Source organism: Actinotignum schaalii FB123-CNA-2, from assembly GCF_000411135.1.
GTDB lineage: Bacteria > Actinomycetota > Actinomycetes > Actinomycetales > Actinomycetaceae > Actinotignum > Actinotignum schaalii_A.
The window spans coordinates 224,236-280,162 of the sequence record NZ_KE150262.1 but is presented as its reverse complement, the minus strand read 5'-3'; the positions used below and the strand labels follow the sequence as shown (position 1 = coordinate 280,162).

The window sequence follows — 55,927 nt, the reverse complement described above, 5'->3', positions numbered from 1 at the left end:
AGGTTGTGCGCGCCCTCAAGGCCCGCGGGTGGACCACAATCATCGCGGAACATCGTCTCTACCCGCTGCGCGGCGTCGCGGATCGAGTTGTCGTCATGCACGGCGGGTGCATTACCGGGCGCTACCCGGCCGTAGATTTCTTTGCCATGAACGAAACGGAACGTATCGGCCTGGGCCTGCGGACCTTGCGGGTCCCCGAACGTGCGGCGCGCGTGCCTGCCACCGGAAAGAAGGGTGACGACGCCGGCGCGCCTGCCAGCGCGCCCACCGCCCCGGGCGTGGTGGCCGAGTCGGTGCGTTTTGCGTACGGCCCTCACGAGGTGCTTAATCTGGAGCGGGTGGAGATCCCAGCCGGGCAGGTGACCGCGCTAACGGGGCCTAACGGTGCCGGGAAAACGACCCTGGCCCGGGTGCTTATCGGCCTGGCCCACCCGGAATCGGGGGCACGAATATCCTTCGGTGGGAAAGTGTGCCGGGGGCGTGAGCGGCTCCGCCATTCCAGCTTGGTGATGCAGGATGTCACCCGCCAGCTTTTCGCGGAAACCGTGCGCGGGGAAGTGGCGCTGGGGAATTCCGGGGTGAGTGAGGAACGCATCGAGCAGGTCTTGGCCGACCTCGGATTAGGCGAGGTGGCGGACCGGCATCCGGCAACGCTATCGGGCGGGCAGAAGCAGCGCCTCGTCGTCGCCAATGCTACGGTCGCGCATGCCGAGTTTTATGTCTTTGACGAACCGACCTCCGGGGTGGATTATCGGCACCTCCGCTCCATCTCCACTCACATCCGCGCGCTTGCAGCGCGCGGAGCCACGGTGCTGGTCATCAGCCACGATCCGGAATTCATTAACGAGGTGGCCGATAACGAGCTGCATCTGGAGCCGCGCGATCCGGAAAGTGGAACGCAGCGCGCCGAACTATTCGGCCTGCTAAAGTGACGGGTATGGATACGGGTTGTGCAAAGCTTGCGGCGCTGGGCGCCGGCTGGCGTCGATGGCGCGCCTAATTTATCTTCCCGCACGCGCGTGCTTCGCGTGTACGTGCCCCTAGGGATCAACGTAACCCCATAAATCAAGACCCCCGCACTGTTATCACAAAGGATAATTATGCAATTTTACCCTGCCCTCGCTGAGCTGAGCGCCCTCGGATCCGAGTACCGTGCCGCGCCCGTTGCCACCGAAATTCTTTCCGATTCCCTGACGCCCGTCACCGCCCTGAAGATCCTCAAAAACGTTTCCGATCACGTCTATATGCTCGAATCGGCGGGTCAGGATCAGACCTGGGGGCGCTACACGTTCCTCGGCTATGATCCGAAACTCGAAATAACCGCAGTGGACGGGCAAGTGCGTATTAATGACCAGCCGGCCACCTATGATTCCCCTTCGGATGCGATTCGCGAGGTGCTCGCCCGCTACCGCAGCCCGAAAATCCCGGGGATGCCACCTTTTGCCGGTGGGCTGGTGGGCTATTTTTCCTATGACTACGTAAAATATGCCGAACCGACCCTGCGCCTCGATGCCCCGAACGAGGAGGGTTTTAATGATGTCGATCTTATGCTTTTCGACACCGTTATTGCCTTCGATAACTTCCGTCAAAAAATAATATTAATCAAGGTGGTCGGGCTCGATAATCTCGAGGAAGAATACCCGCGGGCTACCGAAGAATTGCACGAACTGGCCCGGCTGCTCCTGCACGGTGAGCCGGTGGCGGATACGTCCGGGCAGCTGACGGGGCCCATTACTCCGGTGCTTAATGAGGCGGAGTTTGTGGCGATGGTGGAGCGCGCCAAGCACTATATTCACGAAGGTGATATTTTCCAGATCGTGCTCTCTAATTGCCTGCGTGCGGAATTCACCGGCTCCCTTATCGATACCTATCGGGTGTTGCGCACCATTAATCCTTCTCCGTATATGTTCTATTTCAGCGGGCACAATATTGAGGTGGCGGGGGCATCCCCGGAAACCCTGGTGAAATTGGAGGATGGTACCCTCTTCACCTTCCCGCTGGCCGGTACCCGCCCGCGCGGGGCCACCTCCGCGGAGGATGCTCGCCTGGAAGAAGAATTGTTGGCAGACCCGAAGGAGCTGGCCGAACATAATATGCTCGTGGATTTGGGGCGTAATGATATCGGGCGCCTGGCACAATTCGGCACCGTGAACGTGGATCGTTTCCATGACGTGGTGCGTTTTTCCCACGTTATGCATATCGGTTCCACGGTAAGCGGGAAAATTCGCCCAGAATTCGATGCCCTGGACGCGGTGGCCTCGATTCTCCCGGCCGGTACCTTGAGCGGGGCACCGAAGATTCGGGCTTGCCAGCTCATTAACGACCTCGAAGGTAATAAACGTGGTATTTATGGCGGGGCGATCGGGTACCTCGATTTTTCCGGGAACCTCGATACCTGCATCGGTATCCGCATCGCCTACAAGATTGGCAATAAGGTTTACGCACGCAGCGGCGCAGGTATCGTTCAGGATTCTGTTGCCGCCACCGAATACCAAGAAACACTCAATAAGGCCGCGGCCGTCCTAGAAGCTTTGCACGACGCCGCCCAGCTGGAGGAATGCTAATGATCCTCATCATTGATAACTACGATTCATTCACCTACAACCTGGTGCAGCTGGTCGGAACTTTCCGCCCGGATGTCAAGGTGGTCCGCAACGACGCCCTGAGCGTGGCGGAGATTGATGCGCTGGCCCCGGATGGCATTATTATTTCCCCCGGTCCGGGCTTCCCTCGCGATGCCGGTGTATCCATGCCGCTGGTGGAGCAACTGGCTGGAAAATACCCCATCCTCGGGGTGTGCCTGGGCCACCAGGCGATCTGCGAGGCTTTCGGCGCTACCGTAACGTACGCGGCCGAGGTGGTGCACGGCATTGCCCGCCCGGCCCGCATGGATACGTCTAGCACCCTCTTCGCGGGGTGCGAGGATGAGGAAATGGTGGCCCGCTACCATTCCCTCGCGGTGCGCGAAGATACCCTCGGGGAGGACTTGGCCGTGACTTCGCGCTGCGTGGGGGACGGCGAAGTCATGGCGGTGGAGCATCGCAGCTTCCCGGTCTTCGGGGTGCAATTCCATCCCGAATCGATCCTCACCCCCTGTGGGCGCACGATCATGAAGAATTTCCTCGCGCGTTGCCGGTAGCTGCGGCGTCGTACCCTTATGGTGGTACGACGGCGCGCAACCTGTGCTACGCGGAGCGTGCCACTCGGTCTGCCAGGTAATTCGCCTGGTTAGCGAGGATCATCGTTCCAATAGGGATCAGTCGGAAAATGAACCGGGACATTAATCCGAGTTTGCCGAAACTTTCCGTGAGGGTGACGAAGCAGCCTTCGCCGGTAGCGCTCGATACGGCTTCCGGATCGTCTTCCGCAAGCACAGCCAAGCGGCGGGAGTGTTTTTCGGAAGCTTTGCGCGGCCCAGACAAATCGTGCGGTTCGGAAAGCTCCCATACCGTGGGCTGGCCTTCTGATCCCGGGTAACGAAGTCTCCAGCGAGTTCCTGTTGAGGAAGCATCGGTAAAATTAGCGGAGTCGAATTCCGGGGATGCCGCGTATTCGCGTACCACGCGGGCGCTGGTCGGTAGGTAGATGCGCAGCCGTTTTGCGCCGCGGAAGCGGCGGGGCTGGGTGAGGGGTTCAGCTGCGGCAAGCGCAACGATAAGCTGCTTGTGGTCAATCCCGGCGCGTTCCACAATCGCGCGGCACGAAGCCTCATCGCGAAGCAAACGGATAGCTACGCCGCAGTGATAATCGTTGCCTGGGAATTTTCCACTAAGGAATTTCCGCAGGTCTGCGGGTGGGGCGAGCTCAGCGGCGTCGTCGAAAATCTCAACGCGAGTGCGTTCACGTAACTGCACGGGCGGTAGCCCAAATTCTTCGAGGCGTTCCGCGTGGAGCTGGTCAACGTGCTCCCGCGCAACCCGCAGCGTGAGGCCGGCGCGGGCGCAGAGGCGGCTAGCGCTACCACCACTGGCAAGCAGGGCGAGAAAAACATCAACGAGGCTGATCTCTTCCCGCCAGGCGCGGCGCGCTTCGAAAGCGGAATTCTGGATGAGCTGCAGGGCAGCGGCGGCAGGCATTTTCATGACGGGTTCCTTAGGTCGCGCGGCAGCCCCGCCGCGTATTTGCGATGGGCTGATTGCTTGGTTACCTCCAGGCAACGGCCAATATCGCTCCAGGACATGCCCGCGCGCACCGCTTCCTCGACGTAGTATTTCGTGACGCGATCAGCCTCCACCCGCATGGCATGGGCGGCGCGCAGCTTCTCCGCGATCACCGCAGGATCTAGCTTTGCTCGCTGCTTCTTCGTCACCATGCCGTCAGTATATGCTGACGCACTTCTGTGGGGCAAGGGGATATTACACCTGCGGTGCGGAGTTGCCGGGCCGAGCGGACTGCCAGGCTCGGAGTGCTGAGACGCAGACACCGAGGGATCCAACTATCCATCCGGAAGCGCCGATGAGGTTGAGTGTTTCAGGGCTGCTCGCCCGCCATAGCGAAACGACGCCGGCGCAGAGCACCACCGCGCATAATGCGTAGCTGATGCTTGCTCGAGTCCAGCTGGCAATCCGGTACGTGTAGCCGGTGCCAGTGGCGGCCAGCACCACCGTGGCAGCCACAAAAACGGCGGGCGCGGCGGTTCCGGGCGTGAAGTGCCAGGTGTCCGTGAGGTTGAGAGCCAGAGCGCCGAGGCACATTGCGAGCAAAACGAAAGAACTGGCGAGCGATCCGCAGCGAGCCGCGGTGTGGATGATAGCGAAACCTCCTCGTTAAGATTTTTGTTGATGCGGGTGCGGTTGCGGGTGCGGATGTGAATGTAGCCATGAATGCAACGCTCCCCGGGAACGGTCGATATTTCGGCCACTCCCGGGGAGCGTTAGTTTTGTTTCGGCGTGATCGTACGATCACGTTCCCGAAACTATTTTAGCGGCGACGACGCCCAGCAGCCAGGGCACCACCGGCAGCCACCGCGGCGGCCGCGGCCAAGAGCTCAAGCGTCACATCAGCACCGGTGTGCTGCAGCTTCTTGACCTTCTTGACCTTGGTGGGCTTGGAAGCGTCCGGCTTGTCACCCTTATTGCCCTTGTCGGCATCGCCGTTATCGGCCGGGGTGAGGAGCTTGACGGTCTTCTCCGCCGGGATTTGGCTCGTGGAGCCATCGGGGAAGGTAACGGTCACGGTGCCGTCCTTACCAACAGTCACCTGGGTGTTCTCCGGGAGATCCGGGTTGGCCTTCTTGACCTTGTCCTTGACCTGCTCCTGCTCTTCAGGCGTGAGGTTGTTCGGGTCAACCACGCCGGTGAGCTCAGGGTCATTGAGGGTGATCTTCTCGTTGTCCTTGAGCTGACGGACGGTCTTGTCGGCTGGGATTTGGGTTTCGGAGCCGTCGGGGAAGGTGACGGTGACGGTGCCGTCCTTGCCGACGGTTACCTGGGTGTTCTCCGGGAGATCCGGGTTGGCCTTCTTGACCTTGTCCTTGACCTGGTCCTGTTCCTCAGGGGTGAGGTTGTTCGGATCGACAACGCCGGTGATTTCGGGGTCGTTGATCTTGATCTTCTCGTTGTCCTTGAGCTGACGGACGGTCTTGTCGGCTGGGATTTGGGTTTCGGAGCCGTCGGGGAAGGTGACGGTGACGGTGCCGTCCTTGCCGACGGTTACCTGGGTGTTCTCCGGGAGATCCGGGTTGGCCTTCTTGACCTTGTCCTTGACCTGGTCCTGTTCCTCAGGGGTGAGGTTGTTCGGATCGACAACGCCGGTGATTTCGGGGTCGTTGATCTTGATCTTCTCGTTGTCCTTGAGCTGACGAACCGTCTTCTCAGCAGGGATCTGCGTCGTGGAATCATCCGGGAAGGTCACTGTGACCGTGCCGTTTTCGGAGACGGTGATCGTGGTGCCCTTCGGAAGATCCGGGTTCTTCTTTTCGACGGCCTTCTTGACTTGTTCCTGTTCCTCAGGGGTGAGGTTGTTCGGATCGACAACGCCGGTGATTTCGGGGTCGTTGATCTTGATCTTCTCGGCCATCTTTGGCTTGGTAACGGCAATCTTGAAGGGAACCTTCACTGGATCGGGCTGCCCGGGGATCGTCACGAGCACAGTGCCCGTCACGTCGCCGGTCTCCTTATCCTCGGGGATTTGGTAGGTAATCTTGCCGTCATTGCCAACGGTGAGACCAGCAGGAGCATCGCCGTCGATCTTAAATGTAGAGCCGTCCGGGAAAGTAAAGTCTTCCGGAGTGGAGATCGGAACTTCAACCGTGGAACCGGACTTTCCGCTCGAATCCGGGTAAGAAGGCTTCACCGTCGGCGCCTTGAAGGTCTTGGTGCCGAGGTCCTTGCCGTTACGGTTGAAGACAATCGTGACATTGCCTTCCTTGTCCACGGTGACTTTGTCCGTGTCCTTGAGCTGGTTGAGCTCCCGGGTCTTCTTCTCGATAGCTGCCTGTTCGCCAGGGGTGAGGTTGTTCGGGTCGGACACCGTGGTTTCGGAGATACGGGCAGTGTAGTAAATGATGGTCGCGGTGAGCTTCGGGGAGACCGCGCCGAGATCGGTTTTCAGAGTGCCGGTGAACGTCTGGGTACCGGGATCGTGGGTCATGCGATCAACCGTGATGTCCTTGGTGATCTTGCCCTTGACCTCGTTGTGGACGTCCTGCTTAGAAACTCCCGCGTCGTCGCCGTACTTGAGAATTCCGAGCTTGTTGTAATCCACGCCGATAAGGCCTTTCACGTCATCGGGAGTGAAGGGCTCATCGGTATCCAAGCTGCGGATAAGCGTCTCCTCCTTTGTGGGGATGACGCGTACCTTAAACAAGTTGGAGAAAGATTGGGTGTAGCGCTTATCGCCTGAGGCATCGGTGCGAACACCAATGAAACGCTTACCGCCAATAGTATTTGATTGCCCGGCATCGTACTGGCCGGAAATGATAGCGGTATTGCCGGCCAGCTTGAAGTCGAAGCCTGTGAGCTGTTTTGCGGCAAGCCAGTTCTCACCTTGGCCCGGAGCATTAGTTCCCCAAAGCTTACCCTTGCTGTAGTCGTCAGTCTTGAGGGTGACAGTTACGGGTGGGATGGGCGTGGACTTCAGTTTTTTCGGATCCGTGTTAGTGGAAGGATCCAAGAAGACCAGAATATTGGGAACTTCCCCAATAACGCTCACGGATTCGGTGCTAGGAACAACGACGCTAAACTCGTCTTCACCGGCTTTGTTCGCAATAGTGAGCTTTCCTTGATCATCCACGGTGATCTGATCACGGGTGAGACCGAGAGCGGGGTTGTTCTTCAGGAATGCGTCAACGATCTTTGCCTGCTGATCCGCGGACAGGGTGTAGCTATTCGGGTCGGCAACAGTTACTTTGCCCGCGTTATGGGTGCTGTGGTTTTGAGGTGCGCCCTTTTCGGGATCCGGGTTTTCCTCCCGGAACGCGAACGGCGGAGCGTAGTAGAAAACCTTGACGTTGTAGGTTTCAAAGGTGTCCGGAGTCCCCTTCTTGGCTACGGTAACCGGTACTTCCTTAACGCGATCTTTACGCTTCGGGCCGTACGAGTTAGCGTTGGCCTCGCTGAGGTTCTTGACCGTGAAGTCATACTCGTCAGGATTGAGGCCGTTCTTAGTGAGCTGAGCCTTGACGGAGGCAATCACCTCAGCCTCGGTCAGTCCATCGACCAGGAAGAAGTTTTTGGCGATGGCGCCGCCGAACTTCGCGGAGTTGGCTTGTTCGGAGCTTGGAGCTCCCGCGGGGGAGGCTGGATCGGCGAGCGCGGGAGTGCCGCCGAAGAATATAAGGGTGGCCGCGAGTGTGGCACCCGCTATTTTACGAAAAGAGGTCACGAGATCCCTTCCTTATTTCCAAATCGTTGAACAGTGAATGTAACATTGATTTGAATAGAGAATTGTTATCGTTATTCTAATCCGCAGGTCAGGGGGGTTGAAAACCGTTTCCCTGTGACGTTATGCCCAGGTCTTTTCTTGCTGGCGAATGCGTGGGTAACAGGGAAGGGATACTGGGTGCCGCTTTACCTGTTCAGGCTTGTATGCCACTGAGCGTAGCGTTCTTGGATGGCGTGGAAATCTTCTTCGGAGATGCCGTACTGCTCCACCTCGTCGAACTCCACGTAAGCGCAGGCTTCTAAGCGCTGAATAAAGAATCCCATGTCGAATGCGAGATCACTTTCCTTGGCGAGGGCTATGAGCTGATCGTCGCTATAGCGACCGCTGCGGCGAAGTGAATCCACATCTAAATAATCACGAGATTCTGCGCGGGAATACAATGCGGCGACTTTGCTACCCGCGGCATCTTCCTCCGCCAGAACTGGGCCGATGTTTAACGTGGCTGGAGGGAAGCCGCGCCAATCAACACCCATATCGATGGATAAAACGTTATCTCCATCGGAGATGGCCAAGTTGGCGTACTGGCTGCTTATATGCGACGTCACAACCTTGAAGCCGTGTTTGATGCACGTTTCCAGTACCTTTTGATACGCCAGCGGGAACGTATCCATATGCTCCTGGATGGTAAAAGGTCGATATCCTCAGTGGGGCGCATAGTGATTCCGTGCTCGCGTAGTGCTCCCGAGCCGCACAGCACGAAGCCGTACTCTTCAATCCCTGAAAGAAGAAGGCGGGTGAGTTTACGCTGAAATTCGAGATTTTCCATGGAAGATCCGATTCTCCGGCAGCTCCGGGAATTTTGATTCCCACATCTCATAGACGCGCCACGGCAAGCTAAGTGTTGTCCAGACCTGCATGAGGAGTTCCCGATTTAGCCAGCGCTCCTGCTGTTCTGTGGTGCCCTCGTTGATCAATGCTGTATAACCGCGCTTGATGAGGCCGTTGCTTTCGAGGTGGATCGTCGGGGAATTCGGGGCCCAGATGATCGAGTGGTCGAGGTAGAGAGTGCCACCCATGCCAGGGCCGCGAAGCGCATCTAGGGAAGAAGGCAGTTCGTAATGCTTGCGTTGTGAATAGGGTGCAATATCGCGCATGCGGCCTCCTTTCTGGTTCTTCCCCCATCCTAGAGGTGAAAAGCGCCGCCGGCCACAGTGGGATAATTAAATTGAATGCCGCACAGAATAAATGCGATAAAATTATGCGTAACGGCGTTATGTAGGGGCGCGGTTACGTAGGCACAAGGAGGTGCAGGTCATGGCACGGTTACATGTGAGAAGGCGGTGGTTCTTCTTCGATGATAGGGGTCGCCATTATTTGAGCGTCAACGGAAAGAATCGCCCGGAGGTACTGCTTCCCGAGCGCGATAATGTTTTCGAGGTGGGCTCCGGCGCCTGCGTTGCCCAGGTGCGAACGCTGGTTCCCCTCAAGAGCAATTCCGTATCGTTCTCCGCGGCGGAAGGTGATGACATCTATCTCAGCTATCGCCTCAAGAAGGGAGCCATTATTGGCCTCATCGTGCTATTTAGCGCGGTCGCGGCCCTGCCCTTCGTGGTGAAATCCGTGGACCGCATGATTCTGCTGCCGGTGGCCGGGGTGTGCCTGCTCGTGCTGCTGGTGCTGTCATTCACCGTGTTTTCGACGACGTACACGCTCAAGATAGAGGACGCATCCAAAGTTGCTGCGTAGCCAGCCGCGCAGCCCAGCACCCCATCGCCATGTGTGCTGGCGGCGGGCTAGGCGGCGTCGTCGTTCTTATCGGGAATGCACTGCGTTGTTGACGAAATGCGCTGGGCGCCGCGATGGTCAGCGAGCCAACGCTGGCCGTTCACGTCAGTGAAGCAGAAACGGAAGTTTTCGTTAATGACGGTAAGTGGGGGCCGGTCGCCGAAAAGGCTGTCGGCATAGGTGTCGATGTACTCGGCTTTTTCTTTCGGCGGGAGCGTGGGGAACGTGATTTCGTACCCGGCGGAGGTTTGCCGGAATTCGTGATAATGGTCGGCGGAGACGGTGAGGCCGTCAAGTGGGGCGGGCATCGCGAGCGTAAGGTCAAAGATTGGGTTGGGGGAGGCGTTGTGGAAACTCGAGGTGATCTGCCGGCCGATTTTGCCGGTGTCGGTGCGGTGTTCCTCGGCGGTGATCTTATTTTGGACGAAAGCTTGGTTGGCCTGGGAAAACTGCTCGGCTTTGATTGCCTCGTGACGGTCGTAAATATTCAAGCCGAGCACGGCCACTGCGATAACCACTGAAATAAGCGAGAGCGTTTCGGATAGCGGCAGCCAGCCGCGTCGCTTCCCGCGCGCTTGCTCCATGCCGAGAACCTTCTCCTCATCCATGCGGTTATCCCTTTTCTACCAGTTTTCGAATCGTAGCCGCGCTTGGCGTGACTGACGCCGGCGCCGTGCAGCGCGGGCCCGTAGTGTGGGCCCGCGGTGTGCGGCCACCGATGAATTTTAGCGTTTTCAAGAGGGGGAAACATGTGGGGTTCTTCAACTGGCGATGTTGAATCGATAGCGACGACGGAGCGCAGTGTAACTACAGGAGGTGTTCGTCAATCCATGCGCGTAGGCCTGATTCATCTACTTGTCCCGCAGCCACGCTTAAAATAATCGCAATCATCTCATTGTCCGTATAGCTCAGTTCCACACCGTTGAGCGCGAGGAAGACTAACATCGCGTGCGTGCCAATACGCTTGTTTCCGTCGATAAACGGATGATTCTTGATAAGCCCAAACGCAAGGCGAACAGCTTTATCAATAAGACTGGGGTACAGATCCTGCCCACCAAAACTCTGTAATGGAGTCATGAGGGCTGAATCTAAGAGGCCTTCGTCTCGGAGCCCCGATGTCCCACCTGATGTTTCAAGCAGTTCCTGGTGAATCAGGAGGATCTGCCGCTTGCTTAGCTACTTCACTTCGCCAGTTCCTCATATACGCGCGCATTTTTTCTTATGAGTGCGGCTGAGACCTTCGCGAGCTCGGCATCGTCCGGCTCTGTGATTTCATCCGCCTTAGCGAATTCTGTGATGATGTAACGAGGGCGATTATTTTTCAAAATAACGGCTGAGCCATACTCGTCTACCAATCGCGCCACCTTTGAGAAATTCTGATTCGCTTCCGAAATTGGTACCAAGGTATTCGTATTGACATTCATGGCTTACCTCCCCTTCCAAGAAGAATATACAACATATCCTAGGTTGAATATAGCCTAATTTGAAGGGGGTGTGGGTGTCGGTTTTGGCGAGAGTTAGCCCGCCTGACTAACTGTTTCTAATACTCGCGACCAGATCGTTCACGGCTTCTTCGGAATCGAGGCCCAAACGTTCCGCTTCGCCCGCTAGCCCAGCTTGGAGCGCTGACATTGCATAGCGGGCGGAGTTGATCACGCGCACGTCGCTGCCGTCTACGACGAAGGCAATGCGGTCTCCTTTGTTGATGCCCAGCCGCTCGCGCACCACCTTTGGGATGGTTATGCGTCCCTTCGCCTTCACTTTGGCGGATTCTGCGAATTCATTAGTCACCGTCATCCCTCCTTGGATGTGGGTGGGTAGTACTAACGCTTGCGATTCTAATGGGCATGATATTGATATATGGGCGGACTCGCTGCCCGAAAACTGGAGCGGGCGACGGGAATCGAACCCGCCTCTGCAGCTTGGGAAGCTGCCATTCTACCGATGAACTACGCCCGCGAGAGCGGTGAAACCTCACGCGAGCGGCCGAACCGCAGGCGCGAAAGAATCACTAGGTGATTATCCTAGCGTGCCATCCCCGCCAGCGCAAAGCCCGCCCGAATTGCTCCAATTCCTCCACATACCGCCGCGCAGGTAGCGCCCACCCGCGCGGGCGTGTCAGAATCTAGGCGTGTTACTTTCCGATGTTGATATTTTGCGTTCCGTGAGCGAGGGCCGCATCGCCCTGCACCCCTGGGATCCGGAGATGGTACAGCCCTCCTCCATCGATATTCACCTCGACCGCTTCTTCCGACTCTTCGATAACCACAAATACCCGGTCATCGACCCGGCCGCGGACCAGTCCGACCTCACGCGCCTGGTAGAAGTCCCGGCCGACGGCGAATTCGTTTTACACCCGGGAGAGTTCGTGCTCGGCTCCACTTTTGAGCAGGTCACCTTGGGGAACGACGTCGCAGCTCGCCTGGAAGGAAAATCCTCCCTCGGGCGCCTGGGACTCCTCACCCATTCCACCGCCGGGTTCATCGACCCGGGCTTCTCCGGGCACGTAACCCTCGAGCTGTCCAATACGGCAACGATGCCGATCAAGCTCTATCCCGGCATGAAAGTGGGCCAATTCTGCTTCTTCCAACTCTCCTCGGCGGCCAATAACCCCTACGGAGCTGGCGCAAGCGGTTCGCGCTACCAGGGTCAGCGCGGCCCCACAGCCTCGCGGTCCCACCTTAACTTCCACCGTATCGACGTGACCCACTACCCGGAAGTCGATAATTAAAATCCGGCCCTAGCAAGCCTCGCGCTCCCAAAGCAAGCGTTGGCCGCGCGGTCTCATCGAGAGCGGAAACACGGGACACTCGCCCATATTTTCGCTACTGTAATGATGTTCCATGCGTTAACAACGAGCTCCACCGCCTAAGAAACCGGCGCCCGCACCTACCGGCTGCATCGTGCCAGGTCACCCGCGGAGGGGCTCAGTGGCGTATGGTTGGCACGCTCCGCACGTAGAGCACGTAGCGCACCCGGCGTGCATGGCAAAGGGCGAAGGGACGGAGGCTGCCGTGGCATATGTGCTCCTGCTATTTGTGGTGGGGGCGCTGTGTGCACCGCTCGTGATGCAGCGCGGGCGTTTCGGCTTCGCAATCCTCGCCCTCCTCCCGGCCGGTACTTTCCTGTGGCTCCTCAGCCTCATCCCCCGCATCCTCCGCGGTGATATCTACCAGCAATCCCTCACCTGGGTGCCCCAACTGGGCATGGACCTGGATATCCGCATTGACGCCCTCGGCCTGCTCCTCGCCCTCATCGCCACCGGGGTGGGCGCGGCCGTGCTCTTCTACTCGGCGCGGTATTTCAAACGCGATGCCTCCTACCTGGGCCGTTTCGGCGCGATTTTCGTGGCTTTCGCCGGGGCTATGCTCGGTTTGGTCACCACGGATAACACCATAGCCCTCTATATTTACTGGGAACTCACCACCGTTTTTTCCTTCCTCCTCATCGGCCACTATTCCGACCGGCAATCCTCGCGGCGCGCGGCTTTCCAGGCCATTATTGTGACCACGGCAGGTGGGCTGGCCATGCTGGGCGGGATCACCATGCTCGGGGTCATGCCCGGGGGATCCTTCTCATTGCACGAGCTCGTGGTGGCTTCCCACGAAGCCACGCTGTCACCGGGGAATTCCGCGCTGCTGACGAGCGCCGTCGTACTTGTACTTATTGGGGCTTTCTCCAAATCCGCCCTGGTACCTTTCCATTTCTGGCTGCCGGCCGCCATGGCCGCACCCACGCCTGTCTCCGCCTACCTGCACGCCGCGGCGATGGTCAAAGCCGGGGTGTACCTGGTGGCGCGCCTGGCCCCCGGTTTCGCGCATAATCCCGCCTGGCGCTGGATGGTAATCATCCTCGCCTCGTACACGGTGCTGCTGGGCGGCTACCGGGCCCTCAAACAAACCGATATTAAGCTGGTTACCGCTTTCGGCACGGTCTCCCAGCTCGGACTCATTATTCTTTTCGTCGGCTACGGAGATTCGGCGATGCTGCTGGCAGGGCTCATGCTGCTGCTGGCTCACTCCCTCTTCAAATCCGCGCTCTTCCTTTCCGTGGGCATCGTGGACGTGTGCACCGGCACCCGTGACCTGCGCGAACTATCCAATGTGGGCCGCAATATGCCCGCGGTTGCCACCTTCGCCGGAATGGCGGATGCCTCCATGATGGGTTTCCCGCCCTTCGCCGCTTTCGTGGCGAAAGAAAGTGCGCTCGGCGCCCTGTGGGGTGGTAGCGCCACCGATATCGCGGTGCTCGTGCTCATCGCGGTGGGCTCCGCGCTCACGGTGGCCTACGGCCTGCGTTTCTGGTGGGGCGCCTTCATGCGCAAACCGCGCGTGGAAGATACCGAGGTCCGTGATGTTTCCGCGGTCATGATCTGGCCCGTGGGAATATTGGCGACTGCGGGCCTGGTGGCCGGGCTCGCAACCGCGCCCATCAGCGCTTTCCTAGAACAGTACCTGGCCCAATACCCGGTGCTGGCCCCCTACCAGGGCCACCTGCACCTGTGGTCCGGCTTCAACGGGCCCTTCCTGGTGACCCTCGCCATCCTCGCGGCCGGATTCCTCCTCTTCTGGCAGCGCCACCGCATTTCTGCCTTCACCCAGCGCCACGCCATCCGCACCAGCGCCGAGGAAGCCTACCAGCGCATTGTTTCGGGCACCGAGCGTTTCTCCATGACCGTCACCGCCCGCACCCAATCCGGTTCGCTTCCCACCTACCTCCTCACCATTTTCTGGTTCCTGCTCATCACCGTGGGCATTGCGCTGCTCACCAACCCGGTGGGCACCCTGGTGGTGCCCCGGCTCTTCGATAGCTGGGCGCAGGCCGCGGTGGCCGTTGTTGGCTGCCTGGGCGTGCTGCTTGCCGCGGCCTCTCGCCACCGCCTCAAAGCCGTGATCCTCATGGGAATCGGTGGCTACGCCGTTGCCCTCACCTACGAGATGTACGGGGCGCCGGACCTGGCTCTCACCCAGGTGCTTTCCGAAACTCTCACCCTCGTTGTCTTCGTGCTGGTGTTGCGCCGCCTGCCCTCCTATTTCTCTTCCCGCCGCACCAAAGGCACCCAGCGCTTCCGCATCGTTTTCGCGGCCATCATGGGGCTGCTTTTCGCGGGGCTGGCGTATCTGGCAGCCGGGGTGCGCACCCACGCGCCTATTTCGGAGCTTTTCGCTGATGAAGGTTTCCGTTTCGGGTACGGGCGCAATATCGTCAACGTTACCCTCGTGGATATCCGGGCTTGGGACACCATGGGGGAGACGTCCGTGCTGGTGGTCTGCGCCGTCGGCATCGCCTCCCTCCTCTTTGTACGCGACCGTTTCGGCGGCACGGATCGGCTACGCAATATCCTCGGCGCGAAAAGTGAACGGGCGCAACGCTTGCACCGCCTCGGTGATGACCCGGTGGCCTATGTGCGCAATTCGCTGCGCGCCGAAGAAGAAGCGAAGCGTTCGGGGCGCAACCGAGCCTGGCTCGCCTCCGCGAACCGCCCCGGGGTGGCCTCTCGCCCGATTATGTTGCAAATCGGCACCCGCCTGGTCTTCCATACCGTTCTCATTATTTCGCTCTTCTTCCTTTTCTCCGGGCACAATATGCCGGGCGGAGGTTTCGCCGGCGGGCTGCTGGCCGGCATCGCGTTGACCTTGCGTTACCTTGCCGGCGGGCGTTTCGAACTGGGCGCCACCCTCCCCATCCTCCCCGCGCACCTGCTGGGAACCGGGCTGGGCCTAGCCACTCTTTCCTCGCTCGCCCCCATTATGTTGGGCGGTAACCCGCTGCAAACCGCGAAAATCGATATGGTGCTTCCGATCTTTGGGGAGGTTCATTTTACGACGGCGCTCATCTTTGACACCGGCGTCTATATCGCGGTTGTTGGCCTGGTAGCCGAAATTCTGCGGTCCCTCGGCGGGGAAATTGACCGGCACGGGGAAATGGAAGAAGGCGTCTGGGATGCTGATATTCGCATTGAGCCCTCCCACGACGCCCGTCAGAACCTGCGTGAAGAAATGGAATCCCAGGCCGAGCTCAGCGAGCGCACCTCCCCGAAACAAGAAGCCGAACGCCTGGCCCTGGCCGCCGAACAACGCGATGCAGCAACGGAAGGAGAGCAAGAATGAGCGTATCTCTCGCCCTCATCCTCATGTGCGGGGTTTTCGTTGCCGTGGGCGTCTATCTTATTTTGGAGCGTTCCCTATCGCGGGTTATCCTCGGGCTGGGCTGCCTCTCCAACGGCGTCAATATTCTTTTCCTTATCGCGGGTGGCCGCACCGGCAACCCGCCCTTTATCGGCAACGGTTCCCCGGACCTGTGGGCGGACCCGCTGGTCATGGCCATGATGCTCACCGCTATTGTCATTACTTTGGCCACCACCGGCTTCCTGCTGGCCATGGCCTATCGCACCTGGCAGCTGCGCGATGATGACGAAGTACGCGACGACGTGGAGGATCGCGCCGTCGCCGTTCGCCAACAACTAGAAGAAAGCAGCCAGCGATCCGAAGTGGGAACAGACTTGCAGGAAACCTCCGCGGAATTCCGCGACGAAACCGATACTCCGGCCCCGCGTTTCGGGCGTCTGGGCCGCTGGAACCGCCGGCAGCCCAAGCGCCGCCGGCACCGCTACGTGGCTAACCCGAATGCCACCCACGGTGTGGACGGTTCGCTCACGAACGGTGGAAAGCCGCGGAATAGTGGGCGCGGCGGCAACGCGGGGCGCAACAGCAACGCGGGAGGTGCACGGCGATGATTTCCTGGCTACTCCCCGTTCCCATCGTGCTGCCCCTGCTGGCGGCCGGTGTGCTCCTGGCGGTTCCGCGCCGGCGCCGCGTGCAAGCCTGGACCGCGGTGGGGATGCTGTCCATCGTCCTCGTGGTGGCGGTCATTCTGCTTTTCGTTTCCGCGCGCGGTCCCATCACCCTGGACGTGGGGAACTGGGCGGCGCCCGTGGGCATTTCCCTGGTGGCTGACAGGCTCTCTACCATTATGCTCACCACCTCGGTCACGGTGACCCTGATCGTGCTGGTGTACTCGGTATTCCAGGGCGTGGCAGACGGTGAACGCGGCGCCCCCACCTCGGTGTACTACCCGGCCTTTATGATTCTGTCCGCCGGGGTGTCCGATGCGTTCCTCACCGGCGATCTTTTCAATATGTACGTGGGCTTTGAGATTCTCCTGGCCGCCTCCTTCGTGCTCCTGACCATGGGTGGCACGGCCGAACGGATGCGCTCCGGCTCGGTTTACGTGATCGTCTCCATGGTGTCTTCCCTCATCTTCCTCACCGCGCTCGGCCTCACCTACGCCGCGGTGGGCAGCGTGAACCTGGCCGACCTGGCCGTCAAACTCCCGCAGGTGGATCCGGGAATGCGCATGGTCCTCCAGATCCTCTTCCTCGTGGCTTTCGGGTTGAAAGCCGCGATTTTCCCGCTGGCCGCCTGGCTGCCCGACTCTTATCCGACCGCCTCCGGCCCGGTCACGGCTGTATTCGCCGGCCTGCTCACCAAAGTGGGCGTGTACGCGATTATCCGCACCCAGGTGCTGCTTTTCCCGGGCGGGCGCCTGGACGATATCCTCGCCGGTTTCGCGGTGGCCACCATGCTCATCGGTATCCTCGGTGCGATCGCGCAGGAAAATATTAAGCGTCTACTGTCCTTCACCCTGGTCAGTCATATTGGCTACCTCATCTGGGGTATCGCTATCTCCACCGAAGCGGGGCTCTCCTCCACGATTTTCTACGCCGTGCACCATATCGTGGTGCAGACCGCGCTGTTTTTGGTGGTGGGCCTGATCGGCTGGGTGGCAGGAACGACGTCGCTCGTGCGGCTCGGCTCCATTATGCGAGCGGCCCCCATGGTTGCGGTTTTGTATTTCCTCCCTGCGCTCTCCCTGGGCGGTATTCCGCCGCTATCCGGATTCCTCGGCAAAGTGGGGCTGCTGGAAGCAAGTGCAGCGCGCGGCACCGTGATTGACTGGGTGCTCATCGCGGCCGGCCTGGTCACCTCGCTCCTCACTCTCTACGCCGTGATCCGCGCTTGGAATATGGCTTTCTGGCAGGAAGCCCCGGCGGAGCTGCCCTCCACCACCTACCCGAGCGGCATGGTGATTTCCGCCTCCGGGCTTATCGCGGTCATGCTCGGTATTACCTTCGCGGCCGCGCCGCTGCGCTCTTTTACCGACGGCGCCGCTGCCGAGCTGGAAGCCCGCACCCCCTATATCAGCGCGGTGCTTCCCGACTGGGATCGCGGTACCGGGATCTCCCCGGAGGTGGATGAAGAAACCGTGGTGCCCCACGAGGATTCCACCCCGGATACCGGCACCTTTACCCAAACTCCCGAGCCGAAGGAGAGCCCGCGCCTGCTGCGCTCCCCGAGCCCCACGCCGGTTCCCACTCTGGTGCCGACCGGTGCACCGGTGCCAAGTGGTGCGCCGTCGTTCCACACGCCCGCGCCCGTACCCACGGCGGGTCTCACATCGGTTCCCGCGCAAGGTCCCGCGCCCCTTCCCGCAGCTTCCGGAGGTGAGCAATGAGTCGCGATAGTGAAGCAATCCGCCTGGTCACCCGGCGTGAAGGCCGTTTTCCGAGCGCCTCCCTGGGGGTGCTGGTGTGGCTGACCATTGTGTGGGTACTGCTGTGGGGGCAGGTGAGCGCCGCCAATATTGTGGCCGGTTTTGCCCTCGCCCTTCTCGTCACCGAGCTGGCGCCTTTCCCCACCGCGTCTTTCGACGGGCGTTTCCGGATCTGGGGTGTGATCCGGCTGGTTGCGATTTTCGTGCGCGACCTCGTGCATGCCTCCTGGCAGCAAGCCCGGTTTATTCTGCGGCGCGCCACCCCGCGCGGCGCGGTGATCCGCGTGCGGCTGCGTTCCCACTCCGATGCCTACCTGGCGATAACTGCCGGGATGTCCACCCTGGTGCCCGGCTCGCTCGTGATCGATACCGACGCCGCCACGGGTACCCTCTACGTGCACGTATTTGACGTGGGCATGGCCGGGGGAGTGAGCGCCGCGCACCAATCGGTACTCGATTTGGAAGAGCGGGTGCTGCGCGCTTTCGCCTCCCGCAGTGAGCTGGTGCAGGCTGGCTTCGTGCCCGGGTCCAGCCCGAAGGCCGGGCGTCTGCCCGTTCCCTTCGCTCCCGATAGTTCCGGAGGTGAACGATGATTATCGTGATGGTGATCTGCGGGGTGCTCTTGACTATCTCCGCGCTGCTGGTCACGGTCCGTATCGTCAAAGGCCCCACGGTTCTCGACCGAGTGGGGGCACTCGATGTCATTACTTCGATTATGGTGGGGGCGCTCTGCCTGCTCGCGGCGGTGACCCGGCGAGCGGATTTGCTGGCGGTATTCGTCGTCGTCGCCATTGTTGGTTTCCTCGGATCCGTGGCCGTGGCGCGCTTCATCCGGCCCGTGGACCAAAACGACCCGAAGGAAATGCGGCGCCTCGAAAAGGCGAACGAACACGAAACAACCGACGAAGAAGAAGACGAAAGCCCCGCCCACGATCCGGACCGCGATACCGAGCAGGAAGGAGTCCGGCCGTGAGCCCCTGGGATATTATCGGCGCCGCGCTCATGCTGGCCAGCGCCGCACTCACCTTCGTGGCCGCCATCGGCATGTTCCGCTACCCGGACCTCATGACGCGCCTGCACGTGGCCACCAAACCGCAGGTCCTCTCCCTAATCATGGGTTGCCTGGGCGCGGCCTGCCTGGTGCGTGACCCCTCAATGACGTGGACGCTGCTGCTCGTGATCGGCTGCCAGCTCATCACCTCGCCCATCTCCGCGCATATGCTTTCCCGCGCCGGGTACCGTACCGGCCGTATCGATTCGGATGCCATGGTCGTGGACGAATTGCGCGAGGACCTGCGCTTCGGGCGTGGGCTGAGTCATAATAGTTCTGGACAGGACAAGAATTCCGCGCGGGGGAGCACCTCCACGCACTAATGATGGCGCGCGATGCCGGGCTTCCTGGCCGCATCTGGCCGGGGCCGCGCCGCGCGAAGAAAGGGACGCTATGGATATCGGGTGGAAAGTTGTGAGCGCGGGTGTTGGGGTGCTCTCGGGGATCGTCGCCAATAAAATCGTGGACGTGGTGTGGAAGGGTATTTCCGGGCGGGAGATTCCCGATTCGGAAGACCCGAACGCGCCGCTCGTGGACGCGGTGATTTTCGCGGTGGTTTCCGCCGGGGTGGCCGCGGCTGTTTCCCAGCTCACCCAGCGCCAGGCCGCGAAATGGTACGGCAAGGGTGAAGTGATCGATTCGCAGGCGCGCGCCCGGGCCTAACATTCGCGCGGCGCCGATCCGGTTCCGACCCGGCGCCGATCCGGTTCCGGCTCGGGACCGATACGCTGCGGGACCGCAGGCGTGAAAATCTGGGACCTCCGTACTAGACTGGGCGGCACGACAGGGGAGCGCAGCAGCGCTGAGAGTGCGGCCGGCACGCGGCACGCAGACCCTCGAACCTGCTCCGGTTAGTACCGGCGAAGGGAGTCGAGATCTCTCCTCCGCACCGCGGAGACCCTCCTTATATCCTGAGGAGGATGCATGGTCCAGAAAAATAGGCACGGCGCCCGCGCACTTGCGGCCGCCGCGATGGTTGCGGCACTGGCCCTGGCCGGCTGCTCAAAGAACGACGACGCCGCCTCTCCGGCAGCGAGCGATCATCCCACCACAGTTCGCGTGGTCAGCCACGAATCATTCAACCTACCCGATGAGCTCATTGCCCGCTTCGAGAAAGAATCCGGGTACACCATCGTGAAATCGGCCCCCGGGGATACCGGCCAGGTTGTTAACCAATTGGTGCTGGCGGATGGCAAACCCGGCGCGGATATGGTGTTCGGGGTGGATACCTACACCGCCTACCAGGCGCTGGACGGTAACACTATCGCCGATTATTCTTCCCCGAAGCTTCCGGCGGGGGTGCCCGCCCTGGAAGGGAAACTCAATCCCATCGATCAGGGCGAAGTCTGCGTGAATTACGATCGCGAGTGGTTCACCCAGAAAAATATGATTCCGCCCCTGAGTTTCGCCGATCTTTCCCGTCCCGAATACGCCGGGCTGCTCGCGGTGGAAAACCCAGCTCTTTCCTCTCCCGGCCTGGCTTTCCTGGCTGCTACCGCGCACGTTGCCGGGGGAACGGAGGGGCTCTCCCAGCTGTGGGGTCAGCTACTGGGGGCCGGAACTCGCATTTCTGGCTCGTGGACGGATGCTTACTACACTGATTTTTCCGGTTCGGAAGGCAAGGGAAACTACCCGCTGGTGGTTTCCTATTCTTCCTCCCCGGCTGCTGAAAACGGGCGTACCGGCGTGATTGAATCGACCTGCGTACGCCAGGTGGAATACGCCGGGGTGCTGCGCGGGGCAGAGAACCCGGAAGGCGCGCAGGCTTTTATCGATTTCCTGCTTTCCGAGGATGTGCAGAAAGCTATCCCGGAGTCGATGTACGTGTACCCGGTGGCCGATGTGGAGCTGCCCGCGAGCTGGCAGCAGCACGCCCCGCGTATCAAGGATCCCATCGTGCTGGACGCTAAAGAAGTGGGGGCCCAGCGCGCCGAATGGATCCGTGCTTGGCGTGACACCGCGGGAATGTGAGTAACGCATTTCGTATCCCGCGCCCGCGCGGAGCTTCCCTGGTGGTTGCCCTCGCGCTCGCGGTCCCGCTATTTTTCCTCGCGGTGTTCTTCCTGTGGCCGGTGGTGGCGATGCTCGCGCGCGGGCTCGTCACCCCGGCCGGGGTGGATACCGTGGGTTTCGCCGCCGAGCTCACCCGCCCGCGCACCTGGAAAGTCGCCGGGCAAACCCTGTGGATGGCGGCGGCCAGCACCGCCTGCTCGGTCGTGCTGGGGCTTCCCCTCGCCTATGTGCTCTACCGCTTGCGACTGCCCGGGGTGCGGGTGGTGCGGGCCTTCGTGGTGGTACCTTTCGTGCTCCCCACCGTCGTGGTGGGTACCGCGTTCCGGGCGCTGCTGCGCGCCGACGGCCCCTACGGTTTCCTCGGCTGGGATTCCAGCCCGTGGGCGGTGGTCGCGGCCATGGTTTTCTTCAATACCGCGGTGATTTCCCGGACGGTAGGGCCCCTGTGGGCGGCGCTGCCCCCGCACGCGGAGGCCGCTCGCACCCTCGGCGCCTCCCCGTGGCGGGCTTTCCGTACCGTCACCCTTCTGGAACTGGCCCCGGCTATTACCTCCGGCGCGGCTATTGTCTTTTTATTTTGTTCGACGTCGTTTGGAATCGTCCAAACCTTAGGCGCACCCGGCTACGGTACCCTCGAAACTGAAATTTGGGTGCAGACCACCACCTTCCTTGATTTACGGGCCGCGGCGGTGCTTTCGCTGCTGCAAGTGGTGATCGTTGGGATTGCCACCGTGGTGGCGGCCCGGGCCACCCGGCGCACTTCGGCGGCGCTGCGCCTGCGCCCGGCCGCCCGCAGGAAAGTGGGCCCGAGTGATATTCCGGCGCTGCTCATCAGCTCGGCTACCGTTATTTTCCTGATCGGGGCTCCGCTCCTCACCCTGGTGGCGCGATCCTTCCAGCGTTCGGGCACCTGGACGCTGGAGAACTACCGAAATCTCATCGGTTCTTCCGGATTCTCGGGGATCTCGGCTTCCGATGCACTCCGGAACTCCTTGACGACGGGACTGAGCGCTGCCGCACTTGCCCTACTCCTCGGGGCGCTGCTCGCTTTCGCGTTGGCCTCCCCGTGGGCCCCGCCGCGGCCGGTGAGCACGGCCGCGGAAGGGATCGCCCTGCTGCCGCTGGGTGTTTCCGCGGTGACGGTCGGTTTCGGATTATTCCTCACCATCCGGATGCTTGTACCTTCCGCGCAATTGCTCGTGCCGGTAGCCCAAGCGGTGGTGGCCCTTCCCCTTGTGGCCCGAGTGATCCTCCCGGTGGTGCGGGCCATCGACCCGCGCCTGCGCGAGGCTGCCGCCACCCTGGGGGCCGGGCCGGGGCGGGTCTGGAGAAGTATCGATCTGCCCTTGGCCGCCCGGGCGCTCGCGGTTGCAGCCGGTTTCGGGCTGGCCATTTCCTTAGGGGAATACGGTGCCACGTCCTTCCTGGCCACCAGTGATTCCACCACGCTTCCGGTGCTGATCGGCCAGCTCTTGGGGAGGCCCGGGGCGGAAAATTACGGGACCGCGATGGCCGGGGCGGTAGTGCTCGGTACGGTCACCGGGGGGCTGATGGCGCTGAGTGAAATGGCGGCCCCTGCCGGAGCTGCGTCGTCGTTATTAACGCAGCAGAAAGGAAAGCTTCGTGTTAGAACTTCGTGACGTGTCGGTGCGCTACCCGGACGGTTTCGAGGCGGTGCGCGGCGTGAATCTTAGCGTGGAGTCGGGCACGACCGTGGCGCTGCTGGGGGCCTCCGGTTCGGGGAAATCCTCGCTGCTGCGCGGGATCGCCGGGCTGGAGGCGGTGCGCGGGCAGGTGCTGATCGACGGCGCTGATATGACGGCGGTTCCCACCCATCGGCGCGGGGTGGGCATGGTTTTTCAGGATGGGCAGCTTTTCCCGAATCGCAGTGTGGGTGGAAATATTGCCTACGGGATTGAGAAGGGCCGTTCGCGCGCCGAGGTAGAGGCGGAGGTGGCGCGCTGGCTGGAGCTGGTGGAACTCAGCGGTTACGCCAAGCGGGCGGTCACGACTCTTTCGGGTGGGCAAGCCCAGCGGGTGGCTCTGGCGCGTTCCCTGGCGGCGCGCCCGCGGGTGCTGCTCCTGGACGAACCGCTTTCCGCCCTCGATACCCGCCTGCGGGAGGACCTGGCGGTATTCCTGCGCCGGGTGCTGCAAAAGTCCGGCACGACGGCGGTCTACGTGACCCACAATGATGCCGAAGCGGCGACCGTTGCCGACCGGGTGGTGCGCATGGATAGCGGGCGGCTGGTTGCCGCAGGTTAACTAATCTTCCTGAACAGTGCAGCTAGAGCCCGAGGAAGCGCAGGATCGCGGGGAAGTCCTCGTTGATCTGCGCGGTCCCGGCCGCGAAAGAGGCTTCCAGTTTCGCCACATTGGTTTCCCGGTTGGAAGTCAGCTGGTGGCGCGGGAAGTAGAGGTAGGCCCGCCCCCGCGCTTCCAAATCGAAAAGATGAGCCCGGGTGGCGTTGTACTTCGCGGCGCGTTCCTCCAGCGCGGTAATGAGGTGGGGGTATTTGCGGAAAGCTGCGCGGATTAGCGCACTTGCCTTTCGGGAAGGCGCTGGGCGCACGTAATCGCGCGGTTTCGTCATAATAACGACGGCGCGCTCGAAGCCAGCAGCCTCAGCAGCATCAATAGGTATACCCCCGGATGGCCCGAGCGCGCCGTCGGCATAAAGCTCACCGTCGAGCGTTACGAAAGGCATAATGCCGGGCATCGTTGAGGAAGCCTGCACCCGCACCAACAGGTCGTCAAGAACCTTAATATCGCCGCGGTGCCAGTGCACGGCTGCGCCGTCGCTCAAACGAAAAGCACTGATATCGAAATCACCGGGCGTGGACTGGAAAGTCTCGAAATCAAAGGGAAGGGCTTGGCCCGGGCGCGACGTGTGAAGGTAAATATAATCCGAGTTGAAAGCGCCTTTGCCGCTGAGGAAGGTCCGCCAGCTCCCGATATTTGGATCCGCCCCAAATTCCACGAAAGAACGCCGGGCCCGAAGCGGGTCGCGGCTGAGGTAATTCGCCACGTGGCTGGAACCCGCCGAAATCCCTGAAACATGCGGGAACTCCAGGCCGGCCTCGATGAGCTTGATAACCACCGGGGCGGTGGCGCTCGCGCGCATACCGCCGCCCTCAAAAACGAGGGCGGTCTCAGCGATCTGAGACATGGGGTCTCCTTTCTACGCGCCAGGCCGGGGCGGGTGCGGCCGCGAGTGAAGATGGCTCCGGCCGCGGCCCGAACTACCTGCCGCGCACTCCTGATTCACCCATTCCGTAACGCAGCGAATTGACTTCGCAACTGCATTCGGTGGCGATATTGATCGTGGAAGCAATCGCGCCTTCGGCGCGCAGCTCCAGCAGGCGGGGAACAACCCGATCCCGCAAGGACCACGGGTCAATGGTATTGACGTAGATCTTGGTGCCGCCTTCAAAACCGGCGAGGGTGGAGGTGCGCCATTTGAGGAGCACCCGCCACGGGGTCGCGACTTCCATATCCCGCGAAGGTGCGTACCATTCTTCATTCGTGGGAATATCTGGGCCGGTGGCCGCGTGCATGGCATGCACCAGATCCGAAACGGCGCGCAATTCATGGCGGGTGTGCTCGAAGGGTTGGGAGGCTTCCGAACGCGACCATACTTCGAGGGTGGGGTAGCGATGCCCGAACCCGGCGTAGGCCACCGCGTACTTGTTCTCCGCGATAACGAGATTGTGGTAGCCGGCGTAATCCACCCCGTACTCGTTGAAAATATTGGGGTTATCGCGCACCCGGTCCACTTCGTAGCGGTGATTGACGGTGCGCTCATCAATGGACACCAGCTGCTTATGGAGGTGTTCGAAGGAGGCCCCGGCCGGCCGCAACCAATTCTGGAAGACCTGCACGTATTTGACGTAGCGGTTCTGCTCGTACAGATCGCGCATGGCATCCGCGGTAAGCAGGAAGTACCAGTAGTGCTCAGCCGGGGTGAGGGTACCCGAGCCGGCCCGATTCGCGGTGGAATCGGAACCGGGCACATAGTGGTGGCGCCCGATAATGAGGTCATGCCCGCCCCCGTAGAACGGCAGCGCGCTCAAGAGGCGCTCCCGCTCCGGAAGCGCATTCCAGGCATCCTCATCCATGCCCGAGGCAATGGCCTTGTTATGCGCCACGGAAAGCACGTGGGCCCGCCCGGCCGCATCCGAGGTGTAGCGCTCAAAAGCATCCTGGCGGCGGGTGGTGAGCTCATACTGGTAGTTGGTGGTCCAGTACTGGAAAGGAACAATCTCAAAAAGATTGGGAACCCGCCGGAAATCCCACGGGTCCGCCAGGGAATCCACCGGGGCATCATAGGTGATCCGAGCTTCACCCGTGGCAGGGTTGCCAACGATGCGCGCCTTTTCCGGTGGTGTTTCCAGCACCCGATCCGCGCAGAAAGAACAGAAGTTTTCCGGGTGATCCGCGCTCAGCGGTTCCGCGATAGGAACTTCCGCCTTGAGGGGCCGGTTAGCGCGGCCCGGCTGGGTCCACACTTCGGTACCGGAAAACGGGTTGATCTGTTTGATGGTCCCATCCGGAAGCCGGGTAATAGGCGGGCGGATTTCGTGGCGTACAACCATAAGTTTCCCTCACGTTCGGCAGCAGAGCCACCCACCATAGTAGTGGGTAGCTCCGCTGCGAGCACGGCGAAGCTGAATTCTTAGCTCACCGAATACCCCGCCTGCGCCAAAGTTGCATAAGCCTCATTGACGAAGGCTCTACGCACCTGCACCTCATAAGAATTGGCGGTGGTGGCCCGCACCGAAGCGAAGTCACGCCGCCCACCGGTGAAGCCGTGCGAGATCGCGCCCATAATGGCACCGAGCACCGCCCCGCAGGCAAGCCCGAAGAGGAGCACCTGCCAGAGCACCACGGCCGGCGCGAAAAGGATAAAGAAGAAGGAGAAGAAGAGGCCCCAGGAAGCCCCGCCTGCCGCGCCGTAGAGCGCGGCCTTTCCGGTGGTCAGGCGCCCGGTTACCTGCTCCACGCTTTCCAGATTCACGCCGACGATACGCACATTTTCCACCGGGAACCCGGCATCCGAGAGCACATCTACCAGGCGTTCGGCCCGCCGATAATCAGAAACTTCCGTAATGGTGCGGTAATCCACGGCACTTTGTTCAGCGGCGCGCGCGGTGGCGGACGCGCCAGTAGTTATGTTTTCATTCATAGGCTCATCCTAAAGGTGGCCTATGACAGAAAAATCGCCCTCGAAACAAAAATCAGCTGCGCGCCGGAAATGCTCGCTAGCGGTGGAAACCGGGAAGCGTATTCCGGCGCGCAGCCTGGATGGTGTCAGTGCGCGCCAAATCATACGGGTGCGCAGCTCACGCACACTGGCTAGCCAGCCACATTACTCAATCGTGGATAGGTCCGCGGCGCCAATAATCCCGGCGTCGTTCCCGAGCCGCGCCAGGCGAATTTCCGGCAGCGTCCGGTATTTCGCCACGGGGAGAACTTCGGGGAATTCGCGTACCAGCGGATCAAGGACGAGCGAACCTGCTTCGCTTACCCCGCCGGCGATCACGAAGATTTCCGGATCGAAAATGGTGGCCATATCCGCCAGGCCGATGGCGTTCCAATGGGCGAGCTCGTTGAAAACATCGAGGGCCATCTCATCGCCTTCCTGGGCGGCCGCGGTCACGGCCGGGCCGGTCACGCGCCCTTCGCCCAGTTCCAGGATGCGAGCGGCACCGCTGGGGTAATTCGCGGCCCGCTCGGTGGCGAAACGCACCAGCGCACTACCCGAGCCCATCACTTCCCAGCACCCGCGCGAGCCGCATCCGCACAGCGGCCCGTTCGGAACCATGTGGATATGCCCGATTTCCGCCCCGAAACCGAAAGCTCCGCGCAGCAGATTCCCGTTCATAATGACGCCACCGCCCAGCCCGGTGCCGAGCGTTACTACAACGGCAGATTCCGCATCCGCGGCCGCACCGAAACGGTATTCGGCCCAGGCGGCCGCGTTGGCGTCATTTTCAACGACGACGGGCATGCCGGTAAGCTCAGCGATACGTGAACCGAGCCGTCCGTTCTGTAAGGGAACATTAGTGCCGTAGATCAACGTATCGCGATCCGCGGCGATATAGCCGGCCTGCCCGATTCCCACGGTGGTAGCACCCGAGGATTTGAGGTCGTTGACGCAGGCGGCGATGGTTGCGATAAAGGCCTCGGAATCCTGGCGCGGCGTGGGGCGCCGGACCCGCTGCAAAATTTCACCTTGTTCATTGACGACGCCGGCGGCCACCTTCGTGCCGCCAACATCCACACCGATGCTCAGAGTCATGGTGCAAGTCTACCTGGCGTGGCCGGCCGGATTCCGGGATGGCGCAGCGGCGTCGTCGTACCGAAAAAGGGGTGTGCGCGGACGTGACATAGCTCGCGAAAAGTGGGCGGGAATAAAAACCACGCCCCTAAGGTTGAGTTAGGTGGACTCAAGAAAGGGCGAGCCGATTGGACATAGGTTCTCGGATCGTTCAGACTTGGAAGGAAACTTTGTCGAAGGGTCCGCGGCCGGTACCGCCGGCGTGCGGATCTGCGGCACGAATGCAGAAGGAGCAATCATGGCACGTGCAGTAGGTATTGACTTGGGAACAACCAACTCCGTGGTGGCCGTCCTCGAAGGCGGGGAACCCACGGTGATCGCGAATGCGGAAGGTGCGCGCACCACCCCGTCCGTCGTGGGCTTCTCTAAGAGCGGAGAAGTGCTCGTGGGTGAAGTGGCCAAGCGTCAGGCTGTCACCAATGTTGATCGCACGATTTCTTCCGTCAAGCGCCATATGGGTGATGACTGGAAGGTTGATATTGACGGTAAGGATTACAACGCGCAGCAGATCTCCGCGTTTATCCTCCAGAAGCTGAAGAAGGATGCGGAAGCCTATCTGGGCGATACCGTGACGGACGCGGTTATTACCGTGCCGGCCTACTTCAATGACGCGCAGCGCCAGGCCACCAAGGATGCCGGCACCATCGCCGGCCTGAATGTGCAGCGCATCGTCAACGAACCCACGGCCGCGGCGCTGGCCTACGGCCTGGAAAAGGGCAAGGAAGATGAAACAATTCTCGTCTTCGACCTGGGCGGCGGCACCTTTGACGTCTCCCTCCTGGAAGTGGGCAAGGATGAGGATGATTTCTCCTTCATCCAGGTGAAGGCCACCTCCGGGGATAACAAGCTCGGCGGGGATGATTGGGATCAGCGCATCGTCAACTGGCTGGTTGATCAGGTGAAGAACGCCTCGGGCGTGGATCTGTCCAAGGATAAGATCGCGCTGCAGCGCCTCAAGGAAGCCGCGGAAAAGGCGAAGATTGAGCTGTCTGCCGCAACCTCCACCCAGATTTCGCTGCCCTACATCTCGATGAGTGAATCCGGGCCGATCCACGTGGATGAAACCCTCAGCCGCGCCAAGTTTGAGGATATGACCAAGGATCTGCTGGATCGCACCAAGACCCCGTTCATGAACGTGATTCGCGATGCTGGTATCCAGATTTCCGATATTGACCACGTGGTGCTGGTGGGTGGATCCACCCGTATGCCGGCCGTGACCGAAGTGGTCAAGGAACTCACCAACGGGCGCGAACCCAATAAGGGCGTCAACCCTGATGAGGTTGTGGCCGTGGGCGCGGCGCTGCAATCCGGTGTGATTACCGGGGACCGCAAGGATGTTTTGCTTATCGATGTGACCCCGCTGTCCCTCGGTATTGAAACCAAGGGCGGGGTGATGACCAAGCTCATCCAGCGCAATACCGCTATCCCCACCAAGCACTCGGAAACCTTCTCCACCGCGGAAGATAACCAGCCTTCGGTATCCATTCAGGTGTTCCAGGGTGAACGTGAGTTCACGCGCGATAACAAGCCGCTGGGAACCTTCGATCTGACCGGGATCGCGCCGGCTCCGTCCGGGGTGCCGCAGATTGAGGTCACTTTCGATATCGACGCCAACGGCATCGTGCACGTGTCCGCGCGCGATAAGTCCACCGGCAAGGAACAGTCCATGACCATTACCGGCGGTTCGGCCCTTTCCGAAGAGGAAATCAACCGCATGGTCAAGGAAGCTGAGGAACACGCCGCGGAAGACGCCAAGGCCAAGGAAGAAACCGATACCCGCAACCAGGCTGAGCAGACCGCGTACTCCATTGAGCGTTTGATCAAGGACAATAAGGACAAGCTCACCGATGCCACCGTCACCGAAGTGGAGGAGGCTATCGCCAAGGTGCGCGAAACCCTCAAGGGCACCGGCAATGTGGAGGACGTCAAGAGCGCCCTGGCCGAACTCAACGAGAAATCGCAGAAGATCGGGCAGGAAATTTACGCGCAGGCCCAGGCCGCTGAACAGAATGGCGGCGCGAATGCTTCCGGTGCCGCAGGTGGTTCCGGCGCGGCCGGTTCTTCTGAGGACAATATCGTCGACGCCGAAGTCGTGGACGATGAGGAGAATAAGTAATGAGTGAGGACGATCTGAATCGCAACGGTCCGGAAAACGCGGGGGAGCCTGGCGTCGGGGAAAGTGCAGGTGCCGGTAACGGTGCGGGTGCTGTTTCCGGGAACGACGACGCAGCTGCGGCCGCGGCCTCACCGGGCAACGCGGGTGAAGCTGGCGCGGGCACGGCTCAGGAACCCGAGTCGGGCGCGGGCGATGCCGAGGCAGTCGCGGCTGATCCGCTCAGTGAAGCAATGGCCACTATCAGCACCTTGGAGGATCAGCTCAAACGGGCCCAAGCCTCGCTCTACAACACCGAGACGGAGTACACGAATTACGTGCGCCGCTCCAAGCAGGAAGCTGGAGCGCACCGTGATTCGGGCACTCTCAAGGTGATTGAGGCCTTGCTTCCGGTTCTTGATGATGTGGAGCTGGCACGCCAGCACGGGGACCTGGAAGGGCCCACCGGCCTCATCGCGGAGAAAGTGGAGCAGATCCTCTTCTCCACTTTCAAGGTGGCCCGCTTCGGGGCGGTTGGTGACGAATTCGATCCGGAGTACCACGAGGCACTCATGAATCGCTCCTCGGCTGACGCTACCTCGCAAACTATCGAGACGCTTATCCAACCCGGATACACCGTGGCGGATAAGGTGCTCCGCCCGGCCCGGGTAGGAGTGGTCTCGCCGGAATAACACGGGTTGGTTGGCGCGGGTCGGCTCCGCATATGCGGCCGGCCCGCGCGGCACCTACCCGCGCTTAGGAATCAACAAGGCAAGTACGGAGTACACACTAATTTCACCGAGCATACTCAGCACGATAAGAAAGGGGAGGTGAGCATATGGCAGGGGCAAGCCAAGATTGGCTCGATAAGGATTTCTACCAGGAACTCGGCGTGAAAAAAGACGCCACCCAGGAGGATATTAAAAAGGCTTACCGGAAGCTATCCCGCCGTTACCACCCCGATCGGAATGGCGGTTCGAAGGACGCCGAAGAAAAGTTCAAGAGAGTGGGGGAGGCCTACCAGGTTCTCTCTAACCCCGAGGATCGTAAACAATACGATGCGATCCGGGCGCTCGGGGCAGGTGGGCCCCGCTTCCGGGCCGGCGGGCAAGGCAGCGGCGGTTTTGAGGACATCTTCTCGATGTTCTCCGGCGGCCGCGGCGGAACCTACCATGCCTCATCCTCCACGGGCGGTGCCCGCGGGGGTAGCTTCGGTGGTAATTTCGAGGATGTCCTAGGCGGACTTTTCGGGGGCGGCCAGGGAGGCGGCGGCTTTTCCGGCTTCGGCTCCCAGCGTCGGCCCCAGAAGGGTGCGGATATGACCGCCACGGTCTCGCTCCCGCTTCGGCAGGCTGTGGACGGTGCTACCGTGAAAATCCAGACCGCCTCCGGCAAGTCCGTGACCGCGAAAGTCCCGGCCGGGGTGGGCGACGGCCAGAAAATTCGGATCGCCGGGAAAGGCCATCCGGGCCTCAACGGCGGGCCGGCCGGCGATATTATTGTCACTGTCCACGTGGAACCCCACCCGGTTTTCGAGATGCAGGGCAAGGACGTGTACGTCAATGTCCCGATATCTTTCCCGGAAGCAGCTCTCGGGGCTACCGTAGAAGTACCAACGCTGGCAGGTAAGACCGTTCGGGTGAAAATTCCGGCCGGTTCCTCCACGGATAAAATTCTGCGGGTACGCGGCAAGGGCCTCACGGTCAAGGGATCAGCCGGGGATATGTACGTGCGTCTCAAGGTCGTGGTTCCTACCCGGCTCTCGGATGATGCCCGTAAAACCGTGGAACTGTTCGCCAAAGCCACGGATGATGCCGATCCGCGGGCGGATTTCATCCGCATGGCGAAGGTCTAGGCGAGCTGCTAGCGAAGCTCATGTGAACGGAAAACCAAGCTAGCGCGAAGCGCTAACGAAGTGGCACGAGGAACGAAAAACCCGGTTAGCCCGGCCCTGCGCGGGGCCGGGCCCGGAACCCCAACAAAGGAGGTTGAGGAGGTATGGCGAATCGACGCGCACCGTTACTCACGGTGTCAGTAGCGGCCGAACTAGCGGGCATGCACGCCCAGACGCTGCGCCAATATGACCGCCTGGGGCTGGTGTCCGCCCGGCGCACCCGCGGAGGCGGGCGGCGCTATTCCCTGGAGGATGTGGAACGCCTCCAAGAAATTCAACGCATGTCCCAGGAGGACGGCATCAACCTGGCCGGCATCGCCCGCATCCTCCAGATGCAAGAGCGCATTGACCAGCTCACCCGCTCCCTCCAGCACGCCGAACAAGAACTCGCGGCAGAACGGGAACGCGCCAACGAACGGCGCGCCCATGCTCGCCGGATTTTCGCTGCCGGAGCGGATGGCGACGTCGTTCTTACCCGCGGTCATAAAGACCTACGCGAATATCTGCGCCACCAAGCCGCGCAGCGCCTCGCGCAATTACGCGCCCAAGAAGGTGCCGGGCCTTCCCGCGCGGGTGGTGCAGGAAGTTCGGCGGCAAGCGCCGCAGCCGGTGCCGCGCGCCACCCCGGCTCCGAACTGACGCGCTACCAACCCCACACCCTGGATCTACTCCTCGCCGCGCTCGCGGTGCAGATGGATTGGGACCGCAATCGCGAGCACAACCGCTCCCTCAACCACGAACGCAGTAGCAACCGCAACCACGCACGTGACCGCGAGCTTGACCGCGCCTAGGAACGCGACTATGACTTCCAGCGCGGCGCGGCACGCGAACGGCCCGGGAACAGCGCGCAGTACTGCTAGGGTCACTATGTGCACGCACTGCTAAGAATTTTTCGTTTCACCTCCGCGCTGTCCCGCTACTACGTGGCGGTGGCCCTCGCATCCATCCTCGTGACCGCCGGAACCATTATTGTTCCCTTCGTGCTCGGCACCGCCACCGATACCGCGGTCGCAGCCGTGAGCGGCAGTCTCGACGTTGATGTGGCAGTGCGGCGGGTCATCCTACTGGCTGGAGCTTTCCTCGCCATCGATTTTTTCTCCACCACCATCGACTCGCTGGGCGGATACGCCGGCGACCTCATGAGCCAAAAAATGCGCTCCATCCTCTCCATGCGCTACTTCGATAAACTCCTCACCCTCCCGCAAGATTATTTCGACCGCGAACTCACCGGCACCATCACCTCACGCCTCAACCGCTCCATTATGGAGGTCACGAATTTCGTCAAGAACTTCGCAAACTCCTTCTTCACCACGCTGCTCACGATTATTGCCGTCCTTATTATTTCCTTTATTTATTCCCCGCTGCTCTGCCTCCTCCTGCTTATTATTTTCCCGATCTACATGTGGCTGACCGCTCTCACCTCGCGGCGCTGGCAAGGTCTGGAAGCGCAGAAAAACGAAGATATCGACGTGGCCGGCGGGCGTTTCAACGAAGTAATCGGCCAGATCCGCGTGGTCAAATCCTTCACCCGCGAACGCGGCGAACTCGCGCATTTTGCCCGCCACTACGAGCACGCCGAGCACCTCACCGCCAACCAATCCCGTCACTGGCACACCATGGACTTCCTGCGCCGCATGGTTATGGCCATTATTTTCTTCGCGATTTACGCCATTATTTTCCTGCGCACCGCCCGCGGCCAATTCTCCGTGGGCGACATGGTTATCCTGGTGCAGCTCGTGGGGATGGCACGCCGTCCGGTCATGTCCATGAGTTGGATGGTGGACACCACCCAGCACGCCATCGCCGGCTCGCGCGATTACTTCGAGGTCATGGAACTCACCGAAACCGAACGCGGCCAGCGCCCCGTATTGACCGGCGGCACGACTCTTCCTGGCGGCACTGCCGTTACTCCTAACGACGACGCCGCACCGGCCCGCCCACTTACGGCCCGCGCGCCGCACCAGAACGTGGTGGAGATTGACCCTGAAATACCGGCGATTCGTTTCGAGAACGTTACTTTTGGATACGGAACAGATCCGGATGTTTTGCGCGATGTTAGTTTCGCTATCGAGCCGGGGGAACGGGTCGCTTTCGTTTCTGAATCCGGGGGTGGGAAAACCACGCTGACCTCGCTTCTTCTGGGGCTATACGAACCGCGAGCCGGGCATATTGAGCTTTTCGGCAACGAAATTGCGGGTCTGCCACTTCAGCAGGTTCGGGCCGCCATCGGGGTAGTTTTCCAGGACCCGGCGCTTTTCTCCGGAACAATTCGGGAAAATATTGCTTATGGGCGCCCGGATGCTACTGAAGAAGAAATCCTCGATGCTGCGACCCGCGCCCACGCGGATCGTTTTATTCGCCGTTTTGCCCAGGGGTATGACACCGTCATCGGGGAGCGCGGACTCAAGCTTTCCGGTGGGCAACGCCAGCGCATCGCGGTGGCTCGCGCGATGCTCAAAGCTGCCCCGGTTTTGGTACTGGACGAAGCTACTTCCGCGCTGGATACTCGCTCCGAGCGGTGGGTGCAGGCTGGGCTGGAAGAACTCATGAAAGATCGCACCTCGATTATTATCGCGCACCGGCTCTCAACCATCGCCAGCGTGGACCGCATTATTACTCTGAGAGCCGGGCGTATTGATGAGGTAGGTAGCCCGGCCGAGCTTGCCGAGTCCGGCGGTATCTACGCCGAGCTGCTCGCTTTGCAGAATGACAACTCCGCGCGCGCCCAGCGTCACCTCAAGCGCTACGGCTTGCGGTAGGGGGGTAAGCCGGGGGGGGAGCCATGTGTAACCGCGCCGGTCTCCGATAGTGGCGCGGTTGGGGTTTTCCGTTGCTATTGTGCCGATTTGCGAGTTCCTACTGCAATGATTTGGACGATTCTACTGCAATGATTTGGTCGGTCCTACTGCAATGATCTGGTGGGGTCTGGTGCAGATATGCGGTGGCTCTACTATCGCAATGAAGGGAGAGGGTGGCACGGTGATTCCTCGCAGCGCGAGTGGTTATATTGCACAATTGGCGCAGTGGTTTCCGGTGGTTTTCGTTACCGGCCCGCGCCAGAGCGGGAAATCAACCCTGGTTCGGACGGCTTTTCCCACGTATGAATACGTCAACCTCGAAAATCCGAATCTCCGTGCGGCAGCTACCCAGGATCCAGTTGGTTTTCTTGCCGCGCACCCCGCGCCGCTTATCGTTGATGAGGCGCAATATGCTCCGGATCTTTTTTCTACCATTCAGGTGCGATCAGACGAGCGTGGTGAGGCGGGGCAGTACATTTTGACCGGTTCACAAAACTTTTCGCTGCTGCGGAGCATTCGCCAATCCTTGGCCGGCAGGGTTGGAATGCTTCAGCTACTCCCCTTGAGCTGGCAAGAACTTCAAGCACTTGATCCTGTGCCCACACTCAGTGAAGCGCAAGTTGCCGGAGGATATCCGCGTATTTATGGCGCTGGTATTCCGGCCCACGTTTTTATGCCTAATTACGTGCGGACTTACCTTGAAAGAGATGTCGCGGATTATCTCGGTGTCCGAAATATTGACGCATTCCGTGCTTTCTTGCGATTGTGTGCAGAGTCGAGCGGAAGCCTCATTAACTACAGTGGCTTGGCGCGCGCTATCAGCTCCACCTATCGGACCGTCAAAGAGTGGGCATCGATTCTCAACTCCTCTTACATCACGTTTACGCTGCAGCCGTATATGTCCAGCGGTGCGAAACGAGTGACGAAGACTCCGAAGCTGTACTTTTACGATTCGGGTTTGCTGTGCCATCTTCTGGGGATCCCAAGTGCTGCTGAACTTCTCACCCATCCGAAACGCGGGGCGGTATTCGAGAATTTTGTGATCGCGGAGATGCGGAAACAATATCTCCACACGGGAACGGAACCGGAGCTCTATTTTTATCGTGATGACTCCAAGCGCGAGGTTGATCTCCTTGATCTCACTGTGCGCAGTAACCCGCGCATTTTTGAGATTAAATCCTCGATGACGATGCGCGATAAATTCGGTCATCAGCTTTCCCAGATCGGTGACTTCCTGGGAATCCCGGCCGAAAATCGCGCGGTTATCTACCAGGGGGAGGAATCGTACCAAGGGAAAAACTTTGCAGCCCAGTCGGCCGCGCACCTGCTCGCTACCTATCCGCAACCTGCCTCGGGTGCTTAACTCCCGTAGTGCGATCCTTGTTGTGCCCGGTCAGTAGGTGGCAGTGTGGTTGTGAATCAATTCTGAGGCGTTATGATGGCAATCACGACGCTGTAAGCGACGGTCGAAAAGGAGGCTTTATGTCGAGTGCCAAGGGTGTACCCGCGGATGTGTCGGTGGATTTTCGGATGTCGGTTGAACCAGTTGCCTTAGGTAATCTGTCGCAAGAAGAACTGACCGTAGAGCTGCAAAAAGGAATTGACTCTCTCGCGAGCGGAAAATCATATAGTGCAGATGAAGTAGACCGGCTCCTTAAAGACGCATATGGGGCATGAAGTTCTGCAAGGTAGCTTATTCTTGGCAAGCTGGTCTCGTTAGGAGAATCCAGTATTGCATATGATGTGGAAGCGTATTTTAGTTCGCAAATGCGCTTTCGATATTCCTTTTAGCGTACAGTACTCTCGAAATAAGAACTTCTTTGACCGATTCCTGCGTGAAGTAAAAAATAAGGTAATTATCACATGATTTAATGCGGAGTCCACGGCTTCTGTATGGTTCAAAGTTAGCGAGCCTATGCCGCTTCGGGAAGTTGTTAAGGCCTTTTATCGCCATTTTGATTCTACTTATTTGCCTCTGTGCGGTTTGGGGAGACCGAAGATTGAATGCGATATAGGCATAGATGGACCGTAGGTCTTCCTTTGCTTCTCGTGAAATAACTACGGCATAGCTCATGCATTAAATTCCTTGTCCAAGGCTTCAAATACCTCGTCTGCCGGTTCGGTATCTCCGGACAGGATTGACTGGTAGCCTTTGTCCAATTCGAGCATCAATTCATCTCGAGTCAGCGCGCTGATATCGATCGGTTTTCTATAAGAGAGCTTTGCGTCAAAGGGGAGCCCTTGCTGCTGAATAATCTGCTTGTAAAACATGGTAATAGCACTCGACGGCGGGAGTCCCAAAGAATTAAGAATGTACTCTGCTTGCTCCTTGACATCGGGCTCGATGCGGACGTAGAGATTAGCTGTCTTGGCCATAAAACACTCCTCCTATAGAAGAGTATGCGCTTATGTATTGGCATGTGCAAGTGGGCGTTATCGGGAACTGGCGGTGTAATTTGGCCAGTGCGACTCTCAGCGCTTAGCGCTTGGTGCGGCCCAGCCTAATCCACCCGCTCGGCCAGCACCATGCATTCCATGTGCGCAGTTTGCGGGAACATGTCCATGAGGCGTGCTTCGTGCACGGCAAAGCTATCCAGTAGCTGCAAGTCCTTGGCCAGCGTGGTGGGATTGCACGATGAATAGATGAGCCAGCGCGGGGGATTCGCCGCAATCCACTCGGTGAGATCTGTCAGGCCGCGTCGCGGTGGATTGACGATGAGCAGATCGGGTGTGCCGCCGAGCTTGCCGGCGGCACGTGCGGCGTCGCCAGCAAAAAACTGCGCGGAACTGCCGGCGTTCGCGGCAGCGCGGCGCGCGGAATCCACCGCAGCCTCGGAAATCTCCACGCCGGTCACGCGCCGCCCCGGGCCGGCCACATGCAGTGCGAAACCACCCACCCCGCAATACAAGTCCCATACCGTGCGCACCCCGTCCAAACCGGCGGCCCACGCGCGCGCCTGTGCGTACATCGCCCGGGCAATCGTAGTATTTGTCTGGAAAAAGGAACGCGGGGTGAGGTAAAGCGTCACTGCGCCGAGCGGGAAAGGCAGCGTATCCTCCCGGGTCAGCACCATCTCCTCCTCACCCTCCACGAGGGCGGCACGCTGCGGCAGCAAATTAACAGAAATAACCCGAGCGTTTGGGAGCTGCGCGCGCAGCCAGGCCACATGCTTGCGAATCCGTACCACCGACTCGGTCGAGCGCAGCACAAAACGTAGCAGCAGCTCACCGCTCGGCGCCGCGGTGATGAGAATATTTTTGAGTTCCCCGCGCCCGCTTGGCACGTCGAAAGGCGTGAGCCGCGCCCGCCCGATGAACTCGGTCAGCGCCGGGAGCGCCGCGGTAATGGGCTCTTCGTAGAGTCCGCATGCGCGCAGGTCCACCCCGCGCATGTCCCGATCTAAAATTCCCAGCGTCGGTGCCTGCGCGCTTCCACCCACGGCGAGCTTTGCTTTATTACGAAAATGCGATTCCGGGGAGAGTGCAGGCGGCAGCCACGCCGGCGCGAAAGGCGCCAGTAATTCGGCGAGGCGTTCCTCCTTGTCCGCCACCTGAGCGGGGTAGGCCTCACCCATCCGGGTACACGAACGGCAGGTCCCCGCCTCAAAATACGAACAGCGCACGGTCCCAGCTTAGTGGGCGCGCCCCGTATCCACGGTCTCCACCACCGCGAGCTCGCGCACTCCGCGCCGCGCCGGCCCTAATTCCACCCCGGTGATCACCCCTGCCGCGGTTTCCTTGCCCACCAATTGCTGGCACAATTCCGCTAATTCTTCGGCTTCGCGCGGCGGGGTAGCGGCCAGGAGCGCCAGGCGCGCCACCCGCCCGCGGAAATATTTCGCGGCGTGTGAGATCGTGCGGGACGTTGTGCCCGTGATGCGGGTCGCGGTTATTTTTACGACGTCGCAGCTAGCCGGCACCTTCCACCCCGCGTAGGCACCGGATCTCGCGTCAATGACCAATCCGGAGGCTCGGCTATTGAGAACCGGCCACAGGGGTGCCCAGCGGGCCGAAATTTTCGCGCCACCCAGCTCCACGTTCATTCCCAATCGGTAGGAAGGGATGAGGTCAAGTGGCGAGGTGGCCCCGAAAAGTCCCGAGAAAATCAGGGTGTGCTCCCCGGCGCGGGTGAGCTGAGCGGCCGAGAAGCTTCCCATATCGAGGGCCTGGTAGAGCACCCCGGTATATACCTGCCAGGCCGGAGCACAGGGTTGCTCGCGCAACGTGATCTGCGTGGCGACCTCATCGGCAATACTCGGACCCACCCCGAGGATTTCGAGGGCATCCGGGCGGCGGGATACGTCTTCCAGCTCCGCCACCAGCTCGGTGCGCACGGCCGTGAATTCCGGGATGTTCAGGGCGCTCAGGTCAAGGGCGGGGCCGCTGGCCGGCGCGGTTTTCCCTTCCGAAGGAGGTAGGAGGATAAGCACTGTTTACTCCCCGCTTTCTGCGCCCGCGTGCCAGGAAAAGAGTTCAACGTCGCCTCCGGCAGGATCAACGCCAATGACACGAGCGCTCGGGTGCGGCTCGAGTTCGAGGCGCACCCGCAGCTCGGCAGGCTGGCCAGAGTCCCCTTGCGCGGCAGAGCCCGCGCTGGCTGGAGCTGCGTCGTCGTGCTCACGCTCCCAAACGCGGTACTCGATCCAGGTATTATCCTTGCCCGTAACCTCGAGGCGGGCGCGGGTGAGCCACGGGTGGGTGCGGCGCAGCGCGATGAGGGCGCGGTAAGCGTCGTACATCCCGGAACCGAGGTTGGAGAGCTGTTCGGGGCGTTCGGGTAGGTGCGGGCGCAGTTGGTCGTCGGCAGAAAAGCCCTCGAGTTTGGTTCCGGTGAAGCCCTGTTCGTCCCCGTAATAAATCGAGGGCATCCCGGGAACGGTGAAGAGCACCGCGGCGGCCAGCACCGCCCCGGCCGGGCCCACCGCCGTGGCGATGCGTTCCACGTCGTGATTGCCGATAAACGTATTGGGGATGAAATGTTCGCAGAATTGCGCGTGCCGCCCGAGATTCCAGTCCAACTCCCAGAAATTACGCGAGGCAATCGACTGGCGGATCGAGGCCCAGAGCTCGTACTGGGTGAGGGTATCCACGCTGGACCGCGCCACAAAATCGGGGTAATCACCGTGGATAACTTCGCCTAGGAACAGCGCTTCGGGGAAGCGCTCGCGGACTTTCCCGAGCACCTCGGCCCAAAAATCGGTCGGGACCGCGTAGGCTACGTCCAGGCGCCAGCCGTCAATACCGCGCTCCAGCCAGAATTCCATGACCTTGCGGACCAGCGTACGCACCCGCGGCGAAGAATGATCGAGGGTAATGAGATCCCCGTGGCCTTCCCAGGTGTGGAAATCGCCGTTCTCGGTGCGTAGGCCAAGCTCTTCCAGCTGCGGATGGGAGCGGGAAATATGGTTGAAGACACCGTCGAAAAGCACCCGGATGCCGCGGCGGTGTGCTTCCTCAATAAGGTGGGTGATATCCGCGTTATCGCCCAGGCGCGGATCGAGGCGGAAATGATCGAGAGTGTCATAGCCGTGGGAAACAGAAGCGAAAATCGGGGTGAGGAGCAGGCCATTAGCGCCGAGCTCAATAAGATAATCCAGCCACGGATCCAGAGCCCGTAAGCGGTGTTCACCCGGATTGGCTGCGGAAAGCTCCCCGGACGCGGTCAGGGGTGTGTGTCCCTCGCGAATGGGCGCCCCGCAGGCTCCTAAGGCAAAAACCTGCCACCAGATAGTGTCGAGCTGTGCCATAGCTGAGAGCCGCCTTCCTTCGCTTGGTTGCTTGTTCGCTTGTTCGCCGCTACGAGCGCCGCCGCGGAGCCCACTCAGCTGGGTGAATGCGCCGCGGCCCCTCGCTCGATTCTAGAGCGAAGGGCCGCGAAGATAAACGCCAAGCGAAGTAAGCAGCGTTTACTGCAAGGTGATGGTGGCCTTATGTGTCCACCCGGTCGCCAGTTCCAGCTTGGCCGGAACCGCATCGGCCGGCACATCGTAGAGCAGCTTACCCGTCACGGTATTCCCCGGATTGACCTTCTCGTAAATCATCGACGCATCGCCCAGGTACAAGGAGTCCCCGGAAACCGAATGCTGGCGCCCCTCGGTATCCACGAGCTTCTGCTCCGATTCCGCGAAGCCGGCCGCTTCCTTCCCGGTATTCTTCACGGTCACATCCACGATGACGTACTGACCCGTGGCATCCTTGCCCAGCACATCATTGCCGATATGGCTCACGCCCTTTTCCACATTCGTCACGGTCACTTCAAAATCACCGAGAATGACCGGGGTGCCGATGCCCACGGTTGCGTCGTCGTTCTTATCTTTCTTATCGCCCTTATCGCCCTCAGCTTCGGCACCCGCCTTATCCGCGCTTTCCGCAGCGTTCCCGGATGCCGCGCTATCGGCAGCCTGGGAGCTGGACGTAGCGGCGGGCTTGCCGTCGGATTGCTTGGACATCGCGGTGCCGACAATCGCGAGCACCACAATAACGAGGAGCGCGGTGAGGAGCTTATGGCGCGCAAACCAATTCTTCTTCTGTTCCGGAGCGGGTACTGCGCCGTACACCGGCGGCGTGGATGCTGACATGCGAGAACCTTTCTGTATCTATAGCGGTGGGCGCCGCTCCGGCCCAGCAATAAGACCGCGGCCGGAGTCGCTCACGTATCGTCTCCAGGGTAGAAGGGCCGCATGGCGGGCACATCCTCCACCTGGGCAGACCCGCCTCATCCCTTCGGGTGGCATCCGCGGGCCGAACGGCGGTTCTGGAGCGTGCGGATGCGCCGTACAATCACAGGCATGACAGATCACGCGCCGAAGAATCGCAGCGGTGCGGCGGCGCGTGCAGGCCAGAATCCGGCGCGCCGGCGCGGGCTCGCCGCCATTCCCTTCTATCTCAAAACTGCCGCCATATATATCGTCATGGTGGTGGGCGTCGGCTACCAGATTGAACGCGCAAAGATTCGCGCGCTGCCTGGCTGGCTCGGCACCCTCGACGAAGTCGGGATCTTCGTATCGATGTGCTGCTGCATTATGGCGGGCGTGTGGGTGGCGCGCCGGGAACGCTATCCGCGCCGCGCGCTCGCGGTTGCGGCCGTGTGTTCCACTTTGGGTGCGATCGGACCGGTGGTCGGGTTTTTGCTGCCGCGCTATCTTGCGGGGGCCCGTGCCCAGGGGCGACGACGCCGCGCCCTGGGCGTTTGCGCCATGTACGCCCTCATTACTGCCTGGCAATTCGCCCGCGAACTGACCGGGAAAGATTACAACTCTTCCTGGGTGATGGGTTTCCTCAACCACCAGAATCCGCTGGATGATTTCCCGAATAATATCGTGCCGCTCCTGGTGCTCTACGCGGTGGCGGTGCTTCTCCCTATCGGCTGGGGGCTGTGGCGCAGTGCCACCGCGGAACTCCAAGAAACCCATGATCGACTGGAATCCACCAGCGAGGAACTCGAAGCTTCGACCGCTGCCTCCGAAGAGCTAGAAACCCAGCTCACCCGCAAAGAGGAACGCGATGCCTTGGCTCGGGAAATTCACGATTCCATCGGATCCCAGCTGGCCATTATGAGCCTGCAGGCCGGCTCCTTGGAATTGCTCGCGCGCGGGGATGCCGATTTAGAAGAGGCGGCTCGGTCGCTGCGGGAGTCCTCTCGGCAAGCCACTGATGATTTGCGTTCTCTGGTCCGGGTCATGCGCGATCCGAGTTCCTCGGCCTACCGCCCGCCGCGTTCGCTGACCGAATTAGCCGATCATATTGATAAGGTGCTGGCGGCCGGGCATCCCGTCGTCGCCAATGTTTTTATTACGGATGCGGAACGTGCCCCGGCCGCGCTCACCACGGCCTGCTACCGCATCGTCCAGGAACTGCTCACCAACGCGGTGAAATACGCGCCGGAGGAAACCACCCGGGTGCGGGTGAGCGGCGGCCCCGAGCAGGGCCTCGATATTGCGGTGCGCAATGCCATGCCTGCCGCGCATGAAAGTGAGCCGGGCGAAAGCTCCCACGGGACAGGATCGGGATTACGCGGGGTGCAGGCGCGGGCCCAGGCCCTGGGGGGACGCGCCAGCTTCAGCACCGCGGGCGGTGTTTTCGCAGTTGATGTGCACCTTCCCTGGGACGGGAGTGCCCGGGGTGGCAATCCTGGAATGGTAAAATAGCGCGGTGCCGATTTCCTCACCTATTCGCGTTATGGTCGTGGATGACGATCCGATGGTCCGCCGTCTCCTGGTACAAATTATTAACCTGAGTCCGGAGCGGGATAGTGAGGTGGTGGCGCAGGCGGGCACGGCCCGCGAAGCTTTGGAAACTCTCACCGCGGTGAAGGTCGATGTCGTGCTCATGGATGTGGCGATGCCCGGGGGTATGGACGGCATCGAGGCCACGCGCCAGCTGCGAAGTTTCCCGCATCCGCCCCAGGTCATCGTGGTGACCACCCTGGATGCCGATGATGAAGCGGTGCGCGCCGCGGAAGCCGGCGCCTCCGGTTTTATTCTCAAATCGGAAGACCCCCAGGTTCTCCTCCAGGCGATCCGTAATGTGGCGGCCGGGGATGGTGCGCTCTCTCCGCGGGCCGCCAAGCAGGTGTACGAATATCTGGCAGCGACCCGTACCGTGAGTGCGCGCCGGCGCGCCCAGGAAAAAATCGCGCGGCTCACCGCCCGCGAACTCGAGGTGGCCCGGCAGGTTTCCCTGGGGCTCTCGAATCGCGATATCGGGGAGAAACTGCACCTGTCCGAATCCACGGTGAAAACACACCTGGCCGCTATTGTGGCGAAAATGGGTGTAGAAGGGCGCATCGGGGTCGCGGTGGATATGACGCGCGCCGGATTGCTCGACGACGAACCTATCTAGCCCGCGAGTCCTGGTCACCACCTGTTTACCCGGTGTTTAAGAGTTGGCGATGCGGCCCGGCTAGCGTGGAGGAGGCATGAAGCACCCTCCGCGCCGCCACGCGCGGACCACACAGAAAGGTCGCAACGTGAAAAAACGTGCCCTCGGGGGCGTTGCGGTACTATCGTCCACGGCTTTGATGGTTCCCGGCGTCTGCCTCCTCCCGGCGTTCGCTGCGCCGGACGGTTCCGGAATTATTATTAACGAAATTTATACCCGGGGTGGGTCCTCCGGGGCCACCTACACTCATAAATACGTTGAGCTGTATAACCCGAGCTCTGCGGCCATTGACTTAAGCGATCTGACGCTGGGCTATTCAGCGAGCCACGGGAAGAGCGTTTCTTCCAAGGTGGCCCTGAGCGGCAGCCTGGAGGCAGGTGCCTATCTGGTGGTGAGCGCCGGATCGAATGGTTCGAACGGTGTCCAGCTCCCGGAGGGGGTCACGTCCCCGATGAACCTTGGGGCCAAGGGTGGGATTGTGGTGCTGGCGCCGTCGTCCCGTATTGACGCGGCGCTGGCCGATCCCGCTACCGCTATCGACCTGGTCGGATACGGGAACGCGAGCGTGGCGGAAGGTGAGGCGGCGCGGGTGGGCTCCAATTCCCAGATGGCCGCGAACTCCTCCTCCCGCATTCCTAACGGCACGGATACGAATAATAATGCGGCCGAGGTATTTTCGTTTACGGGGCAGCGGCCGCACAGCTGGCGGCCGGCGCGTATGTGGAAGTGCGCGGCACGGTCACCGAATTTCACGGGCTGACCGAAATTAATGCTGCTGCTATTACGGCACTGGAGGAAAAGCCGGCGGCAATTGAGCCGGTTGAGATTGCCTGCAATGCCACGGCGGCGCAGCGCGAAGCGGTGGAGGGCATGCTCGTGCGCGTGACCGGGCCGCTCACGGTGACGAATAACTATGCCACCAACCAGTACGGGGAGGTGGGCCTGGCCTGCGGCACCCAGCCGCTGTGGCAACCCAGCGAGCGCTTCAACCCGAGCGAGAATCCCGAGCAGGTACGGGCTCTGGATGCCTATAACGCGGCGAATGTACTGGTGTTGGATGACGGGCGCTCACGGGCCTACTTCGGGCGCAATGCCCAAACGAATGTACCGGTGCCCTACCTTTTCGCGGATAATGCTGCCGGGGCCGCTGCTCAGGCGGCGCCGGTGCGCGTGGGGGCTGCCGCTACTCTCCACGGCGGGCTCATTATGGATTTCCGCAATAATTCCTGGAAGCTGCAACCGCGGTTCCCGGTGACGCTGGAAGATGGCACGGATCGCTCCACCGAGGTGGTCACTTTTGAGAATACCCGCGCGGCAGCCCCCGGGAATCTGGGCGGGGATATTTCCCTCGCCTCCTTCAATGTGCTCAACTACTTCAGCAGCCTCGGCGAAAATGAGAAGGGCTGCCGGGCTTATACCGACCGCGAAGGTAATCCCATCGCGGCGAATCGGTGCAAGGTGCGCGGGGCCTATAGCCCCGAGTCTTTCGCGCGCCAGCAAACCAAGATTGTGCGGGCTATTAACGAGCTGGATGCCAGCGTGCTGGGGCTGCAGGAAATTGAGAATACAGCCCGGGTATCCGGTGGGGACCGCGATACTGCGGTGCGGGCCCTGGTGGCGGCCCTCAATGCGGACGCGCAGGCGGAGCGCTGGGCTTATGTTCCGTCTCCGGCGAAGGTCGGGGAGAACGAGGACTATATTCGCCTTGCCTTTATCTACCAGAAAGATAAGGTCCGGGCGGTGGGCCCCTCGCAGATTCTCAATAGCGAGTGGTATACCGGGACCGCGCGCCAGCCGTTGGCGCAAAGCTTCCAGGCGGTTGTGGATGGTGAAGGCGTGGGCCCGGAGTTCGTGGTGATTACCAACCACTTCAAGTCCAAGGGTTCGCTATCCAAGAGGATCGCTAATGACGAGGATGTGTACCAGGGCAATAACAACCTCTTGCGCACCAAGCAGGCGGAGACGCTGCGCGATTGGATCGCGGCGGAGTTCGCCGATAAGCCGGTGTTTGTGGTGGGGGATCTTAACTCCTATTCGAAGGAGGACCCGATCAGGGTCTTTGAGAAGGCCGGCTACACCAATCTGCACGGGCATTTCCAGCCTGATTCCTACACCTACCAATTCTCCGGGCTGGTGGGCTCGCTCGATCACGTGCTGGTCAATCCCGCCGCCGCAAAGCTCGCCACCGGCGGGCAGGTGTGGAATATCAATTCCCCCGAGTCGGTGGCCCTGGAGTACTCCCGCTACAACTACAACGTCAAGAACCTGTGGGATGAGAGCGCTTTCCGCTCCTCGGACCACGACCCCTTCAAGGTTGGGCTCAAGGTGATTCCCGAGAAGGAAGACCCGGCTCCTGCGCCAGAGCCGACTCCCACGCAGCCGGAGCCGACGGCGCCTGAACCAACCGCGCCTGAACCGACGCAGCCTGCGCCGACTCCCACGCAGCCGGAACCGACCGCGCCTGAACCGACGCAGCCGGAACCCACGACGCCCGCGCCTGAACCGACGGCGCCTGCACCGGAACCGACACAGCCGGAACCCACGACGCCCGCGCCGGCGCCGACAACCGGCAATATGTTCTACCTATCCAATACCTGGCAAGCCACCGTGGCCGATCTCGTCTTCAGCTACGGCCGGGCCGGCGATGAGGTCCTGGTCGGTGATTGGGATGGTGATGGTGTTGATACGTTTGCGGTGCGGCGTGGGAATGTCTTCTACGTGAAGAACTCGCTGGCCAGCGGCGCAGCGGATCGCGTGTTTTCCTATGGTCGGGTTGGTAATGAGGTCCTGGTCGGTGATTGGGATGGTGATGGTGTTGATACGTTTGCGGTGCGGCGTGGGAATGTCTTCTACGTGAAGAATTCCCTGGCCAGCGGCGCAGCAGATACCGTCTTCTCCTACGGCCGGGCCAGCGATGCTACGCTCGCGGGAGATTTCGACGGCGATGGCCGGGACACCCTCTCGATCCGCCGCGGCAATACCATCCACGTCAATAACTCCCTGGTGAGTGGAAACGCTGATTACGCCCTCCCGTACGGGCGGGTAAGCGATGAGCTCTTCATTGGGGACTGGGATAGCAACGGCACCGACACCCCAACGGTGCGCCGCTAACCTCCATATTTCTACCAACACGGGTGGATGCCGGGACCTCGAGTTCCAGCACCCACCCGCGTTGTATGGGAGAAATTCTCAGGATATAACGCCTTGCGTTAATAACGTGTGGCGTTATATCCTTATCTCGTGATTGCTTCGTTCGCAGATCGGGACACAGAGCGTCTCTATTGGCGAGAGCGTGTTAAAGGACTCGACTCTCGAATAGCACGTAAGGCGCTCATGAAACTGATGCTGCTCGACGCGGCAACGGAACTTGATGAGCTGCGGGTACCGCCAGGTAACCGTTTGGAGGCTCTTAAGGGTAATCGTGCTGGGCAGTACAGCATCAGAATTAACCATCAATGGCATATCTGTTTTCTTTGGACGCCACAAGGTCCAAGCGAAGTTGAAATAGTTGATTATCACTAGGGAGGTATCATGACTAGCAAGATTCCCCCGATTCATCCGGGAGAAATCCTTGAAGAGGAATTCCTGGCACCGTTGGATATTACGCAGCACAAACTTGCGATTGCCATTGAGGTTCCTCCGCGTCGAATCAATGAAATTGTGCATGGAAAGCGTCGGATCACCGCGGATACCGCGTTGCGGTTGGGGCGTTTCTTTGGAACCAGTGCTCAGTTTTGGATCAATCTGCAAACCCACTATGACCTGGAGAAGGAGTTAGACGCGCTAGGGGATGAGCTAGAAAATATTCAACCCTTGCAGAGCGCCTAATTGGGGTACGGTAGCGGGGTGCTGGTCTCGGAACACAGACCCACCCGCACCCTCGGCTTACCGGACGCAATCGGATAGCACCTCGTGCAGGGCGTGACGTTCGTCGTCGTCGACCCGAAGCCCGTAGGCACGCTTGACCGCCACCTGCCGCGTGGCGTATTCGCACACAAAAGCCGGGTTATCCGGCAACCACTGCGCGGCGGTGGCGTGCCCCTTCTCCTTATTCGCCGTCCCGGAAACCGCGAGCAAATTGAGCGGGTCGGTGGCGAATTGCGCGCGCGTATCCGCGTCCCAGTCCTGCGCCCCGGCCCGCCACGCATCGTAAAGCGCGACAACGTGATCAATAGTCACCGCTTCGGGCGCGCGGGCGCGGTCAAAGGAAATCTCCGTTCCGCTATACGGGTCGTGAAGAGTTCCGGTGGCGACGACGCAGCCTGGCGGCGTGGACTTCCCCACCCAGAAGGTGACTCCCGCGAGATCGCGGCGCAGCACCTCGTTACGCACCGTGCATCCGTCCCCATCGGTATCGGGCCAGCCATCTCCCAGGCCGAACTCGGCGCGCGAATAACCACGCCCGGAATCAGGGCGGCCCCCGGGGAGCTCGTTCAGGGCAGAAAGCGCCTCGGAAGCGGTGAGTTCGCCGCTGCTCGCGCTGCCGGTCCCGCCCGACTGCGGCACGGAATCCGAATCAGCACGCCACAACTGGATCAGCGCCACCGCGAGGACCACCAGCAGCGCGGCGATCACGTTCCACATGCGCCGGTGCGGCGAAGGAGCAGCTGCACCGGAACGATGAGAAGCGCCGGAACGACCAATCGAAAAACGCATACATAACCTTTCGGGACACATGCCCGTGGCGGGCCTGCGCCTGCAAGGTAGCATAGTGAGGGACCTTGGCACAGTTACGACAATGAAGGAGTTATGAATGGCCCAGGCACTTGAGACCGATATGGTGAAGAAGTTTGCGGCGGATTTCGCGGCGGATCGCACCGCCCGCATCGTCCAGAACGCCGTCACCCAGACCTCGATTACGAAGGTCGCCCAGGATCGCGATGTTATTAACGCGATTGATCCGTCCATGTCGGTGAAGGTGGACACCTGGAAGGTGAATAACCAGAAGAAATCCGGGCGCTGCTGGCTTTTCTCCGGGCTCAGCTCGCTGAAGATGCTCGTCAATCGCGCCACCGGCCTGAAGAACTTCGAGTTCTCCCAGTCCTTCCAGCATTTCTACGACAAGCTGGAGAAGGCAAATTATTTCCTCACCTCCATGATTGAGCTGGCGGACCGCCCGGTTGATGACCGCACCGTGCACTACCTGCTTTCCGATCCCATCGGGGACGGCGGGCAGTGGAATATGTTCGTGGCACTGGTGGAAAAGTACGGGGCCTGCCCGAAGTTCGCGATGCCGGAAACGGAATCTTCCTCCAATACTCAGCTCATGAACCGCACCCTGGAAATGCTGCTGCGCCGCGCCGCCCACGATATTCGCGAGGCGGAAGCCGGCCAGCGTGAAGCCGTGCGCGAAAAGTTCATGGAGCAGGTCTACCGGGTGCTGGCTATCCACTTGGGCACCCCGCCGGAAAGCTTTGTATGGCAGTACGAAGATGAGGACGGAAACTTCCACCGTGAAGGGAAGATGACCCCGGTGGAATTCGCGCAGAAGTACCTACCGGATCTGGATCAGTACGTGTGCATCGTCAATGATCCGCGTAATGAGTACGGCAAGCTCTACACGGTGGATCGCCTCGGCAATGTGGTGGGCGCTAAGCCGGTCACCTACCTCAATGTGCCCATCGAGGTGATTCGGGAAGCCACCATCGCCACCCTCAAGGACGGCCAGCCCGTGTGGATGGGGTGCGATACCGGCAAGCAATCGGATCGCGAACGCGGTATTTGGGACGGCCAGCTTTACGATTACGAAGGTACCTACGGGATTGACCTGGCCATGTCCAAGGCCGATGAGCTCTACTACGGCGAAGCAATGATGACGCACGCCATGGTGTTCACCGGCGTTGATCTGCGTGAAGACGGCAGCCCGCGCCGCTGGCGTATCGAAAACTCCTGGGGTGATGAGCACGCCGATAAGGGCTTCTGGACCATGAACGATTCCTGGTTCGACCAGCACGTTTTCGAAGTCGCGGTCACCAAGGATCGCCTCTCCGCGGAGCTGCTGGCGGCTCTGGAAACCGAACCCGAAGTGCTGCCCGCCTGGGATCCGATGGGTTCGCTGGCCTAAACCGTGGAGTACGGCCGCTACGCACCCTCACCGAGCGGAGACCTGCACCTCGGGAATCTCCGCACCGCGCTCCTCGCCTGGGCTTTGGCCCGGCGGTCCGGGCGCGGCTTCCTCATGCGCGTGGAGGATATGGACGAACGGTCCCGCCCGCAGTTCCAAGAGCGCCAGCTCGCGGACCTGCGGGCCCTCGGCCTCACCTGGGACGGCCCGGTCCAGATCCAATCCCAGCGCATCGGTGGGTACGACGCCGCCTTCGCGTCCCTGCGGGAACGCGGACTGCTCTACGAGTGCTATTGCACTCGGCGTGATTTGGCCGACGCCGCCCGGGCGCCCCACGGGGCGCCCGGGGTATACCCGGGGACCTGCCGGGATCTGAGCGCGGCCGGCCGGCGGGCCGGCCGCGCCAAACTCGCGGCGGTGGGCCGCCAGCCGGCTCTGCGGCTGCGCACCGAGGTGAAAGAACTAACCATTCACGATGAGGTGTGCGGGGAGGTGAGCGGCGTCGTCGATGATTTTGTGATTCGGCGTGGCGATGGTCGCTACGCTTACAATTTTGCCTCTGTGGTCGATGATGCGCTCGAGCATATTACCCAGGTGACGCGGGGGGCCGATTTGGCGCCATCCACACCCCGACAGGTGTATTTGCAGCGCTTGCTCGGGGCGCCCACCCCGGAATACTGGCATGTGCCCATGGTTCTCAACCGGGAAGGCGCGCGGCTGGCCAAACGCGATGGTGCCGTGACGATGCGGGCGCTCGCGGAGTACGGCTGGAGCCCGGCCGATGTGCTGGCCCTTATTGGGCGCTCGCTAGGGTTGGAAGTGCGCACGGCCGCGGATTTCGCCCAGCAGCTAGATGCCCGCGCGTTGCGCCGCCGCGGGCCCTGGTATGTAGATGTGGCGGCGCTCGAAGCCGGGCCGGATAGCCGGGCCAGCTAGACTAGCGGGCTAGATGTGCCGGCTAAAATCGGCCACCGGCGCGAATTCCGCGCGGGCCGCGGCCGCTAAATCCGCCGGCGCCAGGCGCACCGAGAGCCCACGTTTCCCACCCGAAACCACCATCGCCGGCAGCTCGCGCGCGGAGGCATCAATAAAAATAGGGCTGCGGTGTTTTTGCCCCAGCGGCGAAATACCCCCGGTCACATAGCCGGTGAGTTTCTCGGCATCATGCGGATCCATCATCGCGGCCTTTTTCCCGCCCGCCGCTTTTGCCAAGGACTTGAGATTGAGCATGGCGGCAGCCGGAACCACCGCGCATACCGGCTTCCCATCCACCTGCGCCAGCAGGGTTTTGAAAATAACACGGGGATCCATCCCCAGCTCAGCGGCGGAATCGAGGGCGAATCCGTGCTCGTGATGCAAACTTTGTTCGTACTCAAGAATCGTGAACTCCACGCCGGCTTTCGTGAGGGCGAGGAGGGCCGGGGTCCCGGCCGGCTTATTTTTCTTCGACGACATACGTCCAGGATAGTAGCCCTCATGTTCATATGGATGCACTACCATATTCCTACCGGGAGCCAGCCACCCGGAGACGGAGGAAACCGTGAGGAAACGCCAATTCGGCCGCCGGCATGATGACCAGCAGCGCGGCAGCGCCACCGGGGAAGATCCCACCATCGAATCCGAAGAAGAGCTGAGCGGCGGCTATGATTTCGGCGGCTACCAGCCGGGGCAGAGCTACTACCCGCGCCGTCGCCTCTTCTGGCAGCGTGCCACCATCATCGGCATCGCTTTCGTTATTTCGATGGTCGCTCTCGTGGCCTATTTCCTGTAACGCCGGCTAGCGCGCCGCGGGAGCGGCGCGGCGGCGTCGCTCTGAAACACGGTCAGCATTGGGTACGACGGCGCCGCCGGGCACGGGCGCGCAAGGCTAGTCACGGCCGGCCTGCCTGTGGGGGACACGCCGGCCGGGCAGATGCCTGTGGATAACATTTTTTCTCTCTCGACAAGCACCACTTTTATCAGCCACTATGGGAACACCGGTCCTCACCGGCCGGCGTCCGAAGCGCGGAACTCTCACCACCCGCGCGCCACCACCTACGTATTTCAGGGGGATGTATGGCTGTATCCACCGCACAATTGCGGGTCAGTAATGATTCCATTCTCACCGTTCGCGCGCTCGTCACCCAGGCCCAGGAGGATCTGCGCGCCCACCTCCATTCCACCATGGATCGCATCGCTGGCTGGCATGCCGGTTGGCGCGGTGCTGCTCCGGTGGCCTTCGCCGCCGCGCTGGAAGAATACCGCGCGGCAAGTGAAAAGTTGCTCGCGCTCCTGGCTGATTACGCAGTGCGCCTAGGCCGCGCGGATGCCACCGTTACCGAAACAGACACGGCCACCCGCGCGGATTTTTCCCGTATGGCCGCACTAGTTGGGGATCTGCCGGCGGCGTAACAGCGCCCGCGCCGGTGTTCCCACGCACTTATGGAAAGGATTGTCATGAGCGAACTTCGTGCACATTTTGGGGAACTTTCCGCGGGGGCAGCTGATATGGCTGCCCACGCTTCCCGCATCGAGGCGGTACTCGCGCAGCTAGATGCCCGTATCCGCGCCGCGATGGCGGATTGGGACGGGCAATCTCAGGCAGCTTACGAAGCCGCACAAATGCGGTGGCATGCCGCGGCCCGTTCCCTGAATGATATTTACGCGCGTATCGGCCAGCAGGTGGAATGCGCCTCGCAGAACTATCGCGCAGCTGACCGGGCGGTGGCGCGCCTCTTCGGATAGGGGGGCGGCGGTTAGTTGCGGTTAGCTACGGCTAGCGGCTGTGCGCCGGTGGTAATTTTCTGCCCGCGTTTTCCGCATGCTCCACGTTCGTTACGCATGCACATTCGCCGTGTATGCAGATTCGCATGACTCTCTTCAGCATGCATAAAAATAATATTGTGAAAGGACTCGTATCCACCATGGCAATAACCACGGGCCCGAAACCCACCCCATATGTGATTCGGGTATGTCTTGCTTTTCTCATGGTGTTCGCTTTGGCGGGCGCCGGTCTTTTCGGCGGCGCCGGAGCGCGTGCCGATTGGGATCATTCTGTTGGCCGCGGCATCGAAATTAAAGGGGTGAATATTGTTGGCCACCTCCGCCTCGGGCCGCATTACGCGGAAACACAATCAATTAACGGGGTGGCGGTGGAGGGTTATCCCATTTGGTGTATCCAAGCGAAATATGCCGATCCCGGTCCCGGGGAGATGATCGATATTACGACCCTTACCGAATCCCGAGCGCTCGGCCCGGGAGAGTTGCAGCTGAGCACCCCGCAAATGGCCTGGCTGCTCAACCGCTATGAAGGAAATACCACGGACGACCTCAACCTAGCTGCGCTGAGCTACCTCATCCACGTTAATTTCGAAAAGGAATACCCGGGGCGTCCGGGGCGCGCTCAAGAGACCGTGAACGAGCTGGTGCAGGCGGTGCGTACCCAGCGTCCCGATATTGAGGAACGGGCCCAAAGCTACGTGCGGGAAGCGCGCGCCAGCGCCGCCGTCGGCTACGTGAGCGGAATCGTGGAAGGCGAAGGGGAGCGCAGCGGTGTTATCCGCGGTATTGGCGTGCACCCGGATAATTCCGAGGCGTGGCTGCCCGGGATCCCCGTGGCTATTACCCTCAGCGGCCCGGCAGTTTTTGACGCGAGCGGTAGCGCAACCTGGAGCGGGGTGACCGATAGCAAGCCGCTGGAGCTGGCGTGGTCGGCCACCGGGAATGGCCAGGTGAGCTATACGGCTGTTTTCGATACCCCGGTTCGCACCACCCTGACTATTTTCGGGGCCGATGGCACCGTTCAAGACACCATCACCTACGGCCACCGCCCGGTCAGCGATCCCCTCACCCGCAATGTCCCGGGGCGCACCTGGGAAGTTATTTATGATTTCCAGCCGCTGGGAACCTCGAAGGTAAGCACCCGCCCTATTAATACCGATGGCGTTATTCGCGATACTCTCACCACCGCCGTCAAGGAGGATTACGGGGACGGAAAATGGACCCAGGTGAAGGGGATAAATGTGCCCGTCACCTACCGGGCCACCGCCTATTGGGCAGGGCGCACCTCCCCGCAACGCAGCGATACCGTCCCTGAAGGAGCCGAGGTTCTGGGAGCGGTCACGGTCCAAGCTAAGGGCCCGGGGGAGACGCTCACCGCGGAACTTTCCACACCCAAACGCGGTTTCGTCACCTGGGTGTGGGAGGTGCGTAAAAACGAGCAGGGGGAGAACTCCCGCTATATTCACGCGGACTGGGCTGATAGTTACGCCCTTCCGGAAGAAACCTCCCGGGAAGAATTCCCCTTCCGGCCTCTCGGGATATCCCACGTGGCCGATGCGAAAGTGGTAGATACCGGCACGGTCCTCAGCGATACTTTCGTGGCCCGCGCGGATGAGAATTTCCGAGATGGGGAGTGGAGCCGCCGCCCGGGAACCAATGGTTCTTTTGAAGACGGTCCCTTTATTCCGGTTACGTACCGGGCCACCGCGTGGTATGTGTCTCCCACGGCCATTCCCGAGCCGGGTGTGGTCCCGGCCAGCTCAGAAAAAATAGGCTCCGTGACAGTGGTGGCCGAAGGCCCGGGCCCGATCCGCGCAGAATTGAGCGAACCAGTGAGCAAGCCTGGAATGTACACCTGGGTGTGGGAAGTCCTCGAGGAGGACCAACCAGCCGAGTTCGCACCCTGGATTGAGAGTGGCTGGTCGGATACTTTCGGGCTGGCCGATGAAACAACATCGGTGCGCTATCCCGGGAAGATTGATTCGGCTCTCTCGATTCGCCAAACGAAGTCCGGAACTTACCTGGTTGATGACGTCTGGGTGAGCTGCCTACCCGCGAACCACCCCGATTTCACCGGCGGAGCCGGATTTAGGGCTGATACTCAGACGTTAACCCACACCCTGCTCTTCTTCCCGGAAGGCCAGGCCGTAACCGATGAGAACCGCGCGGCCGCCCGCCAGATTGGGCAACCGGTGGTACTTCCCGCCCGCAACGGTTTCTACCCGAGTGTGGGCGATCCGTCCTGGATCATGGAGCAGGATGCGGCCGGGGAGAACCTGCCGGGTACTTACGTGGTGGTTTCCGATTTCGCGGGGGATGATCGGGCGGCTCCGCTGGCCACCAGCGTGACCGATGTGACCGAGCAGTTCACGGTGACCCGCGAACCGTCCCTTCACACCACCATGCACCATGAAGACACCCATATCGCGCCCAATACCGGTACCGTCACCCTGGTGGATACCGTGTCCTACCAGCACCTGATTCCCGGAAAGGAATACGAGGTCCACGGGGCACTCCTGGATCCGACCAGCGGTCAGCCGCTGCGCGATGCCAGCGGGAGCGCGCTCACCGGCACCAGCCGTTTCGTGCCCGAGCACCCCAACGGTAGCGTGGAGGTGGTTTTTGAGGTCGACGCCGCAACTCTGGCCGGCACCAAGGTGGTGGCCACGGAAACTCTGCGCCAGGACGGCCGGGATATTGCGATCCATGCTGACCTGAACGATACCAACCAGACGGTGACCTTCACACGCTTGGCCACCCGTGCCCGGGATGGCGCTGCGAGTGCTGCTGATCATGCCGGCGGCGATCAGACTCTGAGCGCCACCGCGGATGCGGTGATTGTCGATGAGGTATGTGAACTCAGCGGAGCGCTTATCCCCGGGGAGGCCTACCGGATTGAAACGGCTGCCATGTTCCTCGATGGCACGCCGGTGCTCGGGAAGGACGGTGCCCCGGTACGCACAGTCAGCGATTTCATTCCCGGTTCGCCTAGCGAATGCGCCCGCATTAAGCTCGGCTTTGATGCGAGCGGCTTAGCTGGCCGCGAGGTGGTTCTTTTCGAATGGGTGTACCTGGGCGACCGGCTCATTTCCGAGCACACCGATCCGCTCGATAGTGAACAAACGGTTCGTTTCGAAGAACCGCCGGTACCTCCGACGACGCCGCCCGCTACGCCACCGGCCACCCCGCCCACCACTCCGCCGGCTACGCCACCTGCACCTCCGGAGCTGCAACGCACCGGTGCGGCGCTCGCGGGCTGGCTCCTGGCCGGGCTCACCGCGCTCGCCGGCGGCTTGACTTTGCGCTACCGGGCCAATTCCCGCTCCAGCGCCACCCGCTAAAGGCGGGGTAACCAGCTACCAACTATTCCCAACGTATGTCACTCACAGCCCGGGCCGGGGAGGAAGAATCTTCTCCCCGGCCCGGGCTTGTGCATGCGCGAAACGATGAGAATGCGGCGGGTCATGGGCGATGTCGGGTGCAGGCAGCAATATCGGTTCGGGTAGTGCCCTGTGGATCGGTGCAGAGCGCATCCACGGAGAGAAGAGTGGCCGGATTGGGAAGGAGGATGCGCCAGGCGGGCGGGAGCTCAAGCGGAGTGATGTTTTCCCAGTTCGCGGCTCGGCGCAGCCGGTCAAGATCGGTGATGGCTACCGGGGTGCTTCCCTGTAGCAGGGTGGCACTCCCCGCATCCGTGCTGGCCACGAGTGCAGCACCAGCGTGCGATAGCGGGGATTCAGGTACGTGCGCCAAGAACGAGTGTCCCGCGTGGAAAGCCGCGCATACCCGAGCGGAGCCGGGATCCGCGGTTTCGGTAGCCGCGCCGGCAGCCGGGTCGGTGAGCGCGGTGAGATCTCCGGGCCAGCCGGCTCC

The 55,927-nt window shown here is 61.1% G+C and carries 56 protein-coding genes, 1 tRNA gene, 1 pseudogene and 1 riboswitch (2 of these 59 running past the window's edge); of the genes and pseudogenes, 34 read left to right on the top strand and 24 right to left on the bottom strand.

Features of this window, described 5'->3' with window-relative positions; translation table 11 throughout:
- From HMPREF9237_RS01205 to HMPREF9237_RS01195, 3 genes are all read left to right on the top strand, one after another.
- A protein-coding gene (locus tag HMPREF9237_RS01205) for an ABC transporter ATP-binding protein (RefSeq protein ID WP_016441891.1) crosses the window boundary here: on the top strand, window positions 1–932 show its 3' portion. It extends 586 nt beyond the left edge of the window; the window shows 932 of its 1,518 coding nt (coding positions 587–1,518); its start codon lies beyond the left edge, outside the window; it ends in the stop codon at window positions 930–932.
- 168 nt (window positions 933–1,100) lie between these two features.
- On the top strand, window positions 1,101–2,564 hold the full coding sequence (locus tag HMPREF9237_RS01200) for an anthranilate synthase component I (RefSeq protein WP_016441890.1): 1,464 nt from the start codon (window positions 1,101–1,103) through the stop codon (window positions 2,562–2,564).
- Window positions 2,564–3,139 (top strand): anthranilate synthase component II, encoded by a 576-nt coding sequence (locus tag HMPREF9237_RS01195; protein WP_016441889.1) that lies wholly within the window; start codon window positions 2,564–2,566, stop codon window positions 3,137–3,139. The genes HMPREF9237_RS01200 and HMPREF9237_RS01195 overlap by 1 nt, the downstream gene beginning before the upstream one ends.
- Before the next feature lie 46 nt (window positions 3,140–3,185).
- Here HMPREF9237_RS01195 and HMPREF9237_RS01190 read toward each other — a convergent pair whose 3' ends face one another.
- The 6 genes from HMPREF9237_RS01190 to HMPREF9237_RS01165 form a co-directional block, all read right to left on the bottom strand.
- Complete coding sequence (locus tag HMPREF9237_RS01190) at window positions 3,186–4,082, bottom strand: hypothetical protein (RefSeq protein WP_016441888.1); 897 nt, start codon at window positions 4,080–4,082, stop codon at window positions 3,186–3,188.
- Window positions 4,079–4,312 (bottom strand): hypothetical protein, encoded by a 234-nt coding sequence (locus tag HMPREF9237_RS01185; protein ID WP_016441887.1) that lies wholly within the window; start codon window positions 4,310–4,312, stop codon window positions 4,079–4,081. The genes HMPREF9237_RS01190 and HMPREF9237_RS01185 overlap by 4 nt, the downstream gene beginning before the upstream one ends.
- Window positions 4,313–4,355: 43 nt before the next feature.
- On the bottom strand, window positions 4,356–4,694 hold the full coding sequence (locus tag HMPREF9237_RS01180; RefSeq protein ID WP_016441886.1) for a hypothetical protein: 339 nt from the start codon (window positions 4,692–4,694) through the stop codon (window positions 4,356–4,358).
- A 226-nt stretch (window positions 4,695–4,920) separates the two neighbouring features.
- Window positions 4,921–7,824 (bottom strand): Rib/alpha-like domain-containing protein, encoded by a 2,904-nt coding sequence (locus tag HMPREF9237_RS01175; RefSeq protein ID WP_016441885.1) that lies wholly within the window; start codon window positions 7,822–7,824, stop codon window positions 4,921–4,923.
- A 185-nt stretch (window positions 7,825–8,009) separates the two neighbouring features.
- A complete protein-coding gene (locus HMPREF9237_RS01170) occupies window positions 8,010–8,495 on the bottom strand; it encodes a hypothetical protein (RefSeq protein ID WP_016441884.1) in 486 nt (161 codons plus the stop codon).
- A 129-nt stretch (window positions 8,496–8,624) separates the two neighbouring features.
- Window positions 8,625–8,978, bottom strand: coding sequence for a hypothetical protein (locus HMPREF9237_RS01165; RefSeq protein ID WP_016441883.1), 354 nt, complete (start codon window positions 8,976–8,978; stop codon window positions 8,625–8,627).
- A 160-nt stretch (window positions 8,979–9,138) separates the two neighbouring features.
- Between HMPREF9237_RS01165 and HMPREF9237_RS01160 the strand changes: the two genes are divergently transcribed.
- Entirely contained in the window at window positions 9,139–9,570 is a 432-nt protein-coding gene (locus HMPREF9237_RS01160; RefSeq protein WP_016441882.1) for a hypothetical protein, read from the top strand.
- 47 nt (window positions 9,571–9,617) lie between these two features.
- Here the strand turns inward: HMPREF9237_RS01160 and HMPREF9237_RS01155 are convergent, their stop codons facing one another.
- From HMPREF9237_RS01155 to HMPREF9237_RS01135, 5 genes and pseudogenes are all read right to left on the bottom strand, one after another.
- A complete protein-coding gene (locus HMPREF9237_RS01155; protein WP_016441881.1) occupies window positions 9,618–10,217 on the bottom strand; it encodes a hypothetical protein in 600 nt (199 codons plus the stop codon).
- Window positions 10,218–10,416: 199 nt separating this feature from the next.
- Window positions 10,417–10,773 (bottom strand): annotated as a pseudogene (locus HMPREF9237_RS01150) (type II toxin-antitoxin system death-on-curing family toxin); the annotation flags it as partial.
- Between the two features lie 17 nt (window positions 10,774–10,790).
- Window positions 10,791–11,033 carry a type II toxin-antitoxin system Phd/YefM family antitoxin gene (locus HMPREF9237_RS01145; protein ID WP_016441879.1) on the bottom strand — a complete coding sequence of 81 codons (243 nt, stop codon included), beginning with the start codon at window positions 11,031–11,033 and terminating at the stop codon, window positions 10,791–10,793.
- A 106-nt stretch (window positions 11,034–11,139) separates the two neighbouring features.
- Window positions 11,140–11,406 (bottom strand): AbrB/MazE/SpoVT family DNA-binding domain-containing protein, encoded by a 267-nt coding sequence (locus HMPREF9237_RS01140; protein ID WP_039898156.1) that lies wholly within the window; start codon window positions 11,404–11,406, stop codon window positions 11,140–11,142.
- A gap of 88 nt (window positions 11,407–11,494) precedes the next feature.
- Window positions 11,495–11,568: transfer RNA gene (locus tag HMPREF9237_RS01135), tRNA-Gly, on the bottom strand.
- Between the two features lie 172 nt (window positions 11,569–11,740).
- Here HMPREF9237_RS01135 and dcd point away from each other — a divergent pair.
- The 11 genes from dcd (at window position 11,741) to HMPREF9237_RS01080 (ending at window position 23,491) form a co-directional block, all read left to right on the top strand.
- On the top strand, window positions 11,741–12,340 hold the full coding sequence (gene dcd, locus HMPREF9237_RS01130; protein WP_016441877.1) for a dCTP deaminase: 600 nt from the start codon (window positions 11,741–11,743) through the stop codon (window positions 12,338–12,340).
- Window positions 12,341–12,593: 253 nt separating this feature from the next.
- On the top strand, window positions 12,594–15,719 hold the full coding sequence (locus tag HMPREF9237_RS01125; protein WP_231366640.1) for a Na+/H+ antiporter subunit A: 3,126 nt from the start codon (window positions 12,594–12,596) through the stop codon (window positions 15,717–15,719).
- Window positions 15,716–16,345, top strand: a complete 630-nt coding sequence (locus tag HMPREF9237_RS01120; RefSeq protein WP_016441875.1) for a Na(+)/H(+) antiporter subunit C — start codon at window positions 15,716–15,718, stop codon at window positions 16,343–16,345. Before HMPREF9237_RS01125 ends, HMPREF9237_RS01120 begins: the two co-directional genes overlap by 4 nt.
- The gene (locus tag HMPREF9237_RS01115; RefSeq protein ID WP_016441874.1) at window positions 16,342–18,123 is read left to right on the top strand and encodes a Na+/H+ antiporter subunit D; all 1,782 of its coding nucleotides are present in this window, start codon (window positions 16,342–16,344) and stop codon (window positions 18,121–18,123) included. The genes HMPREF9237_RS01120 and HMPREF9237_RS01115 overlap by 4 nt, the downstream gene beginning before the upstream one ends.
- Entirely contained in the window at window positions 18,120–18,755 is a 636-nt protein-coding gene (locus HMPREF9237_RS01110; RefSeq protein ID WP_016441873.1) for a Na+/H+ antiporter subunit E, read from the top strand. The genes HMPREF9237_RS01115 and HMPREF9237_RS01110 overlap by 4 nt, the downstream gene beginning before the upstream one ends.
- Window positions 18,752–19,135 carry a monovalent cation/H+ antiporter complex subunit F gene (locus tag HMPREF9237_RS09145; protein WP_016441872.1) on the top strand — a complete coding sequence of 128 codons (384 nt, stop codon included), beginning with the start codon at window positions 18,752–18,754 and terminating at the stop codon, window positions 19,133–19,135. Before HMPREF9237_RS01110 ends, HMPREF9237_RS09145 begins: the two co-directional genes overlap by 4 nt.
- Window positions 19,132–19,536: a monovalent cation/H(+) antiporter subunit G gene (mnhG, locus tag HMPREF9237_RS01100; protein WP_016441871.1), complete on the top strand. Its 405-nt coding sequence runs from the start codon at window positions 19,132–19,134 to the stop codon at window positions 19,534–19,536. Before HMPREF9237_RS09145 ends, mnhG begins: the two co-directional genes overlap by 4 nt.
- 70 nt (window positions 19,537–19,606) lie before the next feature.
- Window positions 19,607–19,876 (top strand): DUF4235 domain-containing protein, encoded by a 270-nt coding sequence (locus tag HMPREF9237_RS01095; protein WP_016441870.1) that lies wholly within the window; start codon window positions 19,607–19,609, stop codon window positions 19,874–19,876.
- Window positions 19,877–19,988: 112 nt separating this feature from the next.
- A riboswitch (TPP riboswitch) is annotated at window positions 19,989–20,099 on the top strand.
- A gap of 38 nt (window positions 20,100–20,137) precedes the next feature.
- Window positions 20,138–21,184 (top strand): thiamine ABC transporter substrate-binding protein, encoded by a 1,047-nt coding sequence (locus HMPREF9237_RS01090; RefSeq protein WP_016441869.1) that lies wholly within the window; start codon window positions 20,138–20,140, stop codon window positions 21,182–21,184.
- Window positions 21,181–22,866, top strand: a complete 1,686-nt coding sequence (locus HMPREF9237_RS01085) for an ABC transporter permease (protein ID WP_196800219.1) — start codon at window positions 21,181–21,183, stop codon at window positions 22,864–22,866. The genes HMPREF9237_RS01090 and HMPREF9237_RS01085 overlap by 4 nt, the downstream gene beginning before the upstream one ends.
- Window positions 22,850–23,491, top strand: a complete 642-nt coding sequence (locus tag HMPREF9237_RS01080; RefSeq protein WP_016441867.1) for an ABC transporter ATP-binding protein — start codon at window positions 22,850–22,852, stop codon at window positions 23,489–23,491. The genes HMPREF9237_RS01085 and HMPREF9237_RS01080 overlap by 17 nt, the downstream gene beginning before the upstream one ends.
- A 22-nt stretch (window positions 23,492–23,513) precedes the next feature.
- Here HMPREF9237_RS01080 and HMPREF9237_RS01075 read toward each other — a convergent pair whose 3' ends face one another.
- The 4 genes from HMPREF9237_RS01075 to HMPREF9237_RS01060 form a co-directional block, all read right to left on the bottom strand.
- On the bottom strand, window positions 23,514–24,395 hold the full coding sequence (locus HMPREF9237_RS01075; RefSeq protein WP_016441866.1) for a patatin-like phospholipase family protein: 882 nt from the start codon (window positions 24,393–24,395) through the stop codon (window positions 23,514–23,516).
- Window positions 24,396–24,468: 73 nt separating this feature from the next.
- Entirely contained in the window at window positions 24,469–25,821 is a 1,353-nt protein-coding gene (locus HMPREF9237_RS01070) for a DUF4921 family protein (RefSeq protein ID WP_016441865.1), read from the bottom strand.
- A gap of 80 nt (window positions 25,822–25,901) precedes the next feature.
- On the bottom strand, window positions 25,902–26,411 hold the full coding sequence (locus HMPREF9237_RS01065; protein WP_016441864.1) for a general stress protein: 510 nt from the start codon (window positions 26,409–26,411) through the stop codon (window positions 25,902–25,904).
- A 183-nt stretch (window positions 26,412–26,594) separates the two neighbouring features.
- A complete protein-coding gene (locus HMPREF9237_RS01060) occupies window positions 26,595–27,527 on the bottom strand; it encodes an ROK family glucokinase (RefSeq protein WP_016441863.1) in 933 nt (310 codons plus the stop codon).
- Window positions 27,528–27,804: 277 nt separating this feature from the next.
- On the opposite strand from HMPREF9237_RS01060, the gene dnaK reads away from it, so the two are divergent.
- The 7 genes from dnaK to HMPREF9237_RS01025 all read left to right on the top strand — a co-directional run bounded on the left by dnaK (window position 27,805) and on the right by HMPREF9237_RS01025 (window position 36,027).
- Window positions 27,805–29,682: a molecular chaperone DnaK gene (gene dnaK / locus HMPREF9237_RS01055; protein ID WP_016441862.1), complete on the top strand. Its 1,878-nt coding sequence runs from the start codon at window positions 27,805–27,807 to the stop codon at window positions 29,680–29,682.
- Complete coding sequence (locus tag HMPREF9237_RS01050; protein ID WP_016441861.1) at window positions 29,682–30,350, top strand: nucleotide exchange factor GrpE; 669 nt, start codon at window positions 29,682–29,684, stop codon at window positions 30,348–30,350. Before dnaK ends, HMPREF9237_RS01050 begins: the two co-directional genes overlap by 1 nt.
- Before the next feature lie 146 nt (window positions 30,351–30,496).
- Complete coding sequence (locus HMPREF9237_RS01045; protein WP_016441860.1) at window positions 30,497–31,513, top strand: DnaJ C-terminal domain-containing protein; 1,017 nt, start codon at window positions 30,497–30,499, stop codon at window positions 31,511–31,513.
- 143 nt (window positions 31,514–31,656) lie between these two features.
- Window positions 31,657–32,343 carry a heat shock protein transcriptional repressor HspR gene (locus HMPREF9237_RS09840; RefSeq protein ID WP_016441859.1) on the top strand — a complete coding sequence of 229 codons (687 nt, stop codon included), beginning with the start codon at window positions 31,657–31,659 and terminating at the stop codon, window positions 32,341–32,343.
- A gap of 78 nt (window positions 32,344–32,421) precedes the next feature.
- Window positions 32,422–34,311, top strand: a complete 1,890-nt coding sequence (locus HMPREF9237_RS01035) for an ABC transporter ATP-binding protein (protein ID WP_016441858.1) — start codon at window positions 32,422–32,424, stop codon at window positions 34,309–34,311.
- A gap of 199 nt (window positions 34,312–34,510) precedes the next feature.
- Entirely contained in the window at window positions 34,511–35,713 is a 1,203-nt protein-coding gene (locus tag HMPREF9237_RS01030) for an ATP-binding protein (protein WP_155875759.1), read from the top strand.
- Window positions 35,714–35,832: 119 nt separating this feature from the next.
- A complete protein-coding gene (locus tag HMPREF9237_RS01025) occupies window positions 35,833–36,027 on the top strand; it encodes a hypothetical protein (RefSeq protein WP_016441856.1) in 195 nt (64 codons plus the stop codon).
- Between the two features lie 79 nt (window positions 36,028–36,106).
- Here the strand turns inward: HMPREF9237_RS01025 and HMPREF9237_RS09870 are convergent, their stop codons facing one another.
- The 6 genes from HMPREF9237_RS09870 to HMPREF9237_RS00995 all read right to left on the bottom strand — a co-directional run bounded on the left by HMPREF9237_RS09870 (window position 36,107) and on the right by HMPREF9237_RS00995 (window position 40,928).
- On the bottom strand, window positions 36,107–36,424 hold the full coding sequence (locus tag HMPREF9237_RS09870; RefSeq protein WP_016441855.1) for a type II toxin-antitoxin system RelE/ParE family toxin: 318 nt from the start codon (window positions 36,422–36,424) through the stop codon (window positions 36,107–36,109).
- Window positions 36,421–36,726 carry a type II toxin-antitoxin system RelB/DinJ family antitoxin gene (locus HMPREF9237_RS01015; RefSeq protein WP_016441854.1) on the bottom strand — a complete coding sequence of 102 codons (306 nt, stop codon included), beginning with the start codon at window positions 36,724–36,726 and terminating at the stop codon, window positions 36,421–36,423. Before HMPREF9237_RS01015 ends, HMPREF9237_RS09870 begins: the two co-directional genes overlap by 4 nt.
- Window positions 36,727–36,851: 125 nt before the next feature.
- Window positions 36,852–37,925, bottom strand: coding sequence for a methyltransferase domain-containing protein (locus tag HMPREF9237_RS01010; RefSeq protein ID WP_016441853.1), 1,074 nt, complete (start codon window positions 37,923–37,925; stop codon window positions 36,852–36,854).
- A gap of 57 nt (window positions 37,926–37,982) precedes the next feature.
- A complete protein-coding gene (locus tag HMPREF9237_RS01005; RefSeq protein WP_016441852.1) occupies window positions 37,983–38,780 on the bottom strand; it encodes a YaaA family protein in 798 nt (265 codons plus the stop codon).
- 3 nt (window positions 38,781–38,783) lie between these two features.
- Window positions 38,784–40,097, bottom strand: a complete 1,314-nt coding sequence (locus HMPREF9237_RS01000) for an alpha-amylase family glycosyl hydrolase (RefSeq protein ID WP_016441851.1) — start codon at window positions 40,095–40,097, stop codon at window positions 38,784–38,786.
- Window positions 40,098–40,256: 159 nt separating this feature from the next.
- On the bottom strand, window positions 40,257–40,928 hold the full coding sequence (locus tag HMPREF9237_RS00995; protein ID WP_016441850.1) for a DUF4352 domain-containing protein: 672 nt from the start codon (window positions 40,926–40,928) through the stop codon (window positions 40,257–40,259).
- 210 nt (window positions 40,929–41,138) lie between these two features.
- On the opposite strand from HMPREF9237_RS00995, the gene HMPREF9237_RS08740 reads away from it, so the two are divergent.
- The 6 genes from HMPREF9237_RS08740 to HMPREF9237_RS00970 all read left to right on the top strand — a co-directional run bounded on the left by HMPREF9237_RS08740 (window position 41,139) and on the right by HMPREF9237_RS00970 (window position 47,058).
- Entirely contained in the window at window positions 41,139–42,497 is a 1,359-nt protein-coding gene (locus HMPREF9237_RS08740) for a sensor histidine kinase (RefSeq protein WP_196800218.1), read from the top strand.
- A gap of 4 nt (window positions 42,498–42,501) precedes the next feature.
- Window positions 42,502–43,191 carry a response regulator gene (locus HMPREF9237_RS00985; protein ID WP_051106954.1) on the top strand — a complete coding sequence of 230 codons (690 nt, stop codon included), beginning with the start codon at window positions 42,502–42,504 and terminating at the stop codon, window positions 43,189–43,191.
- Between the two features lie 127 nt (window positions 43,192–43,318).
- Complete coding sequence (locus HMPREF9237_RS08735; protein ID WP_196800217.1) at window positions 43,319–43,990, top strand: lamin tail domain-containing protein; 672 nt, start codon at window positions 43,319–43,321, stop codon at window positions 43,988–43,990.
- On the top strand, window positions 43,957–46,341 hold the full coding sequence (locus tag HMPREF9237_RS00980) for an ExeM/NucH family extracellular endonuclease (RefSeq protein ID WP_051106953.1): 2,385 nt from the start codon (window positions 43,957–43,959) through the stop codon (window positions 46,339–46,341). The genes HMPREF9237_RS08735 and HMPREF9237_RS00980 overlap by 34 nt, the downstream gene beginning before the upstream one ends.
- A gap of 129 nt (window positions 46,342–46,470) precedes the next feature.
- Complete coding sequence (locus tag HMPREF9237_RS09135; protein ID WP_081637302.1) at window positions 46,471–46,752, top strand: type II toxin-antitoxin system RelE/ParE family toxin; 282 nt, start codon at window positions 46,471–46,473, stop codon at window positions 46,750–46,752.
- Window positions 46,753–46,761: 9 nt separating this feature from the next.
- Window positions 46,762–47,058, top strand: coding sequence for a HigA family addiction module antitoxin (locus HMPREF9237_RS00970; protein WP_016441845.1), 297 nt, complete (start codon window positions 46,762–46,764; stop codon window positions 47,056–47,058).
- Between the two features lie 57 nt (window positions 47,059–47,115).
- Here HMPREF9237_RS00970 and HMPREF9237_RS00965 read toward each other — a convergent pair whose 3' ends face one another.
- Complete coding sequence (locus HMPREF9237_RS00965; protein WP_051106952.1) at window positions 47,116–47,886, bottom strand: HNH endonuclease family protein; 771 nt, start codon at window positions 47,884–47,886, stop codon at window positions 47,116–47,118.
- Between the two features lie 97 nt (window positions 47,887–47,983).
- On the opposite strand from HMPREF9237_RS00965, the gene HMPREF9237_RS00960 reads away from it, so the two are divergent.
- Window positions 47,984–49,294 (top strand): aminopeptidase C, encoded by a 1,311-nt coding sequence (locus HMPREF9237_RS00960; RefSeq protein ID WP_016441843.1) that lies wholly within the window; start codon window positions 47,984–47,986, stop codon window positions 49,292–49,294.
- A gap of 3 nt (window positions 49,295–49,297) precedes the next feature.
- Window positions 49,298–50,230: a tRNA glutamyl-Q(34) synthetase GluQRS gene (gene gluQRS, locus HMPREF9237_RS00955; protein WP_016441842.1), complete on the top strand. Its 933-nt coding sequence runs from the start codon at window positions 49,298–49,300 to the stop codon at window positions 50,228–50,230.
- Between the two features lie 9 nt (window positions 50,231–50,239).
- Here the strand turns inward: gluQRS and ybaK are convergent, their stop codons facing one another.
- A complete protein-coding gene (gene ybaK, locus HMPREF9237_RS00950) occupies window positions 50,240–50,749 on the bottom strand; it encodes a Cys-tRNA(Pro) deacylase (protein ID WP_039898146.1) in 510 nt (169 codons plus the stop codon).
- Between the two features lie 85 nt (window positions 50,750–50,834).
- On the opposite strand from ybaK, the gene HMPREF9237_RS00945 reads away from it, so the two are divergent.
- The 4 genes from HMPREF9237_RS00945 to HMPREF9237_RS08730 all read left to right on the top strand — a co-directional run bounded on the left by HMPREF9237_RS00945 (window position 50,835) and on the right by HMPREF9237_RS08730 (window position 55,395).
- Window positions 50,835–51,065: a hypothetical protein gene (locus HMPREF9237_RS00945; RefSeq protein ID WP_016441840.1), complete on the top strand. Its 231-nt coding sequence runs from the start codon at window positions 50,835–50,837 to the stop codon at window positions 51,063–51,065.
- Between the two features lie 284 nt (window positions 51,066–51,349).
- Window positions 51,350–51,685: a WXG100 family type VII secretion target gene (locus HMPREF9237_RS00940; RefSeq protein ID WP_016441839.1), complete on the top strand. Its 336-nt coding sequence runs from the start codon at window positions 51,350–51,352 to the stop codon at window positions 51,683–51,685.
- A gap of 45 nt (window positions 51,686–51,730) precedes the next feature.
- Complete coding sequence (locus tag HMPREF9237_RS00935; protein ID WP_016441838.1) at window positions 51,731–52,018, top strand: WXG100 family type VII secretion target; 288 nt, start codon at window positions 51,731–51,733, stop codon at window positions 52,016–52,018.
- Between the two features lie 158 nt (window positions 52,019–52,176).
- Complete coding sequence (locus HMPREF9237_RS08730) at window positions 52,177–55,395, top strand: VaFE repeat-containing surface-anchored protein (RefSeq protein WP_196800216.1); 3,219 nt, start codon at window positions 52,177–52,179, stop codon at window positions 55,393–55,395.
- A 121-nt stretch (window positions 55,396–55,516) separates the two neighbouring features.
- On the opposite strand, the gene HMPREF9237_RS00925 is transcribed toward HMPREF9237_RS08730, so the two are convergent.
- On the bottom strand, window positions 55,517–55,927 hold the 3' portion of the coding sequence (locus HMPREF9237_RS00925; protein WP_016441836.1) for a type VII secretion protein EccB. It continues 975 nt past the right edge of the window; only the last 411 of its 1,386 coding nucleotides appear in the window; its start codon lies beyond the right edge, outside the window; it ends in the stop codon at window positions 55,517–55,519.

Bases quoted from the DNA above. Each gene is read 5' to 3' on its own strand.
- HMPREF9237_RS01030 (WP_155875759.1), top strand. From the start codon at position 34,511: ATGAAGGGAGAGGGTGGCACGGTGATTCCTCGCAGCGCGAGTGGTTAT.
- HMPREF9237_RS01070 (WP_016441865.1), bottom strand. From the start codon at position 25,821: ATGGTTGTACGCCACGAAATCCGCCCGCCTATTACCCGGCTTCCGGAT.
- HMPREF9237_RS01165 (WP_016441883.1), bottom strand. From the start codon at position 8,978: ATGCGCGATATTGCACCCTATTCACAACGCAAGCATTACGAACTGCCT.
- HMPREF9237_RS01050 (WP_016441861.1), top strand. From the start codon at position 29,682: ATGAGTGAGGACGATCTGAATCGCAACGGTCCGGAAAACGCGGGGGAG.
- HMPREF9237_RS01015 (WP_016441854.1), bottom strand. From the start codon at position 36,726: ATGGCCAAGACAGCTAATCTCTACGTCCGCATCGAGCCCGATGTCAAG.
- HMPREF9237_RS01060 (WP_016441863.1), bottom strand. From the start codon at position 27,527: ATGACTCTGAGCATCGGTGTGGATGTTGGCGGCACGAAGGTGGCCGCC.
- HMPREF9237_RS01180 (WP_016441886.1), bottom strand. From the start codon at position 4,694: ATGTGCCTCGGCGCTCTGGCTCTCAACCTCACGGACACCTGGCACTTC.
- HMPREF9237_RS09870 (WP_016441855.1), bottom strand. From the start codon at position 36,424: ATGAGCTATGCCGTAGTTATTTCACGAGAAGCAAAGGAAGACCTACGG.
- HMPREF9237_RS01045 (WP_016441860.1), top strand. From the start codon at position 30,497: ATGGCAGGGGCAAGCCAAGATTGGCTCGATAAGGATTTCTACCAGGAA.
- HMPREF9237_RS01010 (WP_016441853.1), bottom strand. From the start codon at position 37,925: ATGGGTGAGGCCTACCCCGCTCAGGTGGCGGACAAGGAGGAACGCCTC.
- HMPREF9237_RS01000 (WP_016441851.1), bottom strand. From the start codon at position 40,097: ATGGCACAGCTCGACACTATCTGGTGGCAGGTTTTTGCCTTAGGAGCC.
- HMPREF9237_RS00940 (WP_016441839.1), top strand. From the start codon at position 51,350: ATGGCTGTATCCACCGCACAATTGCGGGTCAGTAATGATTCCATTCTC.
- HMPREF9237_RS01155 (WP_016441881.1), bottom strand. From the start codon at position 10,217: ATGGATGAGGAGAAGGTTCTCGGCATGGAGCAAGCGCGCGGGAAGCGA.
- HMPREF9237_RS00970 (WP_016441845.1), top strand. From the start codon at position 46,762: ATGACTAGCAAGATTCCCCCGATTCATCCGGGAGAAATCCTTGAAGAG.
- HMPREF9237_RS01200 (WP_016441890.1), top strand. From the start codon at position 1,101: ATGCAATTTTACCCTGCCCTCGCTGAGCTGAGCGCCCTCGGATCCGAG.
- HMPREF9237_RS01140 (WP_039898156.1), bottom strand. From the start codon at position 11,406: ATGACGGTGACTAATGAATTCGCAGAATCCGCCAAAGTGAAGGCGAAG.
- HMPREF9237_RS01145 (WP_016441879.1), bottom strand. From the start codon at position 11,033: ATGAATGTCAATACGAATACCTTGGTACCAATTTCGGAAGCGAATCAG.
- HMPREF9237_RS01025 (WP_016441856.1), top strand. From the start codon at position 35,833: ATGTCGAGTGCCAAGGGTGTACCCGCGGATGTGTCGGTGGATTTTCGG.
- dnaK (WP_016441862.1), top strand. From the start codon at position 27,805: ATGGCACGTGCAGTAGGTATTGACTTGGGAACAACCAACTCCGTGGTG.
- HMPREF9237_RS01185 (WP_016441887.1), bottom strand. From the start codon at position 4,312: ATGGTGACGAAGAAGCAGCGAGCAAAGCTAGATCCTGCGGTGATCGCG.
- HMPREF9237_RS00960 (WP_016441843.1), top strand. From the start codon at position 47,984: ATGGCCCAGGCACTTGAGACCGATATGGTGAAGAAGTTTGCGGCGGAT.
- ybaK (WP_039898146.1), bottom strand. From the start codon at position 50,749: ATGTCGTCGAAGAAAAATAAGCCGGCCGGGACCCCGGCCCTCCTCGCC.
- HMPREF9237_RS01115 (WP_016441874.1), top strand. From the start codon at position 16,342: ATGATTTCCTGGCTACTCCCCGTTCCCATCGTGCTGCCCCTGCTGGCG.
- HMPREF9237_RS00995 (WP_016441850.1), bottom strand. From the start codon at position 40,928: ATGTCAGCATCCACGCCGCCGGTGTACGGCGCAGTACCCGCTCCGGAA.
- HMPREF9237_RS09840 (WP_016441859.1), top strand. From the start codon at position 31,657: ATGGCGAATCGACGCGCACCGTTACTCACGGTGTCAGTAGCGGCCGAA.
- HMPREF9237_RS00935 (WP_016441838.1), top strand. From the start codon at position 51,731: ATGAGCGAACTTCGTGCACATTTTGGGGAACTTTCCGCGGGGGCAGCT.
- HMPREF9237_RS01160 (WP_016441882.1), top strand. From the start codon at position 9,139: ATGGCACGGTTACATGTGAGAAGGCGGTGGTTCTTCTTCGATGATAGG.
- HMPREF9237_RS00965 (WP_051106952.1), bottom strand. From the start codon at position 47,886: ATGCGTTTTTCGATTGGTCGTTCCGGCGCTTCTCATCGTTCCGGTGCA.
- HMPREF9237_RS01195 (WP_016441889.1), top strand. From the start codon at position 2,564: ATGATCCTCATCATTGATAACTACGATTCATTCACCTACAACCTGGTG.
- HMPREF9237_RS01095 (WP_016441870.1), top strand. From the start codon at position 19,607: ATGGATATCGGGTGGAAAGTTGTGAGCGCGGGTGTTGGGGTGCTCTCG.
- HMPREF9237_RS01120 (WP_016441875.1), top strand. From the start codon at position 15,716: ATGAGCGTATCTCTCGCCCTCATCCTCATGTGCGGGGTTTTCGTTGCC.
- HMPREF9237_RS01170 (WP_016441884.1), bottom strand. From the start codon at position 8,495: ATGGATACGTTCCCGCTGGCGTATCAAAAGGTACTGGAAACGTGCATC.
- HMPREF9237_RS01075 (WP_016441866.1), bottom strand. From the start codon at position 24,395: ATGTCTCAGATCGCTGAGACCGCCCTCGTTTTTGAGGGCGGCGGTATG.
- HMPREF9237_RS01065 (WP_016441864.1), bottom strand. From the start codon at position 26,411: ATGAATGAAAACATAACTACTGGCGCGTCCGCCACCGCGCGCGCCGCT.
- HMPREF9237_RS01125 (WP_231366640.1), top strand. From the start codon at position 12,594: ATGGCAAAGGGCGAAGGGACGGAGGCTGCCGTGGCATATGTGCTCCTG.
- HMPREF9237_RS08740 (WP_196800218.1), top strand. From the start codon at position 41,139: ATGACAGATCACGCGCCGAAGAATCGCAGCGGTGCGGCGGCGCGTGCA.
- HMPREF9237_RS01110 (WP_016441873.1), top strand. From the start codon at position 18,120: ATGAGTCGCGATAGTGAAGCAATCCGCCTGGTCACCCGGCGTGAAGGC.
- HMPREF9237_RS09145 (WP_016441872.1), top strand. From the start codon at position 18,752: ATGATTATCGTGATGGTGATCTGCGGGGTGCTCTTGACTATCTCCGCG.
- HMPREF9237_RS01190 (WP_016441888.1), bottom strand. From the start codon at position 4,082: ATGAAAATGCCTGCCGCCGCTGCCCTGCAGCTCATCCAGAATTCCGCT.
- HMPREF9237_RS01090 (WP_016441869.1), top strand. From the start codon at position 20,138: ATGGTCCAGAAAAATAGGCACGGCGCCCGCGCACTTGCGGCCGCCGCG.